Raw genomic sequence first — 56,447 nt, forward strand, 5'->3', positions numbered from 1 at the left:
GAGCAATGTACTGCCAGTCAACCTGTTGGTTACTCAGTAACCCCAGGGCAACAAAGTCACCCTTGGCGCTGACTGAACGCGCCAGATGCAAACCCTCTTCTCCGCCGACACAGTCAATCGCCGCCCGTGCCGCATGGCCTGTGAGTTGTTGCAGGCTATACTGTTGCAGTAAATCCCCTGGAAGAACCCGCCAGGCACCGGCATTCAACAGTGCCTGTCGATGGGCTGTATTACGCACTACCACTGCCAATTTAATTCCGCGCAGCGCCGCCACCTGGCAGAACAGCAGGCTAATCGCCGACCCTCCACCGTTAATCAGCAGAATGTCGCCAACCTCTAGCGGTAGCCACTGCGTCAACAATACCCAGCAGGTGAGCGGATTGATGTAGATTTGCGCCGCGCTAACGTCATCAATATCGTCCGGTAGCCAAATGACCCTATCCTGGTCGAGCGTGATAAAGGTTTGCCAACTGCCATTCCCCCTGACTGTCAGTGCGCGTCTGCCGGTCGGTTGCCCACGGGGATCTACCACTGCGCCAATGCCTTCATAGCCTGGGACCTGGGGCAGGGCGATACGGTGTGCATACTGACCGCAGATAGGGATCAGATCGGATGGATTGATAGGGGCATAGCGCATCTGTAGCAGCAGTTGATGGGATTGTGGCCTGGGAAGGTAGGTCTGTTCCAGGGCAATGACCTGTTCCGGGAGGCCAAAACGGCTAAAGCGTAAACGGGGAAAAGTGGGCGACATGAATTAAGGGATAAAGAAGAAATAGACATCCAGCGCTAACAACACCAGCCACAGGCAGATATACAGCACCAGATGTTCACGCACATTGTTGACGATCGCCGACAGTATTTTGTTTAGCATTCTCAGCAGCCAAAAGATAAGGACAGGCAGAGTATAGATTTTTGCGGGCGGCGTTAATACCGTCGAGAGGGCAAAGCGTGCAGCAGAGGCAAATTAAAAAGAAAAATCAGCCTGCTTTGGCGCAGGCTTTGGATTATACCGCCAGCAGGGACAGTGACAGTGGGCTGGTGGGGACGCTTGGTGGATAGAAGTAACGCAGCACGTTATACAGCGAATAAAACTCCAGCCGATTGCGGGCGTTGATTTTTTCGGTGATATGACGTTTGTGAACATAAACCGTATGAGAACTGATTTGCAGCTTTTTCGCGATGCGGTAATTGGGCATTTCTGCCATCCAGTGCTTCATCACCGTCAGTTCTTGCGGGCTGAACAGCGAATGTTCAACGCTGCAACCCATCAGTGACACCGGTTTTTCGCGCATCATGCGCAACGTCACCGGCAAAGTGGCTTTATTGAACAGGAAAGCATGATCGGCGATGCGCATTGGCGTTTCGCTGTAGGGGTAAGGCGTATCCAGATAAATAAACAACAGTGCCGATGAGGTGGCCTCAATAAAGGTCTGCAGTTGAGCATCATCTTCACTATGACGGCAATGTTTGGTCAGGTTTACCAGAATGTGACTTGGTCGGTAGTGGTCCAGCAGGGGGGCTGCCTGTTCCAGGCTGTGGCAACATTTTACCTGGGCGAAAACATTGTCAGTAAAATAGTTATCGATACCGACCCGAGTGAAGCAGCATTCGTCCACGACAAGCAGTTTCATGGTGACGTCCTTGTTGTTCGAAGAAATAGCAGGGGCATATCAGCTGTAAAATAGAACTTACACCAGGGGGGATCAATTCGGAAATCCGGATACTTACCCCAGAAATTTCCGTTGAAATATTTTTAACAATATATTTCAGGTCGTTATGATAGTTTTGTCATGTAACTAAAAAACATAACCGCAACCCGCGCGGGTGGGCGGGTGCGATTAAGTTAACGGGAAGGGGTTAAGCAAAGCGTTTCAGAGAGAAGGGCGCGATGTCCACCGGTGGGGTTTTATCTTCAGCAAACAGCGCAGCGATCTCACCTAACACACTGGCAAACTTGAAACCATGGCCGCTCAGACCGCTGATGACCATTAAGCGATCGCATTCTGGCAGAGTATCGATAATGAAATCTTCATCTGGACTCATATCATAACTGCATGCTTCACCGTGTAAACATACCCCTACACCCGGCAAAAATTGGCGCAGGAAGTGGAAAACTTCGGTTCCATCAGTGGTGAAACTGCCAAATGGTTTGCGTTGCTCCGGTGTCTCCATCGGTTGGCCACCATCGTGTTTGCCTATTTTCAACCCGTCTTTATCGGCAGGAAAACCGTAATAATGGTTGCCGTCCTGTGCCTCGACGGTAAACGCCGGAAAACGGTTGTTGACGCTGTAACGACCATCCGCCTGATGCCAGGAAAATACTTTACGCAGTGGGGCTATCGGTAACTCCGGCAGCAGCGCTTTTACCCAGGTTCCGGCGGTGACCACCGCTTTACGGCCCTGAAAACGGCCTTCAGGGGTGACTACTTCAACACCGCCCTCGATCGGTTGCACTGCGCTGACCGGGCAATTGAATAATTGTCCGCAGCCGGCCTCTTTAGCCAATTTAATCAGGCAGGCAACGGCCTGCTCAGAGCGCAGGAACCCGGCGTCTGGCTCAAATACGCCGACGTAACCTTCCGGTGCATTGAATTCTGGCCAACGCTGGTTAATCTGTTCTGCGTTAAGGTTTTGCGTATTGAGGCGGAATTTTTGCGCGCTGTGCTGGGCGTTGTTGATAAACTCAGAATTCTGCGGCCCCATGTTCAGAACGCCGCAGTCCTGGAACAACTCCTCGCCGGTTTGTTTAATCAGCCCGTTCCATAAAGCCTGAGCGCGCAGGATCAACGGCACATATTTTTCGCCTTCGCCGTAGGCATGACGGATAATGCGGGTATCGCCGTGGTGGCTGCCGTTACGGTGTGGTGGCATCGAGCTGTCGATCATTAATACTTTCAGGCCGGACCGTGTTGCATAGTAACCTGCCGCCGCGCCTACCGAGCCGCTGCCCACAACAATTAAGTCATATTCCACGTGCCATCCCCTCTCTGTTATAGGTTTCTTATTTCTTTATGATAAAAGGTTGGGCGCTGCAATGCACCCGTTGCGCGGTTCGCAGGCAAAGAAAAAGGCGCCAGAGATAATCGCTGGCGCCTTAGGCATTTTGGTACAGTGAATTAGTGCTTTTTACGATCAAGGTCCTGGTAATCCGTTGCTTCAATCTTGGCGATGCCGGCTTCTAATATATTGATTAATTGACGTGCGACATCTGTGGTTAGCCAAAGCGTTCTGTCTACTTGGGCATTTTCGGGTGTCTGATCTCGTGAAGACAGGTAATGAAGGCGTATCATCATGGCGTCATAAGCGTCGACAGTACTGATATCCCAACCAACAAGCGGGTGTGTCTGAATTACTTCATCATTTCTGTCCATAAAGACCCCTTATTGAGTAGTGACTACCGTGAGTGACTAACGAGGATCAATGCGGCCCATCATCATGTGAGCAATTACAGTATACGCATCTGGCTACGGCGGTGGAGAGTTTCCCACCTTTTTTTGCAAAATAATTATTTAATTGAGTGATTATTCTACACGTCGACTCGCAAAACCATGTGGGGGAACGAGATTAGATTCATTCACCATCAGGGGGGCGTGGAGTACCCTGTAGTCGTTTTTCCAGCTCGGCGGCCAGATGGGCAAAGTGCTGTTGGGTTTCGGCATCACGGCTTTGATTTTGCGATTCGAGCTTCAGACTGTGAATTAATAATTGATTGGCTTTGTCATCCAGGCCAAAGGCCAGATAGGAAAATGCCACTTCCAGCACGCTCAAACGTCGCTTTTGATCGGCAATCAGCGCCAGTAGTTCGCCAAAGGTCATAGTTTCTTCGGTTTTTACCTTTTCCGGGGCCATGTCAAATACCTCCTGTTAAAGCATTCAGTACAGACCAGATAAAGCTTTTCTTCCAGCAGAAAATTAAACTGCGTTGTGCCGGGCTTTAAATACAAAAAAGCCGGAGAGCGACCCCCGGCAAAAACTACATTGCAGTATTATTCTGCGCTAAACCAATCGTCAGCACTTTCCCAGGTTTCCTGGAGGATGTCCGCGATCAGATCTTTATCTGTTTTCAGGCCGCCCAATACCGAGAGCCCGTTGGAACCGGCATAACGTACCTGCACCAGAGTGTCTGGAAATTGGCGGTTTACCCGCTTGCTCAGCTCGCCGGTCAGAGCCTCGATGGCCCCTGACGGTAGCGGTTTGGTTTTATCTATAGTGACTTCAACACGCATAATTGCCCCCGAAGCGATTTACTGGATATTTATACAGTTAACCGTGCGCGGGGGCAAGAGGCTAGATTAAAAAAAGATTATTCTGCTGTCACTGACCAGCCCAGGCTCTCTCCGGCCAGGAATGGCACTACTGTTTCGCTGCCCATGGCGATCTCTTCCGGCTGACTAGTGGGTATGCGCTGCAGCTCGATGAAGTCGGTATTGACCGGCAGGCCGTAAAAACGCGGGCCGTTCAGCGAGCAAAAGGCTTCCAGATGCTCCAGGGCACCCAACTGTTCGAAAACGCTGGCGTAAGCCGGGATAGCATTGGGAGCGTTGAATACGCCGGCGCAGCCACAGCTTGATTCCTTGCGGTGTTTGGCATGGGGGGCGGAGTCGGTACCGAGGAAGAAGCGATCTGAACCACTGGCAACGGCCTTACGCAGCGCGTCCTGGTGAATATTACGCTTGAGGATCGGCAAACAGAACAGGTGCGGACGGATGCCGCCAACCAGCATATGGTTACGGTTAAACATCAGATGCTGAGGGGTGATGGTAGCGCCAAGAAAACGATTGCCTTCCTGCACGTACTGCGCCGCTTCTTTGGTGGTAATGTGCTCGAAGACAATTTTCAGCTCCGGGAACTGCCGGCGAATCGGCTCCATAACCTGCTCGATAAAGCGTGCTTCACGGTCGAAAATATCAACGGCGGCATCGGTTACTTCCCCATGAATCAACAGCGGCATACCCATTTTCTGCATTTGTTCGAACAGCGGATAGATGGCTTTGACATCGCTGACGCCATGGCTGGAGTTGGTGGTGGCGTTGGCCGGATACAGCTTGGCGGCGGTGAACACCCCTTGCTCGAACCCGTTGACCAGTTCAGTAGCATCCAGTGAATTGGTCAGATAACAGGTCATCAGCGGGGTGAAATCATGCCCCTGAGGGACCGCTGCCAGAATACGGTCACGGTAAGCGCGAGCGGCGGCGACGGTAGTAATTGGCGGAGCCAGGTTCGGCATCACAATCGCCCGGCCAAAGACCTGACTGGTATAGGGCAGAACCGTTTTCAGCATGTCGTCGTCACGCAGATGGATGTGCCAGTCGTCAGGGCGGCGGATTTTCAGGGCTTGAGGTTGTGCAGTCATGTTGCAAGGCTCCGGCGGTTAGATACGGGTCTATATAAAAGCGAATAATGGGGGTTATTCACGCCGGGGTGTAAGGATAAGCGGAAAGCGCTCCCGATGCATCTGTTTGTTCACGGCAAGTTGAAATCAATTGGCTATCAGGCGCATAGTGTCAGAGATTTTAATGATGCCTGCGCGATAACTGCCGGGTTATCAACATTAATCATGTGGAATGGGAGAGAGAAATGGAAGTACGTGTTATTGCCACCTTACAGGCGAAACCTGAATTTGTGTCCGCCGTCAGCGATGCGGTGCATGAGATTATCGATCCAAGCCGTCAGGAGCTGGGTAATCTGCAATATGATTTGCACCGCGATCTCGAAAAATCGGGCACCTTCGTATTCTTTGAGCGTTGGGCAAGCGCCGAGGCGCTGGAAAAACACAATGCCACCGAGCATTTTAAGCATTTCGTTAGCCAGATAGAGGGCAAACTGGATTTGCTGGATATCAAACAGTTGAAGAAAATTGCCTGAGCCGATTTATCGGCAATAAAAAACCCGCCATTTGGCGGGTTTTTTTATATAAGCAGATTAACTTAGTCGTTAATCGGCTGCGGTTTGGTTGCCGGGGCGGTGGCTTGATTTGCCGCCGCATGGCCACCTGCTGAACCTTTGCCTTCGAAGTTGAAGGAAGGGCGCTGCCAATCACTTTGCTGCTGCTGATCCGCTACATAGTCCGGTGCAGGAGCCTTGGTCATTGGCGCAGTGGCGATGTGTTTATACAGCACCTCTTGCACCGGCGCTGGCTGCTGTTGCACAACCGGCGCTTTTTCTTCAACCACCACCGGCGCAGCAACTTCCTGCACGGGGGCGGCTTCAATTGCCGGCTCAACGAACGCCGGTGTTGGTTCAGCGACAGTTTCTTCAGCAACTGTTGCTGCAGCCACTACCGGTGTTTCTTCAACCACAGGGGCAGGTTCAACCGCAGGGGCTTCCTCTACCACTGGTGCAGCTTCAACTACCGCAGTTTCTTCAACTGTTGGCGCTTCAGCTACAGGGGCTGGTGTGGTTTCTTCGGCCTGGGCAGCGATCGCCGGTTCAACGGTTTCAACAACCGGTTGGACGGGTTCTACTGCGGTGGCAACCATTTCCGGCTCGCTCACTGGCGCAACGGCTTGCACCGCGACTTCAGCAATCACTGGAGCGGCAACACTGACGGCTTCCTGTGCCATGACATTATCGGCAGCGATTTCGACAGCTTCAGTCTGAACTTCTGCTTCTTCAATCACTTGCGCGGTTTGTGTGACAGGGTAACTTACCCATACCTTGCCCGAAGCCATTTCCGGAGAGGCGAAAGCCCCTGCCAGTGGCATTGGCGACTGGGTAGGATAACGCTCGTCACGGTAGCGACGACGACGTTGACCGCTAACACGCAGGTGGCGCGGTGAACGACGTGAGCGGCGTGGCATGCCGTTTTCGCCATTAGCGCGATTGTCCTGTGCATCATCCTCAGTCTGTGCTTCAAGGGTTTCCGGCAGCAGTTTAACGCTGTCTTCAACTTGGGCAGGCTGCACGTCCTGGACTTTCGCTACCGGTGCTTTTGGCGCCAGCAGTTCTTCCGCTGCACGATGCAGTTCTTCTTCCGCAGACAGCACGCGAACTTTCTGCGTCAGCGGACGACGCTGACGACGCTGCATGTTCTGCATCTGACGTTCTTCGAGATCTTCGTCAACGCTGACATTGGTTGTGGTCGTGGTTGCGGTTTCTACGCTTTCCAGCGCGGCCACTTCCTGCTGAGCCTGACGTTTTTCTTCCTGACGACGACGCTGACGATCGGCACGCTGGTCCCGGCGCTGTTGCTGTTCTTCGCGCTGTGCCTTTGCGGCTTCTTCAGACAGCGGCTCTTCGACTACGGCAGCAGTGGCTTGTGGCGCATTGCGACGGTTACGACGCTGTTCATCGCGCACTTCACGTGTTTCACGGCCTTCGCGGTTGTCACGAGGTTCGCGATTTTCACGCGGCTCACGATTTTCGCGATTGTCACGACCTTCACCGCGCTCTTTACGCTCACCGCGTTCTGGACGATCGCTACGCTCACCACGTTCTCCGCGCTCACCGCGATCTTTACGACCGGAGCCCTGACGGCGTTGGCCACGACGATCCTGACGGCGGTTTTCACCGTTGCTTTCAGACTTCGGCGCTTCCACTACAGGTTTGGCTTCGACCACCGGCTGTTCTTCAGCGGCAAACAGCGCTTTCAGACCACCAAACAGACGGCCCAACAGGCCCGGTTTGGCAGCGGCTGGTGCGGTTTGCTTGGTTGCAGTCGCAGTGACGGTAGCTTGAGCCACAACCGGTTCTTCTGCCGGTGGTGGGGCGTCCGCAGCCAGAGAGAACGAAGCCAGAGCCGGTTGTTCAGGACGCTTGCGCTCCATCGGCGCATCTTCCAGCGGCTGGGCCATTTCTTCTTCGTGCAGTTTCGGCAGCAGGTAGCTCAGGGTTGGTGTTTCTTCGCCCTTACGCACGCGCAGTACAGAGTAGTGCGGGGTCTGCATCTGATCGTTCGGCACGATGATCGCTTTCACGCCACCCTGACGTTTTTCGATCGCGCTCACCGAATCACGTTTTTCGTTCAGCAGGTAAGAAGCAACCTGAACCGGTACGATGGCGTGAACTTCTTTGGTGTTTTCTTTCAGCGCTTCTTCTTCGATCAGACGAAGAATGGAAAGTGCCAGCGATTCGTTATCACGGATGGTGCCGGTGCCGTTACAGCGCGGGCAGACGTGATGGCTGGACTCACCCAGTGATGGGCTGAGGCGCTGACGGGACATCTCAAGCAGGCCGAAACGGGAAATGCGACCGATTTGGATACGTGCGCGGTCCTGACGAACGGCGTCACGCAGGCGGTTTTCCACTTCACGTTGATGGCGAACCGGGGTCATATCGATAAAGTCGATAACGATCAGGCCGCCAAGGTCGCGCAGGCGCAGCTGACGAGCGATCTCGTCTGCCGCTTCCAGGTTGGTGTTGAACGCAGTCTCTTCGATATCGCCGCCGCGAGTTGCCCGCGCGGAGTTGATGTCGATAGCGGTCAGCGCTTCGGTGGAGTCGATAACGATCGAACCACCTGAAGGCAGGCGAACCTCACGCTGGAAAGCGGATTCAATTTGGGATTCGATCTGGTAGTGGCTGAACAGAGGAATTTCGCCGCTGTACAGTTTGATTTTGCTGCTGAAATCCGGACGGCCCAGGGCAGAAATGTGTTCTTTAGCCAGATCGAGAACTTTTGGATTGTCGATCAGGATTTCGCCGATGTCCGGGCGCAGATAGTCGCGGAATGCACGCACGATAACGTTGCTTTCCTGATGGATCAGGAATGGCGCAGCGCGGCCTTCAGCGGCTTTTTTAATCGCTTCCCAGTGCTTCAGGCGGAATGACAGATCCCACTGCAGCGCATCGGCAGATTTGCCAACGCCGGCGGTACGAACAATCAGACCCATGCCGTCTGGCAGTTGCAGGGAAGAAAGCGCTTCTTTCAGTTCGGTGCGGTCGTCACCCTCAATGCGGCGTGAAATACCACCGGCACGTGGGTTGTTCGGCATCAGCACCAGATAACTGCCGGCCAGGCTGATGAAGGTGGTCAAGGCAGCGCCTTTGTTACCACGTTCTTCTTTATCAACCTGAACGATCACTTCCTGGCCTTCGCGCAGCACATCTTTGATGTTTGGGCGACCATGGGAAGAGTAGTTACTTGGGAAGTATTCGCGAGCGATTTCTTTAAGAGGGAGGAAACCATGTCGTTCGGCGCCGTAATCAACAAACGCTGCTTCAAGACTTGGTTCTATACGAGTGATTTTACCTTTGTAAATATTCGCTTTTTTCTGTTCATGACCCGGACTTTCAATATCCAAATCATACAGCCGCTGTCCATCTACCAAGGCAACACGCAACTCTTCCTGCTGAGTTGCGTTAATCAACATTCTTTTCATCTTAACTTACTCGTTATTTTTACATTATCGACAAAGCTGCGGGCAAAATAACCTCATGGCCGGATTAAAACCGAAAACCCCGTGTCTTCTCGCAAAGCCGTCAACCTCACGGTTGTCGCCTGCATAGGGGCGCATTATCTCGGTAAGCCTGTATTTCTTTGTGAAAAACAGCACTTTTACTAGGGGAATAGCCTCTGATTTACGTCGACAGATCTGATTCCGTTTGCCGGCCAAGCTGCAACCCGCAGCCCGCTAATTGTTTGATTTCACATTACGTCTTACGCCATTGCTGCGTTTTTGTGCCATCAGACAAATTTTATAATTCCACAGTTTTCCCTGTTTAACGAGAATCAACGTGGAAAGTAAACGCATTATTCCACTGCTGATACTGTTATAGCAAGGTGACTTTTCTTTAACTGCGGAAGAAATCGCAAACGTTCAAACCGGCTTGCTGCCTTATTGTCCGCTGGAGTTTCGCCTGCAGTCAGAGAGACAGTTAAGCACATAAAAAGAAGTGGCGCTATTTACGCGCTCTATTTAGAATCCTGCCCCATGAAAACGAACATTCCTGCAGTACAACTCATCACGATTTCTGACGACGAAGCCGGTCAGCGAATCGACAACTTTCTGCTTGCCCGCCTGAAAGGCGTGCCGAAGAGCATGATTTATCGCATCGTACGTAAAGGCGAGGTGCGCGTTAATAAAGGACGGATCAAAGCGGAATACAAGCTGGCACCCGGTGATGTGGTGCGTGTGCCGCCGGTACGCGTTGCCGAGCGTGAAGAGGCACCGGTCTCTGCCAAGCTGGATAAAGTGGCCGCGCTGGCCAATTGCATTCTGTATGAAGACGATCACCTGCTGCTGCTGAACAAACCTTCAGGCACTGCGGTGCATGGTGGCAGCGGTCTGAGTTTTGGCGTGATCGAAGCTTTGCGTGCGTTGCGTCCGGAAGCCCGCTTCCTGGAGTTGGTGCATCGCCTGGACCGCGACACTTCCGGCGTGCTGTTGGTGGCGAAAAAGCGTTCCGCGCTACGCTCCTTGCATGAGCAACTGCGGATGAAAGGGATGCAGAAGGATTATCTGGCACTGGTTCGCGGTCAATGGCAGTCGCATTGCAAAGCGGTACAGGCGCCGCTGCTGAAAAATATTCTGCAGAGCGGTGAACGTATTGTGCGCGTTAACAGCGAGGGCAAACCGTCGGAAACCCGCTTCAAGGTGGAAGAGCGCTTTGAGCATGCGACGCTGGTCAAGGCCAGCCCGATCACCGGACGCACTCACCAGATCCGCGTTCACGCCCTGCACGCCGGACATCCAATAGCCTTTGACGACCGCTATGGCGATCGTGAATTTGATCGCCAATTGGCGGGAACCGGGCTCAAACGTTTGTTCCTGCATGCGGCAGCGCTGCGCTTTGAACACCCAGGCACTGGCGAAACGATGCGTATCGAAGCGCCGATGGACGCAGAGTTGCGCCACTGCCTGCAGGTATTGCGCAAGCAGTCTAAAGAACAGTAAGCCGTACTTTATGCCAGCGGGTTGATGCCTTCAGCCCGCAGCATCTCCAGTAGCGCAATCAGCGGCAGACCGATCAACGCATTCGGATCCCGCCCCTCCAGCTTGTCGAATAACGCAATGCCCAAACCTTCACTTTTAAAGCTGCCTGCGCAGTTGAGCGGTTGCTCAAGGTGAACATAGGCGTCGATTTCAGCCTCACTCAACATACGGAAATGCACGTGAAAGGGTTCGCAAAGCAGTTGCAGGTGTTGACTATGGCTGTTGTATAACGCCAGGCCGGTATAAAAAGTGACCTTTTGGCCGCTGGCCTGACGCAATTGCGCGCGGGCATTTTCTTCGGTGTGTGGTTTTCCGGTGATTTTACCGTCAATCACGCAGACCTGATCTGAGCCGATAATCAGGTGGTCGGGGTAGGCGCTGGCTAATGCCTGGGCCTTCGCCGCGGCCAGTCGTAGCACCAGCGCTTCGGCGTTTTCCCCGGCCAGCGGGGCTTCATCGACCTGCGGAGCGGCACAGATAAAAGGCAGATGCAGCTTTTCCAGCAGCGTCTTGCGGTAGGTCGAGGTGGAGGCAAGGAGCAGTCTTTGCATAATTTTTTTCGTAAACCGTAGCGTAAATAGAGTGGGCATTTTAAACTGTCCGCCGCTGAGGAAGCGAATATTGGTGAAAGGTGCCGTTTTACGGCCTTTTTCTTTGACTCTAAGTCGTTACAAAGTTAATATGCGCGCCCTATGCAAAAGGTAAAATTACCCTTGACCATTGATGCGGTACGTACCGCTCAGAAACGCCTGGACTATGTTGGTTCCTATGCGCCTGAGCAGGTTACACGTGTTGCCGCCTCTGTGGTCAGTGTGGACAGTGATGTTGAGGTCTCGTTATCCTTTGATATTGATAACCAGCGCCTCGCGGTAATAACAGGGCATGCGGACGTCCAGGTAATGCTGATGTGCCAACGCTGTGGAGTGCCGTTTGAACATCATGTTCACACAACATATTGTTTTAGCCCGGTCGTCAATGATGAGCAGGCTGAGGCATTACCGGGAGCGTACGAGCCGATCGAAGTCGATGAGTTTGGTGAAGTCGATCTGCTGGCAATGATTGAAGACGAAATTATTCTTTCATTGCCTGTCGTCCCGGTACATGAATCTGAACACTGTGAAGTGTCCGAAGCGGACATGGTATTTGGCAAACTGCCTGCAGAGGCAGAGAAACCAAATCCATTTGCCGTATTAGCCAGTTTAAAGCGTAAGTAATTAAGGAGTAAGGTCCATGGCCGTACAACAAAATAAACCAACCCGTTCCAAACGTGGCATGCGTCGTTCACACGATGCTCTGACCACCGCCACTTTGTCTGTAGATAAAGCATCTGGCGAGACTCACCTGCGTCACCATATCACTGCCGACGGTTTCTACCGCGGTCGCAAGGTTATCGGCTAAGTAGCGGTACCTTGACTCGTCTAACCCTGGCGTTAGATGCAATGGGCGGGGACTTCGGTCCCTGCGTCACAGTGCCTGCTTCATTGCAGGCACTGGCCTCTAATTTACAGCTTCATCTTCTGCTGGTCGGCAATCCCGACACCCTCTCTCCCTTACTTGCCAAAGCCGATCCGGTTCTTCTGGAACGTTTGCAAGTTGTGCCCGCTGAATCAGTGATTGCCGGCGACGCCAAACCCTCACAAGCGATACGTGCCAGCCGTGGTACCTCCATGCGCATTGCGCTGGAACTGACTAAAAACGGTGATGCGCAGGGCTGTGTCAGCGCAGGCAATACTGGCGCGTTGATGGGGTTGGCGAAAATGCTGATTAAGCCGCTGGACGGTATTGAACGGCCGGCGTTGATGACGGTGATCCCGAATCAGCTGGGTGGCAAAACCGTGGTGCTGGATCTGGGCGCCAACGTCGAATGCGACAGTACCATGCTGGTACAGTTTGCGGTGATGGGGGCGGTGATGGCCGAAGAGGTGGTGGGGATTGCGCAACCACGCGTGGCGCTGCTGAATATTGGTGAAGAAGAAACCAAAGGTCTGGATAACATCCGCGAAGCGGCCGCCGTGCTAAAAAAGACTCCGGCAATCAACTATATTGGTTATCTGGAAGGCAACGATCTCCTCACCGGTAAAACCGATGTGCTGGTCTGCGACGGTTTTGTGGGTAACGTCACCCTGAAAACCATGGAAGGGGTGGTAAGAGTATTTTTATCGCTGCTGAAATCATCCGGAGACGGTGGCAAGCAGGCGTGGTGGTTAAAATTGTTGGGCCGTTGGTTGCAAAAACGGGTGGTAAAGCGGTTCGGCCACCTGAACCCCGACCAGTATAATGGCGCATGTCTGTTAGGATTGCGCAGCACCGTAATCAAGAGCCACGGCGCTGCGAACCCGCACGCGTTTGCAGTTGCAATCGAACAGGCTGTGCAGGCGGTGCAGCGGCAAGTCCCTGACAGGATTGCTGCGCGCCTTGAAGCTGTATTACCTAAGAGTGACTGATCGTACATGTATACAAAGATTCTCGGTACGGGGAGTTATTTACCCGTACAAGTGCGCACCAACGCTGACCTGGAAAAAATGGTGGATACCTCTGACGAGTGGATCGTCTCTCGTACCGGTATCCGTGAACGCCGTATTGCCGCCGCGGATGAAACCGTTGCGACGATGGGCTTCCATGCTGCTGAAAAAGCGCTGGAAATGGCGGGTGTGGCTAAAGAAGACATCGGGTTGATTGTGGTGGCTACCACCACCTCGAGCCACGCATTCCCAAGTTCTGCCTGCCAGGTGCAGCAGTTGCTGGGCATTAAGGACTGTGCGGCATTCGATCTGGCTGCGGCCTGCGCCGGTTTCACCTATGCGTTAAGCGTCGCCGATCAGTATGTTAAAAACGGCGCGGTGAAGCATGCTCTGGTGATTGGCGCTGACGTATTGTCACGCACACTGGATCCGGAAGATCGCGGCACTATCATTCTGTTTGGTGATGGTGCAGGCGCCGTGCTGTTGGGCGCTTCTGAAGAACCCGGCATCCTGTCGACCCATCTGCATGCCGACGGCAGCTACGGCGGTTTGTTGACCTTGCCGTTCAAAGATCGTCAGGATCAAGACAAGCCGGCCTATGTCACTATGGCGGGTAATGAAGTCTTCAAGGTTGCGGTTACCGAACTGGCTCACATCGTTGATGAAACCTTGCAGGCCAACAATCTGGACCGCAGCTCGCTGGACTGGCTGGTGCCACACCAGGCCAATCTGCGTATTATCAGCGCGACGGCGAAAAAATTGGGTATGGGGCTGGAGAAAGTGGTAGTGACGCTCGATCGTCACGGTAACACTTCGGCCGCCTCGGTCCCCGCAGCGTTCGATGAAGCGGTGCGTGATGGGCGGATTCAACGCGGCCAACTGGTGCTGCTGGAAGCCTTTGGCGGCGGCTTTACCTGGGGCTCGGCGCTGGTTCGTTTCTGATTAACAGGAAGAAAAAATGACGCAATTTGCTTTTGTTTTTCCAGGCCAGGGGTCACAGACTCTGGGCATGCTGGCCGATTTGGCCACTCAATATCCGATCGTTGAAGCGACCTTCAGCGAAGCCTCTTCCGTTCTGGGTTACGACCTGTGGCAACTGGTGCAGCAAGGGCCGGCGGAAGAGCTGAACAAAACCTGGCAGACGCAGCCGGCATTGCTGGCAGCTTCCGTAGCGATTTTCCGCGTCTGGCAGCAGCAGGGCGGTAAAGCGCCTGCAATCATGGCCGGCCATAGCCTGGGTGAATACTCGGCGCTGGTGTGCGCGGGCGTGCTGGATTTCCAGGCGGCAATCCGTCTGGTCGAGCTGCGCGGCAAACTGATGCAGGAAGCGGTGCCGGAAGGTACTGGTGCGATGTCCGCCATTATCGGTCTGGACAACGCGGCTATCGCCAAGGCTTGTGAAGAATCTGCCCAGGGGCAGGTTGTTTCGCCGGTGAACTTCAATTCACCGGGCCAGGTAGTGATCGCCGGCAATAAAGAAGCGGTTGAACGTGCAGGTGCGGCCTGTAAAGCCGCAGGCGCCAAGCGTGCGCTGCCGTTGCCGGTGAGCGTGCCTTCGCACTGCGCACTGATGAAACCGGCTGCAGACAAGCTGGCCATCGCGTTGCAGGAAATCACCTTCAGTGCGCCACAGGTGCCGGTGGTGAATAATGTCGACGTGCGCACCGAAACCGATCCAGAAGCGCTCCGCAGTGCGCTGGTGCGTCAGTTGTACAGTCCGGTGCGTTGGACCGAGAGCGTAGAGTTTATGGCAGCACAGGGCGTTACGCTGCTGCTAGAGGTTGGTCCGGGTAAAGTTCTGACCGGTCTGACTAAACGTATTGTTGATACCCTGACGGCGGCGGCGGTTAATGACGCAGCCAGCCTGACAGCGGCGCTTGAACAATAAAGAGGAAAACAATGAGCTTCGAAGGTAAAGTTGTTCTGGTCACCGGCGCTAGCCGGGGTATTGGCCGGGCTATTGCAGAAACGTTTGTAGCACGTGGTGCTAAAGTTATCGGCACCGCCACCAGTGAAAGCGGCGCTGAGGCTATCAGCAGCTACCTGGGTGCAAACGGCAAAGGGTTTGCGTTGAATGTGGTCGATGCTCAATCTATCGACAGCGTTCTGGCATCTATTCGTGCTGAATTTGGCGAAATCGACATTTTAGTGAATAATGCCGGTATTACGCGTGATAACCTCCTGATGCGTATGAAGGACGATGAGTGGCAGGATATCCTGAACACCAATCTGACTTCCGTATTCCGTCTGTCAAAAGCGGTAATGCGAGCTATGATGAAAAAGCGGTTTGGCCGTATCATCACCATCGGTTCTGTAGTCGGAACCATGGGGAACGCAGGGCAGGCTAATTACGCGGCGGCTAAAGCCGGTTTGATTGGTTTTAGTAAGTCTTTGGCACGTGAAGTTGCTTCGCGTGGCATTACGGTCAACGTCGTGGCACCTGGCTTTATTGAGACGGACATGACACGGGCGTTGACAGATGATCAGCGTGCAGGCATTTTGTCATCAGTTCCAGCCAATCGGCTGGGGGATGCTAAAGAAATCGCCAGCGCTGTTGCATTTTTAGCCTCTGATGAGGCTGGCTACATCACCGGTGAAACGTTGCATGTCAATGGCGGCATGTACATGATTTAAAAAATGCGAAAACTATTTGCGTTATTTGGGGTAAAAACCGCAAAATAGCGTAAAATCGTGGTTTGACCAGCCGGGATTTAGTTGCATCTTTTTCAACATTTTATACACTACGAAAACCATCGCGAAAGCGAGTTTTGATAGGAAATTTAAGAGTATGAGCACTATCGAAGAACGCGTTAAGAAAATCATTGTTGAGCAGTTGGGTGTTAAACAGGAAGAAGTTTTAAATAACGCTTCTTTCGTTGAAGATCTGGGTGCTGATTCTCTTGACACCGTTGAGCTGGTAATGGCTCTGGAAGAAGAGTTCGACACAGAGATTCCAGACGAAGAAGCTGAGAAAATCACTACTGTTCAGGCAGCTATTGATTTCATCAACGCCAGCCAGCAGTAAGAGAACATATCTAGGCGGTCACTCGACCGCCTAAGTTTTTTTTATCCCTAGTGTCATATTTTCCCTCCTTGGAGGACAAACGTGTCTAAGCGTCGAGTAGTTGTGACCGGACTGGGCATGTTGTCTCCTGTCGGCAATACGGTAGAGTCCACATGGACAGCTCTTCTTGCCGGTCAGAGTGGCATCAGCCTGATCGACCATTTCGATACCACAGCCTATGCGACCAAGTTTGCTGGCCTGGTAAAGGATTTTAATTCAGAGGATTTCATCTCACGCAAAGATGCGCGCAAGATGGACGCCTTCATCCAATACGGTATCGCGGCCGGCATGCAAGCTATGCAGGATGCGCAATTGGATATCACCGAGGCTAACGCCAGCCGCATTGGTGCCGCTATCGGCTCCGGTATTGGCGGCCTGGGTTTGATTGAAGAAAACCACAGTTCACTGGTTAACGGTGGCCCACGGAAAATCAGTCCGTTCTTTGTGCCGTCAACCATCGTTAACATGATTGCAGGCCACCTGACCATCATGTACGGCATGCGTGGCCCGAGCATTTCGATCGCCACCGCCTGTACTTCAGGTGTGCACAACATTGGCCATGCCGCGCGCATCATTGCTTACAATGATGCTGACGTCATGTTGGCCGGTGGGGCAGAGAAAGCCAGTACCCCGTTGGGTGTCGGCGGTTTTGGCGCAGCACGCGCATTGTCGACCCGTAACGAAAACCCGCAAGCGGCCAGCCGCCCATGGGACAAAGACCGTGACGGTTTTGTTCTGGGTGACGGTGCCGGCATGATGGTACTGGAAGAGTACGAACACGCCAAAAAACGCGGCGCCAAGATTTATGCTGAAGTTGTCGGCTTTGGGATGAGCAGCGATGCTTATCACATGACGTCCCCTCCTGAGAATGGGGCGGGTGCAGCGTTAGCGATGGAAAATGCGTTGCTTGATGCCGGTGTGACTACGTCACAAATCGGTTATATCAATGCGCACGGCACCTCAACGCCGGCCGGTGACAAAGCCGAAACGCAGGCGGTGAAGTCGGTATTTGGCAGCGATGCGCAGCGCGTGATGGTCAGTTCGACCAAATCGATGACCGGCCACCTGTTGGGTGCTGCAGGCGCGATCGAATCGATCTTCACCGTATTGGCATTGCGTGACCAGGCCGTTCCGCCAACCATCAACCTGGATAATCCGGATGAAGGTTGCGATCTGGACTTTGTTCCGCACGAAGCGCGCCAGGTGAGTGATATGCAGTACACACTGTGTAACTCCTTCGGCTTCGGTGGTACCAACGGTTCACTGATCTTCCGCAAGGTGTAATACCTCAGTTGGCAGATGCTATAAAAGCCCGGTTTTTAAAACCGGGCTTTTTTTATGGCGTTGACCCGTGACTCGGAAAGCTCTGCTTGCCGGTATTATAGCCAAACGGCAAGCTGCTGCTAATGGCACCTGCGCCTGTTATTCTGTAGTGATACCAAAGCGGTCAGGGGGAGTCTATGTACTGGATTAATGGGCATCAGCACAATGCGCTAGCGCCAAGCGATCGCGGTTTGCAGTTTGGCGACGGTTGTTTCACGACTGCCCGGGTGACCGAGGGTAAAATCGACCTGTTGCCCTGGCATATCGAGCGACTGCAGTTGGCGGCACAGCGGCTGATGCTGCCAGCCTGTGACTGGAGCGCTTTGGAAGATGAAATGGTGCACGCGGCAGAATCTATCCCCCTGGGCGTGGTCAAAGCGATACTGACGCGCGGCAGCGGTGGCCGAGGTTACAGCTCGAAAGGCTGTGAGGCTCCTACACGCATTGTCTCTCGCAGTGCCTACCCGATACACTATCTGCCATGGCGTGAACGGGGCATCAGCCTGACGCTCAGTCCGGTAGCGCTGGGGCGTAATCCCCTGTTGGCTGGGCTGAAGCATTTGAACCGTTTGGAGCAGGTGTTGATCCGCACGCATCTTGACCAGACGACCGCCGACGAGGCGCTGGTGCTTGACACTGCCGGTATGCTGGTGGAATGCTGTGCGGCTAATTTGTTCTGGCGTAAGGGAAAAGCAGTCTTTACGCCGAACTTGGGTCAGGCCGGGGTGGCCGGGTTGATGCGTCGTCGGGTGATTGAGCTGCTGACGGGCAGCGAATACTCGCTGCATTGCGTCAGTGAGCCGCTGGAGACGCTGGCCGATGCCGAAGAAGTGCTGGTGAGCAATGCGTTAATGCCGTTGCTACCGGTCAATACTGCGCAATCATGGCGTTACCCTTCACGCCAACTGTATGATTTTTTGCGCCCACACTGTTAACGATGGCTGATTGATGAAGAAAAGAAAGCTGAAGTTCGTTTCTATTATTGTTGTTCTGGTATTGGGCCTGCTGTTTTGGGGTTACCAGAAGGTTGAACGCTTCGCGGATACGCCATTGGCGATCCAGCAGGAAGCCATTTTTAAACTGCCAGCAGGGACCGGACGAGTGGCGCTGGAAGGGTTGCTGGTACGTGACAAGCTGATCCGCAACGGTAAGTGGTTCCCATGGCTGCTGCGCCTGGAGCCGCAATTGGCGGAGTTTAAGGCCGGGACTTACCGCTTTACGCCGGGCATGACGGTGCGTCAAATGCTTAAACTGTTGGCCAGCGGTAAAGAAGCCCAATTCAGCGCGCGCTTTATTGAAGGCTCCCGCCTGAGTGACTGGCTGATGGTGCTGCAACAGTCTAAATACCTCAAACATACGCTGGCCGGTAAAAGCGAGGCGGAAATCGCCGAAGCGCTGGGGCTGCCGGAAGGCACCAGCCCGGAAGGGCGCCTGTACCCGGATACCTATCTGTACACGGCAGGCATGAGTGATATGGCGCTGTTGAAGCGAGCCCATCTGCGTATGATAAAAGCGCTTGAGAGCGCCTGGCAAGGCCGTGAGGCAGACTTGCCGTACAAGACACCGGAACAGTTGCTGACCATGGCCTCGATCATTGAGAAAGAGACCGCAGTGCCGGAGGAGCGTACTAAAGTGGCGTCGGTATTCATTAACCGCCTGCGTATTGGCATGCGTTTGCAGACCGACCCGACGGTGATCTACGGCATGGGTGACAATTATAATGGCAACATTACCCGCAAAGATTTGGAAACGCCGACGCCGTACAACACCTATGTGATCAACGGTTTACCGCCAACGCCGATTGCCATGCCGGGTCAGGCCTCGCTGGAAGCTGCTGCCAATCCGGCGAAAACGCCTTATTTGTACTTTGTTGCCGACGGCAAGGGCGGGCATCAATTTACCACTAACCTGGCCAGCCATAATCAGGCAGTGCGCGCCTATCGACAGGCGTTAAAGGAAAAGAATGAAAAGTAAATTCGTGGTTATCGAAGGGCTTGAAGGTGCGGGTAAAACCACCGCGCGCGATACCGTGGTCAACGTACTACGCGAGCATGGCATCAACGATATTACTTTTACCCGTGAACCGGGTGGCACGCCGTTGGCAGAAAAACTGCGCGACCTGTTCAAGCGCGGCGTGGATGGCGAACTGCCGACCATCAAGGCCGAGGTACTGATGTTGTATGCGGCCCGCGTACAACTGGTGGAAACGGTGATCAAACCGGCATTGGAGCGCGGTGCCTGGGTAGTTGGCGATCGTCACGACTTGTCTTCTCAAGCCTATCAGGGGGGGGGCCGGGGTGTGGATCAACAACTGATGGCTTCGCTGCGTGACACGGTACTGGGAGATTTTCGGCCGAACCTGACGCTTTACCTGGATTTGCCGCCGTTAGTGGGCTTGCAGCGTGCGCGTGCGCGCGGCGAACTGGATCGCATCGAGCAAGAGGCACTGCCGTTCTTTGAGCGCACCCGCGCGCGTTACCTGGAGTTGGCGGCACAGGATGACTCTATTGTCACCGTTGACGCTTCTCAGTCGCTGGAGCAGGTGACGGCGGCGATCCGTCGTAGCGTTAGCCAATGGCTGCAGCAGCAGGAAGGCGTGTAATGAACTGGTATCCGTGGCTGAACACCCCTTATCGGCAATTGGTCGGGCAATATGCTACCGGTCGCGGTCATCACGCACTGCTGTTGCATGCCGCTGCGGGCAATGGCGAGGATGCGCTGGCCTATGGGTTGAGCCGCTGGCTGATCTGCCAGCGCCGCAACGGTGAGAAAAGCTGCGGTGAATGTCATAGCTGTCGATTGATGCTGGCGGGTAACCACCCGGATTATCACGTGCTGACGCCGGAAAAAGGCAAAAGCAGCCTGGGAGTGGAGCCCATTCGTCAGGTGATTGAAATCCTTTATTCGCATGCACAGCAGGGCGGCGCCAAGGTGATTTGGCTACCACAGGCTGAATTGCTGACCGAGGCCGCCGCCAACGCTTTGTTGAAAACGCTGGAAGAACCGCCGGAAAAAACCTTTTTCCTGTTGAGTTGCCGTGAGCCTTCACGCCTGCTGGCGACGCTGCGCAGCCGTTGTTTATATTGGCACCTCGCCAGTCCGGATGAGCAGCTCAGCCTGCAATGGTTGAACCGCCAAACGCCGGGTAATCAGGTTGATCTTCTGACGGCCTTGCGCCTGCACGATGGCGCCCCGCTGGCTGCGGAGCAATTGCTGCAGCCAGAACGTTGGCAGCAGCGCAGCGCGCTGTGCAGCGCCCTGAGTGCCGCATTGCCGCAGCATGACATGCTGTCCTTGTTGCCGGTGTTGAATCATGAAGACGTTGCTGAACGGCTACACTGGTTATGCGCGTTATTGATGGACGCCATGAAGTGGCAGCAGGGGGCCGCCAGCTTTGTATTGAATCAGGATCAGCAGCCGCTGGTGCACCAACTGGCCAGTCGCCTGAGCAGCAGTTCGCTGCAGCAAGGGTTGCAGCAATGGCTTTATTGCCGTCATCAGTTGCTGAGCGTCGTCGGTGTTAACCGTGAACTGCTGCTGACCGAACAGTTACTTGGCTGGGAGCAGATGCTCGGCGCTACCGGCTATTCCCACCCTCATTCGCTGTAAAAGAGTTAAATATTATGTTGTTAGTAGATTCTCATTGTCACCTTGACGGCCTGGATTACCAAACGCTGCACCAAAACGTAGATGATGCCCTGGCGAAGGCCAAGGCGCGCGATGTGGGCTACGTGTTGGCGGTCGCTACCACCTTGCCGGGCTATCAGGCAATGACGCAGTTGATTGGCACTCGCGACGACGTGGCGTTCTCCTGTGGGGTACATCCACTCAATCTGGAAGGAGGTTACGATTACGCTGAGCTGCGCCGTTTGGCGGCGGCAGAGCAGGTAGTGGCACTGGGTGAAACCGGGCTGGATTATTTCTATCAGAAAGATAATCTCGAACTGCAACAAGCGTCGTTTCGTGAACATATCCGCATCGGTCGTGATCTGAACAAACCGGTGATCGTGCATACCCGCGATGCGCGTGAAGACACGCTGGCGATCCTGCGTGAAGAAAATGCCCAGGACTGCGGCGGTGTGTTGCACTGCTTTACTGAAGATTGTGCTACCGCGGAGGCCTTGCTGGATCTGGGATTCTACATTTCCTTCTCCGGCATTTTGACCTTCCGCAACGCAGAACAACTGCGTGAGGTAGCGCGCTACGTGCCGCTGGATCGTATTCTGGTGGAAACTGATTCGCCGTATCTGGCACCGGTGCCGCATCGCGGCAAAGAAAACCAACCTGCCTATGTGCGCGATGTGGCTGAATACATGGCGGTATTGAAGGGCGTGAGCCTGGAAACGCTGGCCGAAACCACTACCGCCAACTTTTCACGCTTATTTCACATCGAACTCTGAGCTTTGGCCTAGGCTATAGCTGGGGTCAACGAAATCTGAATTTTTTTTAAGCTCGTAATTAATCGCCGAAACGGGTAATGTTCCCACCCGTTTTCGGGCGAGGTGCGGGCGTTTTTTGCTCTCTTTTGACGAAAAATAGGCGATATAAGAAAAATGCCCGGTTTTGTTCATCGAAACGTGACTGTCATCAAACATTGCGCAGCCTATTTATTTTACTCTGCGTAATAATTCAAGGGGTGCTCAGACACCCTGAATTGCAGGGGTTTTTTCTCCCCCCCTTGCAACGCGAAGAATCGCGAAAAGTAGCAAAGCACTATTACTCAGGAGCACACTCAACTATGTTCAAGAACGCATTTGCAAACCTGCAAAAAGTAGGTAAGTCGCTAATGCTGCCGGTATCCGTATTGCCTATCGCAGGTATCCTGCTGGGCGTCGGTTCCGCCAACTTTAGCTGGCTACCTGCGGTAGTCTCACACGTGATGGCGGAAGCCGGCGGTTCCGTTTTCGCCAACATGCCGCTGATTTTTGCCATCGGTGTTGCCCTGGGCTTCACCAATAACGACGGTGTTTCCGCGTTAGCCGCAGTAGTGGCTTACGGCATCATGGTGAAAACCATGGCGGTGGTAGCACCGCTGGTGCTGCACCTGCCGGCTGAAGAGATTGCGGCCAAACACCTGGCGGATACCGGTGTGCTCGGGGGGATTATCTCCGGCTCCATCGCTGCCTATATGTTTAACCGCTTCTTCCGCATTCAATTGCCGGAATACCTGGGCTTCTTTGCCGGTAAGCGCTTTGTGCCGATTATTTCCGGCCTGGCGGCAATCGTTCTGGGCGTAGTGTTGTCCTTCATCTGGCCTCCAATCGGTACGGCTATCCAGACCTTCTCCCAGTGGGCGGCTTATCAGAACCCGGTCGTGGCGTTTGGTATCTACGGCGTGGTTGAACGTGCGCTGGTGCCGTTCGGTCTGCACCATATCTGGAACGTGCCGTTCCAAATGCAGATTGGTGAATACACCAACGCAGCGGGTCAGGTGTTCCACGGCGATATTCCACGTTATATGGCGGGTGACCCAACTGCGGGTAAACTGTCCGGTGGCTTCCTGTTTAAAATGTACGGTCTGCCTGCCGCTGCGATTGCCATCTGGCACTCAGCCAAGCCGGAAAACCGCGCAAAAGTCGGCGGTATCATGATCTCCGCTGCGCTGACCTCGTTCCTGACCGGTATCACCGAGCCGATCGAGTTCTCCTTCATGTTCGTTGCGCCGATCCTGTACGCAATCCATGCCATCCTGGCTGGCCTGGCGTTCCCGATCTGTATCCTGTTGGGGATGCGTGACGGCACCAGCTTCTCACACGGTCTGATCGACTTTATCGTTCTGAGCGGCAACAGCAGCAAAATCTGGCTGTTCCCAATCGTCGGTATCATCTACGGTCTGGTGTACTACACCATCTTCCGCGTGCTGATTGCCAAGCTGGATCTGAAAACCCCGGGTCGTGAAGACACGATTTCTGAGCAAGTTGCACAGGGCGGTTCTGAAATGTCTGCGGCGTTGGTACAGGCTTTCGGCGGTAAAGACAACATCACCAACCTGGATGCCTGCATCACCCGTCTGCGCGTTAGCGTGGCGGACGTGAGCAAGGTTGACCAGGCTGGCTTGAAAAAACTGGGTGCTGCCGGCGTAGTTGTCGCAGGCTCGGGTGTTCAGGCTATCTTTGGTACCAAATCTGACAACCTGAAAACGGATATGGACGAATACATCCGTAATCATTAATTCAGGTAGGGGAGTTTCAAAGGGAGGCGAAAGCCTCCCTTTTTTATTGGCGAGGATTTATTTTACTGAGTGCTTTTGCAGGTACTGTTCAAACACCGCCAGGGTGTCGTTAGAAATGTGATGTTCAATCCCTTCACTGTCCAGCTCCGCCGTATCATTCGGCACACCGAGACACACCAGCAGATCAACCACGATACGGTGACGGCGGCGTACCTTCTGCGCCAGTTGTTCACCTTCTTCCGTCAGAAAAACCCCACGATAAGGACGTGACTCCACCAGACCAGCACTTTTCAGCCGGGCGATATTTTTGATCGCGGTCGGATGCGAAACGCCAAAGCGCTTGGCGATATCGGTGGTTCTGGCTTCGCGGGTGGTCATCAACAGGTCGGCAATCAGCTCGACATAATCCTCGATCAGCGCATTAGACTGCGCCTCACGAGCGCGGGTGAACCGCAGGGCATGTTCAGCCTCGTCCGGCATTTCAGCCACCACGGGGCGTTCGGCGTCGTCTGGTGCGCTTGTTGCCATATTCTGAGACGTCCTTTAAACGTTAAACCAGTAAGTTGCAGGTTAATGCAGTTCCGCCATACGTTAGTCCAAAGGCGACGCATTATCAATTCGGCTGGTGCATTCGATGACAATAAGAAATATTTGTACACAAAGGCAGTGAATCTTCCATTTTGCATAAAGTGTAGCCGATGCTACATTGCTGTGAGTGTTGGGTGAAAAATAACCAGAAAAAGATTGAGGGTAAATCATGCGTGATGCGGCAACCACCACATCGTTAACCGAACGAACCAATACGGCAATTGGTAACGCACTTGCCGGGCGCAAGCGGGGTGCATTTACGCCGCTGCTGTTCGCCGGCCCCGCGGTGATTGCCTCTATTGCTTATATGGACCCCGGTAATTTCGCCACCAATATTCAAGCCGGTTCGAAATACGGCTATAGCCTGTTATGGGTGGTGGTGATGGCAAACCTGATCGCCATGCTGTTTCAGGCGCTGTCGGCCAAGCTGGGCATCGTCACCAACCGCAATTTGGCGGAAATGTGCCGTGACCAATTTTCGCGCCCGGTAGTGATCGGCATGTGGATACTCAGCGAAGTGGCGGCAATGGCTACCGATCTGGCTGAGTTCCTCGGTGGTGCAATAGCGCTGGCGTTACTGTTCCATATGCCACTGTTGCCAGGGATGGGAGTGACGGCAGTGATCACCTATGCCTTGCTGATGGTGGAGAAGAAAGGCTTTCGTCCGGTTGAACTGATGATCGGTGGGTTGGTCGCGGTGATTGCCCTGTGTTATCTGGTCGAGATGTTTATCGTGCCGGTCGATTGGGCGGCCGCGGGCATGGGCATGGTCACGCCGCAATTGCCGGATGCGCAGGCACTGACCATTGCCGTCGGCATCATTGGTGCTACCGTGATGCCGCACGCTATTTTCCTGCACTCTGGCCTGACCCAGCACCGTGCGCCGGCCAGTGACAAGGGCGAACGTCGCAAACTGCTGCGTTTTTCCAATATTGAGGTGGTCATTGCGCTGTCTATCGCCGGGCTGGTGAATATTGCCATGGTGATTATGGCCTCCAGCGCCTTCCATGCCGGGAATAGTGATGTGGCAGAAATTGGTACGGCATACCATACGCTGACCCCATTGTTTGGTGCGGCTGCCGCCGGTATCTTCCTGATGTCGCTGATTGCCTCCGGTATTTCCAGCTCGGTGGTGGGCACTATGGCGGGCCAGATGATCATGCAGGGGTTTGTCGGTTTCCGTATCCCTGTGTGGGTACGTCGTATGGTGACCATGATCCCGGCATTTATCGTGGTCGCGTTAGGGGTTAATGCCACTGATGCTCTGGTTTACAGCCAGGTGGTACTAAGCCTGGCACTGCCGGCCCCGATGATTGCGTTGGTGATGTTTACCCGTCGCCGCGACATTATGGGTGAGTTTGTGAATGGCCGCCTGACCAGCCTGCTGTCAATCATAGGTACGGTGATCATTCTTTCGCTCAATATGGTGTTACTGCTGCAGACCTTCGGCGTCGCTATCCCCGGTCTGGGCTGATCGGTAAGCCGTGCAGTGCTTGCTGTCACGGCTTATCGCCTCGTGATTAATCCCGTTAAGGCGTCGTTTTCTGCTGTGGGTTCTGACCACCGGTCAGGGCCTTCTCGTCGGCGGAAATGCTGCCGGTATTTGCCGCCCACACACCTTCCTGGGTTTTGGTCACTTTCTGATGTGTGGCATTCAGATTCTGACCAACAGCAGCAATGTGGTTGGATTCCACCCCGCCAGTATTTTCCCCCCAGGGGATGGTCTGATCGTTGGCCTGGGCCAGGCCGCCTAAAGCCATCGGCATCAACAGCAGTGCGACATTAATCAGGTTTTGTAGTCTCATCGTCTTAACCTCCACTTATGTCCATGGCACCCGGTTAGGGAATGCATGGCGTTATCAGGAAAATATAACGAGGGAGAGGGATAGCTAGGGTCAGTCGGGTTCTGGCTGGCGATAAGGGATCCACAATGCGCCCTGTTAGATCAGTGTAGGCAGTGGCACCAGCCAGAGTGGCCGCAGTAATGTAAGCGGAGCCCGCAATTGCTTACGGGGTATGTGAGTTTATTGCAAATGAAATAATTAACACCATTGATTTAATGTCTCGCGAGTAAGCCCTGGATATTTATTCTGTGCTATTACAAATTCCCCACACCTCCGTCGATCAACAATTCGCTGCCGACCATAAAGGCGGATTCGTCAGAGGCCAAAAACACCGCCGCCTTTGCCAGCTCCAGCGCCGTGCCCATGCGGCCGATCGGCACCAGTGCGCGGATCTCGTCACGCAAAGCCTGCTCATCGGCATCCTTCAACCCGAGCTTGCCCAGCGCCGGGGTTTCTGTCGGGCCGGGGCTGAGGCCATTAACCCGGATACCGCGCGGATGCAGTTCACCGGACAGCGTTCGGGCCAGCGACAGCAGGCCGGCTTTGCTGGCGGCGTAAACGTTGCTTAAAGGCAGGCCAATATGCGCGCTGACCGAGCCACACAAAATAATCGACGCCGGATTAGCCAACTGTGGCAACAGTGACTGGATCAGAAAGAACGGTCCCTTGAGATTGATGTCCATTAACCGCTGATAGCTCTGCTCATCCCACTCCTGCAACGGGTGGTGGGTGACGTCGCCAGCATTGATGTACAGTACATCGAGACGCGGCCAATGGCTTGCCAACTGTTGCGCCAAATCGCGCTGTTGGGCAATATCCCCGGCATCGCTGCGCAACAACAACACGTTGCCCAAAGCTTCACCCGCCGCGTCGAGGCCGCTTTGGCTGCGGCCGGTGATCGCCACGGTTGCACCTTCGGCAATAAACTGGCGCGCCGTTTCCAGACCAATCCCACTGGTGCCGCCGGTGATTAACGCGTATTTACCTTTAAGTCGTGACATAGCCCACTCCCGTTTGTTATCGATGCAGCCATTATTTGCGCTATAGTACCTTTTGCATAGTAGGCACCTTTTGGATACTAAAGGACAAGGTGGGATGAAATGACCAACTCCGGGCTTTCGACAGCGGAAAAAAATTTAGCGGCGTTACCGGCAGCGGGCGAACCTTGCCCGATGGTGGGTTTCGTGAATCTGGTGGCAGGGAAATGGGCGATTCCTATCCTCTACCGACTGATACTGATCGACAGCCCGGTGCGATTCAGCGAGCTGCAACGCGCAGTGGCACCGATCGCCCAGAAAGAGCTCACGCGGCAACTGCGGCAGTTTGAACAACGCGGTCTGGTCACGCGGCAGGTGTTCCCGGAGGTTCCTCCGCGAGTTGAATACCAGATTACGCCGCTGGGTAAAACGTTGCGTCCGACGCTCGACTCGTTGGCGAATTGGATGCGTACACACGCACCGCAGTTGATTGCGGATTAGTCGCCAATGCCCGGCGGGTTGATGGTGGAACGTGGGACTTTTTCATCGTGTTCACCCCAACGGTCCAGCACCTGGGCATATTCGCCGCTGACGATCACCCCATTGATGGCGGCGTTGATGGCTGCAACCAGACCGTTATCTTTTTTGGTTGTCACCGCCACGTAGGCCACGTTTGGACCAATCCCAACCATTTTGGTTTTGCCGGTCAGCGCCGCCTTATAGGCACCGGTGGAGTGTGGGCCGAAGAATGCGTCGGTGCGTCCGGACTGAATGCTCAGGTTGGCGGCGGCGTCATCGGTGACATAAATCGGCTGCACCGGTGCCAGGCCGTTGGCACGGTTCTGCTTATCCCAGCCAAGCAGGATGTTTTCCTGATTGGTCCCCGAGCCGACAATAATCCGCAGCCCGGCAACGTCCGCGGGCTGGTTGATTGAGGTGATTTTGCTGGTGGATTTCACATAAAAGCCCAGCGTATCCACGCGGTAGGTGGCGAAATCAAACTTGGTTTTGCGCAGCTTGGTCACGGCAATATTGAAAATGGCGGCATCGTACTTGCCCGAGTTGATCCCGAGTGGCCAGTCTTCCCAGGAGGTGGGTACCAGATTAAGCTCTAGCCCCAGGCTGTCCGCCACCAGTTGTGCAATATCCGGGTCGCTGCCAATCAGCGTTTTATTGTCTTCGGCAAACAGCGCCAGTGGCGGGGAATTTTCAGACGCCACCGCTACGGTTAGCTTGCCCGGTACGGCAAAAGGATAATTAGCCGGGATCAGTGCCACCGCGGCTGGATTTTTCGCCGCACGCAAATGTTGCTGATTGGCCTGCAGGTCAATAATACTTTTGGTTTCAGCTGCGGCATGGCCGCACAGCAGCAGCGTGCACAACGCCAGGGTTTTGAATCGCATGTTGTTCTCTATCCGTTGTTAATCATAGGGTTACTATTGGCGGCGGCAACAGGCAAGTAAAGCAACAATAGTGAATAACCAAAGTGAAAAAAATCAGATGATTGCCGCCGGGCAACTCTGACAGTGGCGCGATGACCCTGACCGGTTGTCTGATTCTGCATCACTCAACACGGAAAGTGCGCAATCAGGTTGAAAGCAGTAGAATTTGTCACTCATACTGCGTACAGCTTATTTTCCTCTACAAGGAACGCCAGATGGCCGAAGAAACGATTTTCAGTAAAATTATCCGCCGCGAAATCCCTGCTGATGTGGTCTACCAGGACGAACTGGTCACCGCTTTCCGTGATATCTCACCTCAGGCTCCGACCCATATTCTGATCGTCCCCAATGTGTTGATCCCTACCATCAATGATGTCACCGTCGAACATGAAGCTGCGCTCGGCCGCATGATCACCGCTGCGGCGAAAATTGCCGAGCAGGAAGGCATCGCCGAAGACGGTTACCGCCTGATTGTTAACTGCAATCGCCATGCTGGCCAGGAGGTCTATCATATTCATATGCATTTGGTCGGTGGCCGTTCGTTGGGGCCGCTGCTGTCTCGCTAACCGAGGAAAATCATGCGCTCTAGCAAAACCCTGTGTTGTCTGATGGCGCTGACGTTACCCGCCGTCATACTGATGGGCTGCAGTAGCCCGCGCGGCATTGCGGTCAACGATCGACAGACGGTAGTGATGGACTCGCCGGTGCTGACTGCGGGCATTCTGGCTGACAATCCGTCGATCTCGAATGCCTCCGGGCGCGTGATGGCGACTTCGGAACTCAGCAACAGTCAACCCACGCCGGTAACGGTGCACTATCGTTTTTACTGGTATGACGATCAGGGGCTGGATATTCGGCCTTTTGAAGCGCCACGTAGTATCACTATTGCGCCAAATTCAGACGCTACCATTTATTCGCTCAATGGCAACCTCGATGCCAAACGCGTGCGTCTGTATCTATTCTTGTAAACTCTTGGTCCAGTGAGAGAGGAATTAATGAAAAAGTATCTATTTGTAGCGCTGGCTGCGTTGGTGTTAACCGGCTGTCTGTCGCGCCCGCCGGAGCCGGAACAACCGCAACCGCCAGTGACCGTTGAGCCGGTGAAGCCACCGGTCGAAGAGCCACAACCGCCGGTCACCGAACCGGTACCGCAGCCGCCAAAAATTCAGCAGCTCGACTGGCTGAGCAGTGTACAGCCGCTGGTGAACCAGATGCTGAAAGCCGACGGCGTCAATCCGGGCAGCGTACTGCTGCTGGACAGCGTGAAAAACAACACCAACGGCGCACTGCAGACTTCGAAAGCGACATCCGCACTGCACAAAGCGTTGGCGTCGAATCAGACCTTCTCCATCGTACCGGAAGCGCAGTTGGCAAGCGCCAAACAGACGCTGGGCCTGTCGGTGGATGACAGCCTGGGGTCACGCAGCAAGGCAATTGGCCTGGCGCGGATCGTCAGCGCACAGTACGTGCTGTACAGCGACGTCAGCGGCGACGTGAAGTCACCTACGCTGGATATGCAACTGATGCTGGTACAAAGCGGTGAAATCGTCTGGTCAGGCAATGGCGCCGTTACACACTGAAGCCGCCCTGCGAAGACTGATTGAGAACCAACTGCCGGCGGTGAAAACCGCCGGTTGTCGTTTCAGCCCGGTGCAGGGCCTGACCGGTGAAAGCTGGCGCGTTGAAGGCGAGGGTGTACAACTCTTGGCCCGCCAGCAAAGCGCAGAGAAAAGCGCGTTGGGCGTCAGTCGTCGACGTGAAGCGCGGATGCTGTGCCGTGCGGGCAAGGGGATTGGTCCGCAGGTTTTAGCGCAGAATAATCAGTGGATTATCTTGCAGTGGCTCGATGGTGACGTTGTCACAGCGGCGGAGTTCGCTCAACTGAATAAGTGCGGAGATTTAGCGGCGTTAATGGCGGGCTTGCATCGACAGCCGCTGAGTGGCTACTCCCTGGACCTGCAGCGGCAATTCGCACACTATTGGCCGCAGTTGGATCCACAGCGCCTGACGCCCGCTTGGCTACGACTGCATCAACACTTCCTGCATCGTCGCCCGCCAACGCCGCTGAAACGGGCACCGCTGCATATGGATATTCACCCTGGCAATTTGATCGCCGATGGCGATCGCCTGCGTTTGATTGATTGGGAGTATGCGGCCGACGGAGATATCGCGCTGGACATCGCCGCGCTGTTTCGCGGTAACGCCTGGCCGCCCGCCGACCAACAGCGTTATTTGCAGCAATATGTTCGCACTGGCTACTCAGATTTACCCTTGCTGCACGCACAGGTTCAGCGCTGGCTGCCGTGGGTAGATTATCTGATGCTGCTATGGTTTGAAGTACGCTGGCAACAAACCGGCGATCCTGAATTTTTGCGCTGGGGCGCAGTGTTGCACCGGCGTTTTTGTTTAATATCCCCATGTTCTGAATGAATAATGAAGTGAGGTGGCCGTGGGCCCAGTAATGCTAGATGTCGCCAGCTATGAGCTGGACGCAGAAGAACGTGAGATCCTGAAACACCCGCTGGTGGGCGGCCTGATCCTGTTCACCCGTAATTTCCACGATGCACAGCAGTTGCGTGAACTGGTGCGTCAGATCCGCGAAGCTTCGCACCATCGGTTGGTGGTGGCAGTGGATCAGGAAGGCGGCCGCGTGCAGCGTTTCCGCGAAGGTTTCACCCGTTTACCGGCGGCGCAGTCATTTGCCGCATTAAACGAAGCGCATGAGGGCGGGCGTCTGGCACAGGAAGCCGGCTGGTTGATGGCGGCGGAAATGATAGCTCAGGATATCGACATCAGCTTCGCGCCGGTGTTGGATATTGGCCACGTCAGCGCGGCGATTGGCGAGCGCTCGTTCCACAGCGATCCGCAGCAGGCGTTGGCGATGGCCGAGCGTTTCATCCTGGGCATGCACAGCGCCGGGATGAAAACTACCGGCAAGCATTTCCCGGGGCACGGTGCCGTCAGTGCGGATTCGCATAAAGAAACCCCACGAGATCCGCGTCCGCTGGCGGAGATCCGCGAACATGATATGACGATCTTCCGTGAGTTGATTAATCGTCAGTTGCTGGACGCCGTGATGCCGGCGCATGTCATCTATACTGAAGCAGACCCACGTCCCGCCAGTGGCTCGCCTTACTGGCTAAAACAGATCCTGCGCCAGGAGTTGGGGTTTGACGGCGTTATCTTCTCGGACGATCTGTCGATGGAAGGGGCGGCGATTATGGGCAGCTATGCCGAACGCGGCCAGGCTGCATTGGATGCCGGTTGTGACATGATCCTGGTGTGTAATAACCGTGCAGGGGCGGTCAGCGTGCTGGATAACCTGTCCCCGGTCAAAGCAGACCGGGTGAAGCAGTTATATCATCGCGGTCAGTTCACCCGTCAGGAGCTGCGTGATTCTGCGCGCTGGCAGCAGGCGCATAAAGAGCTGAATGCGCTCAGCGAGCGCTGGGAAGAGCACAAACAGCGTAATGCGGGGTGAACCCAGGGCGTCGTAATGCGGCGTAAACGATGAGGGCTGCGGCGCGGCCCTCTGCTTGTTGCGAGGATCCATATGATTATCTATTTACATGGCTTTGATTCCACCAGCCCCGGCAATCATGAAAAGGTATTACAGCTACAGTTTATCGATCCAGACGTGCGCTTTATCAGTTACAGCACCTTGCATCCACGCCATGACATGCAGCATTTGTTGAAAGAGGTGGACAAGGCGGTTCAGCAGGGAGGAGATCCACACACGCTGATTTGCGGAGTGGGCTTGGGCGGCTTTTGGGCCGAACGTATCGGCTTTCTGTGCGGCATCCGGCAGGTGATCTTCAACCCCAATCTGTCCCCTGAACAACATATGCAAGGCAAAATCGATCGGCCGGAAGAGTACCGCGATATCGCCACCAAGTGCGTGGAAGATTTCCGTGAGAAAAACCGCGATCGCTGCTTGGCGGTGCTTTCCCGCCACGACGAAGTGCTGGACAGTCAACTCAGTGCCGACCTGCTGCACAAGTACTATGAAATTGTCTGGGATGAACAGCAGACTCACAAGTTCAAAAACCTCTCACCGCACCTGCAACGCATCAAAGCTTTCAAGACCCAGGCTTAACAGTTTCATAACGCCCGTGAGTGCCGCACTGATTGCTTTGAACAGGCAAAATTTGCGGCATTTCTTTGCCAAAAAGCGGTTTTTTTCCCGTTGGGCGATAAAATCCAAAACTGTGACCCAGCGCTAACTATTTGAATCACAATCCTCAAAATTCCCCTTCGTCCAGGCTTTAACCAAAAAAGTTTGATGTACATCAATTTTGGTATGACCAAATAACCCCACATGCTATTCTGGCTTTAGATAGCAGGTTTATTTTAAGCGAACCCTATGTATTCTAAGGATATTATTTGTTTACCCTTAGGCAACAATTGGTTCACATTTAGGGGGTTATTTTGACAACGCCAAAGAAAAAAATCGTCATTGTGGGCGGTGGTGCCGGTGGTCTGGAACTGGCAACCAGCCTGGGCCATAAGCTCGGTCGCAAGCACAAGGCAGACATCACGCTGGTGGATCGTAATCACAGCCATCTGTGGAAACCCTTGCTGCATGAAGTAGCAACCGGCTCCCTGGATGACGGCGTCGACGCGCTGAGCTACCTGGCGCACGCGCGTAATCACTCGTTTAGCTTCCAACTGGGTTCGTTGACCAACATTAACCGTGAAACGCAAACTCTGCATTTGGCGCAAATCTGCGACGAGCAGGGCGGCGAACTGGTGCCGGAGCGCGAGTTGTCTTACGACATCCTGGTAATGGCGCTGGGCAGTACTTCGAACGATTTCGGTACCGCGGGCGTAAAAGATCACTGCATCTTCCTGGATAACCCACACCAGGCGCGTCGTTTCCACAACGAAATGCTGAACCTGTTCCTCAAGTTCTCGGCACAGCCGGGGCAAAAAGAGCGGGTGAACATTGCTATCGTCGGGGGCGGTGCCACTGGTGTGGAACTGTCCGCCGAGCTGCATAATGCGGTGAAACAACTGCACAGCTATGGTTTTGAAGGCCTGGATAACAGCGCGCTGAACGTGACTCTGGTCGAGGCGGGTGAACGTATTCTGCCTGCGTTGCCGCCGCGTATTTCCGCCGCTGCACATCAGGAACTGAATAAACTGGGTGTGCGCGTGCTGACCAACACCATGGTGACCAGCGCGGATGCCAACGGCCTGAACACCAAGGGTGGCGAATTTATCGATGCCGATCTGATGGTATGGGCCGCCGGTATCAAGGCGCCGGACTTTATGAAGGACATCGCCGGGCTGGAAACCAACCGCATTAATCAACTGGTGGTAGAACCCACGCTGCAGACCACGCGCGATCCGAACATTTTTGCTATTGGTGACTGCGCCTCTTGCCCGAAAGAAGGCGGTGGTTTTGTTCCACCACGCGCCCAGTCGGCGCACCAGATGGCATCACGCTGCTTTACCAACATTCTGGCGCTGATGAACGGTCAGACGCTGAAGCCGTACGTATATAAAGACCACGGCTCGCTGGTATCTCTGTCCCGGTTCAGCACCGTTGGCAGTCTGATGGGCAACCTGATGCGTGGCTCGATGATGGTAGAAGGCCGCATTGCGCGCTTTGTCTACATCTCGCTGTACCGTATGCACCAGGTGGCTTTGCACGGCTATATCAAAACCGGCCTGATGATGCTGGTCGGCGGCATCAACCGGGTTATCCGCCCGCGTTTGAAAATGCACTAACAGCCGCCGATCTAGCCCCACCCACGCCGGTTCGCCCGCGTGGGTTTTTTTATGCCGGCACCTGTGTGATAGGCTGATTATTCAGCACAATGTCCCGTGGCTATGGGTAAAAGTCTTAAGATTCTTCCTAAACACTGGGGGGAGGCGTGATTTCCGGCATCTTTGGTCACATTGTCTTATTGCGAGGATCTGGAACATTGTGCAGACTTTATCTTGTTTACAGACGGCGCGTCGCGCACGCCGTAAACCGGAATACCACGTGCCGCCAATGCGCAAAATAATAAGCGCGGTGCAATGTCGGTAAAGTCCCCGGTACAAATGCGTGGTAACACTTTCAGGAGGATTTCCTGTGAACAAGTCAATGTTAGCCGGTGTGGGTATTGGTATTGCAGCAGCTCTGGGTATTGCTGCGGTGGCCAGTCTTGATGTTTTTTCTTCCGGTCCGCAATACGCGCAGGTTCTTGCTGCAACGCCGATTAAAGAAACCATCAAAACTCCGCGTCAGGAATGCCGAAATGTGACCGTCACTCACCGTGCGCCAGTTCAGGATGAGAATCGCATTGCCGGTTCGGTTCTGGGGGCAGTCGCCGGTGGTGTTATTGGCCATCAGTTCGGTGGTGGTCGTGGCCGTGATGTAGCGACGGTGGTCGGTGCCCTTGGCGGTGGTTATGCCGGTAACCAGGTGCAGGGTGCGATGCAGAATAACGACAGCACCACCAGCACGCAGCAGCGTTGCAAAACGGTCTACGACAAGTCACAGAAAATGCTGGGTTACGATGTGACCTACAAGATTGGCACTCAGCAGGGCAAGATCCGTATGGATCACGATCCAGGCACTCAGATCCCGCTGGATAAAAGCGGCCAACTGGTGCTGAACAAAGCTTAATCAACAGATAAGAATTAAACCCGCGGGCAGTGTTAGTTCTGATCGTTTAACGCAGTTAAGCGAGCGGCATTAATATTGACGCGGGTTTCTGCATTCTATAAGCCAGTGATTTTCCCCGCAGGCCAGTATTGACGCGATTTTCGAACTAATGTATCCGTGCGATTTATCCGGGCATACCTTCAATAGTGCAACAGTGTTTGTTATATTATTGTGCAGTTGAGTGGGTGTGATGGCGTAATGCCGCACCGACCAAACCCGAGTATTTGGTCTCCCGGAGACAGAGATAATAATATGTTAGATTTTCGCTTTCCGACTGCGATGCAAATGGTACTTAGCGTGGCCGTGGCTGAGAAGCTGGGTGTGCGTTCGACCAGCGCGGTACTTGCCGCCGGTCTGGAAGCCAACCCCAGTTTTATTCGCAAGCTGATGGTGCCCTTGACCAAAAATGGCATCATTGTCTCGACCCTGGGCCGTACCGGCTCGATTCATCTGGGTCGCCCGGCGGAACAGATCACCCTGCGGGATATCTATTTGTCGGTGATTGACGATAAACGTATCTGGGCTGCCCGACCTGAAGGGCCGGCGCGTTGCCTGGTCAGCGCCAATGCCTGCTGGTATTTCAAGTCGGTGGTAAATGAGGCGGAAGAAGCGTCGCTGGACGTGCTGGCACGCCACACGGTAGCCGATGCCTTGGCCGAGCTGGAGCGGGGCGATAAACGTGCCTGCGCAGAATATACCGCCCTTGCGGTCAAAGACGCAGAGACGGCAGAAAAATAAGCGGCGCTAAATATCAAGACGAAGAAGCCCGGTTTTTTAAACCGGGCTTTTTTATGGCGGGGGCAGGCGAATTACTCTGCTGCGGGTTGTCGCGTTTTACGCGTCACCATACGGCGCAGGGTGACGTAGAACACCGGGGTGAGGAACAGCCCGAACAGCGTAACCCCGAGCATGCCGGAAAACACCGTGATGCCAGTGACACCACGGACTTCGGCACCGGCGCCGTGCCCCAGGATCAGTGGGATAGTCCCGGCGATAAAGGCGATGGAGGTCATCACTATTGGTCGCAGTCGCAGGCGACAGGCTTCCAGTGCCGCTTCCATGATGCTTCTGCCCTGTAGTTCCAGTTCACGGGCGAACTCGACGATCAAAATGGCATTTTTACAGGCCAGCCCCATCAATACCACCAGCCCCACCTGCACGAACACATTGTTGTCACCGCCGGTCAGCCAGACACCGAACAGGGCTGACAGCATGGTCATCGGTACGATCAGGATCACTGCCAATGGCAGCGTCCAGCTTTCGTACAGCGCGGCCAGCGCCAGGAAGGCCAACAGCACCGCTACCGGGAACACAATAATCGCCGCATTGCCCTGGGTAGACTGTTGGTAGCTCAGATCGGTCCACTGAATGTTCATGCCGTTCGGCAACAGCTTGTTGGCCATCACCGTCAGTTCGCTCATCGCCTGTGACGATGACAGCACTCGTGGATCGGCATCACCAATCAGATCCGCCGCCGGGAAACCGTTGTAGCGGATCACCGGGTCCGGGCCATAAGTGGTGCTGATGCTGACCATGCTACCAATCGGCACCATTTCCCCCTTATCGTTACGGGTGCGCAGGTTGGCGATATCCTCCACGCTGTCACGGAACTGGCCGTCGGCCTGCGCCATCACCTTCCAGGTGCGGCCATAGCGGTTGAAGTCATTGATATAAGACGAACCGAGATAGGTTTGTAACGTGCTGAACAGGGCATTGAGCGGTACCCCTTGTGCCTTGGCCTTGTCGCGGTCAATTTTCGCGTCCAGCTGCGGCACGTTAGCCTGATAAGACGAGATCGGGAAACCCATGCCCGGCGTTTGCATGATAGCGCCCGACATCGTATTGATCGCGGTTTGCAAGGCACCATACCCCAGACCGGCGCGGTCCTGAATATACAGCGAGTAACCCGACCCCTGGCCAATACCGAGGATCGGCGGTGGCATAATCGAGAAGGCGAATCCTTCCTGGATCTGCGAAATCTTGGCGTTGATCTCGGCATTGATCTGCGCCGCGCTGCGGGTACGGGTGCTTAATGACTCCAGCGCAAAGAACACGGTGCCGGTGTTGGGCGTATTGGTAAACTGCAATGCATTCAGCCCGGGGAAGGAGACCGCATCGGTTACCCCGTCCACGCTCAGGCCGATGGCGCTCATCTTGCGGATCACCGCGTCGGTACGTTCCAGCGACGCGCCCTCCGGCATTTTCACCCCGCCAATCAGGTAAAGTTTATCCTGAGTCGGGATAAATCCACCGGGTACGGTTTTAAACATCACTCCGGCGGCGCACAGCAGCAGCACATACACTACGAATACAGCGCCACGTTTGCCCAGCGCCCGAGAAACCCCACGCTGATAACGCTGTGAACTGCTGGCAAAGAAGCGGTTAAACGGACGGAACAGCCAGCCGAACAACCGATCAATCAGGCGTGATGGCATGTCTTTCGGCGCACCATGCGGCTTCAACAGCAACGCCGCCAATGCCGGTGACAGGGTCAACGAGTTGATAGCCGAGATCACGGTTGAAATGGCGATAGTCACGGCGAACTGTTTATAGAACTGACCGGTTACGCCGGACAGGAAGGCCATGGGCACGAACACCGCGCACAGCACGACGGCGATGGCGATAATCGGGCCGGATACTTCGCGCATCGCCTGATGCGCTGCCGCCAGCGGTGACAGACCCTCTTCGATATTACGCTCGACGTTCTCCACCACTACGATGGCATCATCGACCACGATGCCGATGGCCAGCACCAGCCCAAACAGGCTCAGCGTATTGAGCGAAAAGCCTAATAAATAGAGCGCCGCAAAGGTACCGACGATCGAGATTGGCACCGCCAGCAGTGGAATGATCGACGCACGCCAGGTTTGCAGAAACAGAATCACCACCAGAACGACCAGCAGCACCGCTTCGAGCAGGGTATCTACCACCGAACTGATCGAGTCGCGCACGAAGACCGTCGGGTCGTACGGCGATTGCCAGCTCATGCCGTCCGGAAAACGGGTCGACAACTCGGCCATTTTGGCCCGCACAGCATTGGACAGCTCAATGGCATTGGCGCCCGGCGCCTGGAAGATACCGATCCCTACCGCATCCTTATTATTGAGCTGGGCACGCAGCGCGTAGCTGCCGGAGCCCATTTCAATGCGTGCCACGTCACGCAGACGCACGACCTCGCCATTGTCGCCGCTTTTGAGAATGATATTACCGAACTCTTCCTCGGTCTGCAGACGGCCTTGCGCATTGATCGACAGCAAATAATCGCTGCGGGTCGGCATCGGTTCTGCACCCAGTTGCCCGGCGGAAACCTGCACGTTTTGTTCTTGCATGGCCGAGACCACATCGGAGGCCGTCAGCCCGCGTGAGGCGACCTTGTTCGGATCCAGCCAGATGCGCATTGCGTACTCACCGGCACCGAAAATCTGCACCTGGCCGATACCCGGCAGGCGGGCCAGCTCATCCTTGACCTTCAGGGTGGCGTAGTTACGCAGGTAGAGTGAATCGTATTTGCCGGAAGGGGAGACCAGATGCACCACCAGCGTCAGAGCCGGGGACTGCTTCTGGGTAGTCACCCCTTGTCGCCGCACATCTTCCGGCAAGCGCGCTTCGGCCTGCGCCACGCGGTTTTGCACCTGTACCTGCGCCTGATCCGGATCGGTCCCTGGGCGGAAGGTCACGGTGGTCACCAGTACGCCGTCAGAACCGGCTACCGACTTCATGTACATCATGTTTTCGACGCCGTTGATCGCTTCTTCCAGCGGCGTTGCCACGGTTTCGGCGATCTCTTTCGGGTTAGCGCCCGGGTATTGGGCACGCACCTGCACACTGGGCGGCACCACGTCCGGGTATTCGCTGATCGGCAGCAGCGGGATGGCGATAACACCGCCAACAAAAATCAGGATCGACAACACCGCGGCAAATATCGGTCGGTCGATGAAAAAACGGGAAAAGTCCATGGCTCAGGATCCTCTGCTGGGGCTTAGTTAAGCGCGGAGGCGGTGTTCGCCACGGTTTTGGCATTGACCGGCATGCCCGGCATAAACACTTTTTGCATACCGTCGACGATCACCCGGTCGCCTGCAGCCAGGCCTTTTTGCACAATACGTAACCCGTCGGCCACCCGGCCCACTTCGATATCGCGTCGCTGCGCCTTGCCGTCTTTATCGACGATATAAACAAACTTGCGGTCCTGATCGGTCAAGACCGATTTATCGTTGATCAGCATGGCGTTAAACACGGCACTGCCGGGCATTTGCACCCGTGCAAACAGTCCTGGGGTAAAGCGACGGTCAGCGTTTTCCAGCAGGGCGCGCATGCGGATGGTGCCGGTACCGGCATTCAGCTGGTTGTCGGTGAAATCAACGGTGCCCTGATGCGGATAGCCATCTTCGCCGACCAGCCCGACCTTCACTGGCAGTTTTGCCGTGCGTCGGCCATCATTCTGATAACGCAAGAAAGTGGCTTCATCGACGTCGAAATAGACATAAACCTTGTCGAGTGACACCAGCGTGGTGAGCACACTGGCGCTGTCGCCGGTGGTGACCAGGTTCCCGGCGGTGATCATTGCCCGGCTGGCGCGCCCGTCAATCGGCGCAATCACCCGGGTAAAGTCGAGGTTCAGCTGCGCCAGATCGAACTGGGCCTGAGCCGCCAATACGTTGCTCTGTGCCTGTGCGGCGGAAGAGCGGCGCTGTTCCCATACCTCGGTTGAAATCGCCTGGCTACCGATCAGTTTTTCGGTGCGGCCGGATTCGCTGCGGGCCAGTGCTGCCTGATTGCGTGCCCGTACCAGTTCGGCCTGTGCCTGTTCACGAGCGGCGCGATAGGTACGATCGTCGATGGTGAACAGCACCTGGCCTTTCTTCACCTCATCGCCCTCGGTGTAATTCACTTTGTCGATATAACCGGAGACCCGTGGCCGTAGCTGGACGCTTTGCACCGCCTCGATCCGACCGTTAAAGGCATCCCACTGGCTGATGGGTTTTATCACCACGTCGGCGGTGCTGACGGCCGGTGGAGGCGGCGCGGCATTTTGCGCGACGCTGTTGTCACACCCGGCCAACAGCACCGTCAGCAGCGCGACGGCTGAGAGGCGTAGGCTGAAACCGATACCGTTTGGGCTGCGGTGTGAATGGAACAATGAGTCAAGCTGGCTTGGCATTATTTTTATTTCCAGTAGTGAGCACGATCAGGCGATATACCCGGCCCTGTTATCCGGGCAACTTCTCCGGCCTGTGACCGGCGGCAGAGCAGTTGCACCCGTCATTGGCACAACGGTTAGGTTTTGAAACATATTCTTGTCACATTAATGTATCAATATCGGTTGCATTAATTGGCTGGATTATAGAAGTGCCCATCCATTAAATGCAATAATAAAAATTGCATTTAATGCGAAACTGCTGCAACGTAATGACATCGGGCAGCGGATCTCTCTGCCAATGTCATGGGAGCGTCAGCATGAACAGCACGGGTTTTATTACTGATTTGATTGAGTGGATTGACAATAATCTGGAAGAGAAGCTGGATATCAACACCGTGGCGGGGCGAGCGGGATATTCCAAATGGCACCTGCAACGGATGTTCAAACGCCAGACCGGCTATGCGCTGGGGGAATATATCCGCATGCAGAAGCTGAGAGTTTCGGCGGAACGGCTGGCCAACAGCGGTGAACCGATCGTCAGCGTGGCAATCTCACTCGGCTTTGACTCGCAACAATCCTTCAATCGCAGTTTTAAACGCCACTATGGCCAAACACCGGGTGACTGGCGCCGCGCCGTGATGCAACCCTCTATGGCGGCTAACCGTACGCACTGAGGCAGAATAAAGACAACAAAAAAGCCTGAACTCGCGTTCAGGCTTTTTCTTTAAAATATGGCGGTGAGGGAGGGGTTGATTCGCTGCGCTCACCCTACGGGCCGCCTTTGGCGGTCCAAAACGCATGCGTTTTGTCAAACCCTGTCGAGGGTTCTCACCCTCCCGGTCGGTATGATATGCAAAAAAAAGTCTGGAGGTTAATCCAGACTTTCTCTTTAAAATATGGCGGTGAGGGAGGGGTTCGAACCCTCGATACACTTACGCGTATACACACTTTCCAGGCGTGCTCCTTCAGCCACTCAGACACCTCACCGTATTTTGTTGTTGCGTACTCACTGGTGCAACGGGGCGCTACTATAGGGAGAGAGGGCGATCCGGTCAAGCAGAATTTCTGCGTTTCGGTGCGTCCGCTTAAGCCGTGTTCGCTTTGCTGAAAACTGCGGCGAACAGCATGAGTAGAGGCTTTGCAACGTAATTCCCTGTGCCGCAGACAACAAAAAAGCCTGAACTTGCGTTCAGGCTTTCTCGTGGAATATGGCGGTGAGAGAGGGGTTCGAACCCTCGATACACTTACGCGTATACACACTTTCCAGGCGTGCTCCTTCAGCCACTCAGACACCTCACCGTTTTACTTCATCGCTAACGCATTGCGCTGTCGACGGGCGCTAATGTAGGAGAATCTGATCCCAGCGTCAACCCTCTTGTGACATAACCATGACTGTTTAGCTAAACTTCCAGCAATTTGCTGATTTCCCGAGCGATCGGCCACCATGTCGTATGAATCGATGGGGGAGGCATGGCGTAAAATCATATAGCAGACTAATATTTGAGCGCTCCAGTATGCGTTAGCTCAATATATCAGCAATGATGATGTTAGTAGTGCTTTTATATGCATTAATACTGGATTATTAGTCATATGTGTCGCTAAATGGAAGAGTGCTGGCGCGGGGTTTTGGCAAGGATTATCACACCGCCGCGCAGGTTGCCGGGCATTGCTTCGGTGATAAAGCAGACAGGGATTGATCTATCAAATAATAATGCAGCAGAGGTTCACTTTGACTTTATCGGATCCTACGGCAGGGCCGCAGCGGCATGCCATTCCCCCGGGGGCCGGGGCACTGTTCTTTATCCAAATCTTCGCCACGTTGGGTTTTGCCGTGCTGTACTCCACATTGGTGCTTTACGCCACCAAGCGTCTGGGGTTCAGCGAGAGTAATGCCAATGCCATGATGGGCGTCTTCGGCGCGTTCAATTACGGTCTGCATATGTTCGGGGGGTATTTGGGAGGGCGTTTCCTCAGTAACCGCAATCTGTTCGTGTTGGGCATGGTGTTGCAGGTGATCGGCTGCGCGTTGATCGCCGTCGCGGGCGTCTGTGGGCTCTACTGGGGCCTGGCGATGTTCCTGACTGGTAGTGGACTGAATGTCACCTGCATTAATATGATGCTTACCCAGCGCTTCAAGCCGGATGACGATCGGCGCGAGTCGGCCTTTTTGTGGAACTATGCTGGGATGAACCTGGGGTTCTTTGTCGGCTTTACCGTGGCCGGCTATTATCAACTGACCGAAAACTACCGCGCACTGTTCCTGTTCGCTACCTTGGGTAACGCGGCAGCGATCATCGTCGCCGTAAGCCGTTGGCGCATCCTGGCCGATCTCAACACGCCGCTGCACGACGCCAACCGTTCACAATACCGCTGGCGCATGCTGGTCGGGTTGGCGGTACTGGTCGCGCTGGTGCCCATCATCCGCGTGATGCTGACCCATGCCGAGTTCAGCGGCCACTTCGTGATTGGCCTCGGCGTGCTGATTTTTCTAATGCTGTGCGTGGTCACATTACGCCATCATCCGCGTGACGAGCGTCGCCGGATGACCGCTTATCTGATCCTGGCGTTGGGGTCCCTGGTGTTTTGGGCGCTGTACCAGTTGGCTCCAATGGGGCTGATGCTGTTCTCCGAGCACAATATCGATCTGAACGTTTATGGCATTCAGGTGGCACCACAGTGGATCCAGAACATCAATACGCTGGTGATCGTGGTCGGTGGACCGCTGATGGCCTGGTGGTTTAACCGCCTGCGAGCGCGCGGCTGCAAGATCGACATTCCGATGCAGTTCTCCGGTTCGCTGTTTTGCATTGGGTTAGGCATGTTGGTGTTGCCGTTGGGCATCAGCCTGGCCGGCGGTGACGGGCTGGTGGCGTTTAAATGGATTGTCATTAGTTACGTATTGCAGAGCATGGGTGAACTGATGATTTCCCCGATCGGCTACGCGATGATTGGCAAACTGGTACCACCGCGCTATCAGGGAATCATGATGGGCTGCTGGATGATGGTCACTGGCGTCGCTTCGGTATTGGCGGGCTATGTCTCCGGTCTGATGCCGGTAAACAGCGGCAGCACCCCGGTGCTAACCAACCCCGGCTACAGCGAGGTGTTCAGTGCGCTGGGCTGGGGAGCAGCAGGCGTCGGCGTGGTGATGTTGATACTGATCCCGCTGCTGCGTCGGCTAATCCGGCACGATACGCCTGTCGCCGTCTGAGATCCCGCAGTATAAAAACAGCCCCACTGGTCGGGGCTGTTTTCATTTTGGGCTTTAACACTTGCATCTGTCGGCGAATCGCGGAAGTCTGGATGGAAATAGATAAAAACAGACGGAGTCGCGAAGATGAACATCATTTTTTACCACCCTTTCTTTAATTCCGAGGAATGGCTGGCAGGCTTGTCACAGCGCCTGCCGCAGGCGAAGGTTCGTGCCTGGCAACCGGGCGATGACCGTCCGGCGGATTATGCACTGGTGTGGCGACCGCCACACGAGATGCTGGCTAACCGCAGACAGCTAAAAGGGGTGTTTGCCCTGGGGGCCGGCGTCGACGCTATTCTCGATCAGGAGCGTCAGTACCCCGGTACCCTGCCGGCAGGTGTTCCGCTGCTGCGTCTTGAGGACACCGGCATGGCGCAACAGATGCAGGAATATGCCTTGAGCTACGTGCTGCGCTATTTCCGTCGTTTTGACGAGTATCAACTGCTGCAACAGCAGCAGGAATGGCGGCCGCTCGATCCCCATCAGCAGGATAGTTTCACCATTGGCATCCTCGGTGCCGGGGTGTTGGGCAAAAGTGTGGCGCAGAAGCTGACGGCATTGGGTTTTAACGTACGTTGCTGGAGCCGCAGCCCGAAACAAATTGACGGCGTGCAGAGCTTTGCCGGAGACGGGCAGCGTGCCGCGTTTCTCGATGGCGTGCAACTGCTGATCAACCTGTTGCCCAACACGCCGGAAACCGCCGGGATCCTCAATCAGGCACTGTTCGCGCATCTGGCGCCGGGCGCTTATCTGATCAATCTGGCCAGAGGCGCACACCTGGTTGAAGACGATCTACTGCAGGCGCTGGAGCAGGGGCAGCTTGCCGCCGCCACGCTGGACGTGTTCGTCACTGAACCGCTGCCGCAGGCGCATTCATTCTGGCGTCATCCGCGTGTCACCATTACCCCTCATATTGCTGCCATCACCTTGCCGGAAGCGGCGATGGATCAGATAGCGGCGAACATTCTCGCGCTTGAAGCCGGACAAACGCCAGCCGGGGTGGTGGATGTGCAGCTCGGTTACTGATCTTCCGGTGATGCACCTGCTAAGCTAAATAAATAAGAAACCGCGCCTGCCGCCATACTTTGGCAGGCCGCCCAGAAGGAGAAGCAATGTACCCCGTTGATTTACATATGCACACCGTCGCCAGCACCCACGCCTACAGCACGCTGCATGATTACATCGTTGAAGCCCGGCAAAAGGGCATCAAACTGTTCGCCATCACCGACCACGGCCCGGACATGGCTGATGCCCCGCATTATTGGCACTTTATGAACATGCATGTGTGGCCGCGTCTGGTGGACGGCGTGGGCATCCTGCGTGGCATCGAGGCCAACATCAAAAATCGGCAGGGCGATATCGACTGCACCGGTCCGATGCTGGATAAAATCGACGTGATTATCGCCGGTTTCCACGAGCCGGTGTTTGCGCCACAGGACAAAGCCGCCAATACCGAAGCGATGATTGCCGCAATGGCACAAGGGGATGTGCACATTATCAGCCACCCCGGTAACCCTAGATACCCGATTGATATTGCCGCGGTTGCCGCTGCAGCGGCCAGGTATGAAGTGGCGCTGGAGTTGAACAATTCGTCGTTCACCCATTCGCGCAAGGGTAGCGAAGATAACTGCCGGGCGATTGCGGCTGCGGTGCGTGATGCCGGCGGCTGGCTGGCACTGGGCTCGGATTCACATATTGCCTTCTCACTCGGCGGCTTTGAACACTGTGAGCGCATTATTGCCGAAGTGGCATTCCCGCAGGAACGCATCCTTAACGTTAGCCCGCGGCGCCTGCTGGACTTTCTCGAACGGCGCGGCAAGCCGGCGATTGCGGAACTGGCCGATTTGTGACATCGTCCCGGCAAATTTTTTCCGTATTGTATAAGGCATTATCATGAATGAGTTTTCCATTGTTTGCCGCGTGCTGGGTACGCTGTTTTACCGTCAGCCGCAAGATCCCTTGCTGGTGCCGTTGTTCACGCTGATCAAAGAAGGCAAGCTGCAACAACACTGGCCGCTGGAGCAGGACGAACTGTTGGTGCGGCTGCAGCAAGGTTGTGATGTCAACCAGCTGTCCAGCGATTTCAACGCGATGTTTGTCGGCAGTGAGTGCAGCGTGTCACCGTTCCGTTCTGCCTATGTTGAAGGCGCGACGGAAGCGGAAGTGCGTACTTTCCTGCAGCAGCGTGGCATGCCGCTCAGTGATGCGCCGGCCGATCACTTCGGTTCTTTGCTGTTGGCCGCCTCCTGGCTGGAAGATCAGGCGCAGGAAGACGAAGCGCAGGCGCAAATCACTCTGTTTGACGACTATCTGCTGCCCTGGTGCGGCCGTTTCCTCGGCAAAGTGGAAGCTCACGCCACCACCGGCTTTTACCGTACGTTGTCGCTGCTGGCTCGCGAGTCTATCCAGGCGATGCGTGACGAACTGGCGGAATACGAACAAGACCAACTGGGTGAAGAGGGTGAACAGCCTTAATGCCCTGCTGGCCGGCTTGCGCTTTACCGCGGAGCCGGCCTATTCCTTACCGATTTCCCCGCTACACAGGTTTTCATCCCCCATACGTAAATTGACAAATAATCCCCTAATCTGACGGTTCCCCGGCGGTTTGGCTTTTAGTGTGCCTACACGCCTCGTTTCCTTAGGCAAAGGGTAAAGTATGAAAAATAACTGGATGCAGCAGATCCAATCAATGATTGGGCAAAAGGCCGGTGCAATCGGCGGGTCGGAAGGCATCGGCAAACTGCTGGCCCCGACCGCACTGGGTGGTCTGGTGGGCGTCTTGCTGGCGAATAAGTCTTCGCGCAAGCTGGTGGGCAAATTTGGCAAGAATGCGTTGATTATCGGCGGCAGCGCGGCGGTGGGTGCGGTGTTGTGGAATAAATACAAGCAACGAGTGAAAGAAACCCATCAGAATGAACCGCAGTTCGGTCTGCAAACCACGCCGGTGGATTTGCGTGCCAAACGGCTGGTGCAGGCGCTGGTGTTCGCCGCTAAGAGCGATGGCCACATTGATGCGGAAGAAAAACTCGCTATCGACCACAGCCTGGAGCAACTGCAGGTGGGAGAGGAAGCGCAAAAATGGGTACAGGAAGCCATTGAGCAGCCGCTGAACCCGGACCTGCTGGCCCAGAGCGTGAAGAATGAAGACGAAGCGCTCGAAGTTTATTACCTGAGCTGCATGGTGATCGATGTCGATCACTTTATGGAGCGCGGCTATCTCGACGCATTGGCGCAGTCGTTGAAGATCCCGGCGGACGTTAAGCAGGGTATAGAAAACGACGTGAACGAGAAAAAACGCGAGCTGGCCTAGCGCCGCTTGGCAAGCCGGGGGGAATCGTGTCACTCTTGCCTTAATCAAGGTAAGCGGATGATTTAGCAATGATGACACCCCCTAAGGCAGAAAAACGTCCTTATCCCATCACAACCCATGGCGACACGCGTGTAGATGACTATTATTGGCTGCGCGACGACGAGCGCGCAGACCCCCAGGTGCTGGACTATCTGCAGGCGGAAAACGCCTTTACCGATGCGGCATTGAAACCGCAGCAGGTGTTACGTGAAACCCTGTACGAAGAGATGGTGGCGCGCATTCCTCAGCAGGAGCATTCGGTGCCTTATGTCCGGCACGGCTACCGCTATCAGACTCGCTTCGAACCGGGCAATGAATACGCGATTTACGTCCGTCAGCCCCAGGCCGAGAGCGAGCACTGGGATACGCTGATCGACGGCAATCAGCGTGCCGAGCAGCGTGAGTTTTATACCCTTGGCGGGTTGGAAGTCAGCCCCGATAACCAAAAGTTGGCGGTCGCGGAAGATTTCCTTTCCCGTCGTCAATACGACATTCGTTTCAAAAACCTCAGCGACGATAGCTGGACCGACGAAGTGCTGGAAAACACCTCCGGCAGCTTTGAATGGGCTAATGATTCGGCCACCGTGTATTACGTACGCAAACACGCCAAAACGCTGTTGCCTTATCAGGTCTACCGCCACGTGGTGGGTACCGATCCACAACGCGATGAGCTGATCTACGAAGAGCAGGACGACACCTTCTACGTCGGGCTGGAAAAGACCACCTCCGATCGTTTTATTCTGATCCACCTGAGCAGCACCACTACGTCGGAAATCCTGCTGCTGGATGCCGATCGCGCCGACAGCACGCCGCAGATGTTTGTGCCGCGCCGTAAGGATCATGAATACGGTATCGATCACTATCACCAGCATTTCTATATCCGCTCCAACAAGGACGGCAAGAATTTCGGCCTGTATCAAAGCGAGCAGGCGGATGAAACGCAGTGGCAGACGCTGATTGCCCCGCGCATCGAAGTGATGCTGGAGGGCTTTAGCCTGTTCCGCGACTGGCTGGTGGTGGAAGAGCGCAGCGAAGGTCTGACCCAACTGCGACAGATCCATTGGCAGAGTGGCGAAGTGAAGCGCATTGCCTTCGACGATCCGACCTACACCACTTGGCTGGCGTACAATCCGGAGCCGGAAACCGAGCTGCTGCGCTATGGCTACTCATCGATGACCACGCCGACCACGCTGTATGAGCTAAATCTCGACAGCGACGAACGCGTGATGCTCAAGCAGCAGGAAGTGAAAAGCTTCACCCCGGAAAATTACCGCAGCGAGCGGGTATGGGTGAAGGCGCGTGATGGCGTTGAGGTCCCGGTTTCGCTGGTCTACCGTCACGATAGCTTCGTGCGCGGCACTAACCCGCTGATGGTGTACGGCTACGGCTCTTACGGCAGCAGCATGGATCCAGCCTTCAGCGCCAGTCGCTTAAGCCTGTTGGATCGCGGTTTTGTGTTTGTGCTGGCACACATTCGCGGCGGCGGTGAACTGGGGCAACTGTGGTACGAAGACGGCAAACTGTTTAAAAAGCAAAATACCTTCAACGATTTCATCGACGTGACCGAAGCGTTAATCACCCAGGGTTACGGTGACGCCAAGCGGGTGTTCGCCATGGGTGGCAGCGCCGGCGGCTTGCTGATGGGCGCGGTGATAAATCAGGCGCCTGAGTTGTTCAACGGCATTGTGGCGCAGGTGCCGTTTGTTGACGTGGTCACTACCATGCTCGACGAGTCTATTCCGCTGACCACCGGGGAATACGACGAATGGGGCAACCCGAACCAGCAGGCCTATTACGACTACATTTTGCAATACAGCCCGTACGATCAGGTTAAGGCGCAGGATTATCCGCATATGCTGGTCACCACCGGCCTGCATGACTCCCAGGTGCAGTATTGGGAACCCGCCAAGTGGGTGGCCAAGCTACGTGAGCTGAAGACTGACGATCGTCAACTGCTGCTGTATACCGATATGGATTCCGGCCACGGCGGCAAGTCCGGGCGTTTCAAAGCCTATGAGGACATCGCGCTGGAGTACGCCTTTATTCTGGCGCTGGCGGAGTAACCTTCAGGCGGGCGGCTGGCGCTGCCCGCTTTTTTCAACCGATCAGATAGTATTTCAGCGTGTGCTTCATGTCCGGGCTGAGGTCCTCGATGGATTTCAGCATCCAGCGTAAATAGCCTGGGTCTTCCTGCGCGACGCGATCAATTTCCTGCCCACGATACTTACCGAACTTAAACTTCTTCAGCAGCACCGGCTGGTCGGTGATTTGCGCCATCTGTTCCGGCGTCCAGCCTGAATCCTTGATGATGCGTTGTAACAGCGCAGCGGTCACGTAGCAGTCATATAACGCCCGGTGCGGATACAGCGTGGTGTCCTGTGGCAGTTGCACATCGAGATTCAGCGCATAGCGCAGGTATTGGTTGCCGTATTTGATGTCCGGGTACAGGTTACGCGCCAGTTTCATGGTGCATATCCAGGCACCGCGCATTTCAGGCAGTACGCCGCGATCGAAAGCCGCATTGTGCGCAACATAATAGGGACTGCCCTGATAGCGGCCGATCGCCACCGCGATGCGCGGTTTCCCTTCAACCATCTGCTCGGTGATGTGGTGAATGGCCATGGCCTCAATGCTAATGGGGCGGTCGGGGCTGACCAGGTCGCTCATCGGGTTGGTGATTTTTCCGTCGTTCAGATCAACAGAAGCCACTTCTACCACGCCGCCTTCCAGTCCGCAGGTTTCAGTGTCTATTACGCGTAAATTCATGGTTTCCTCAGAGTGGCTGCACAGGTTTAGCTTAACCGGCGGCCGTGCTCCTGCCAACCGCTGAAAGGGACCAAGGTATTGCAGGCAACAAAAAACCCGCCTTGGCGGGTTTAATTACGGTTAGAAGTTCGCTTACTCGCCGGTCGACTGGCCTTTCTTAGCGCGTTTGCCTGCACGTTTTTCTGCAGGGGTTTTCAACGGCTTCTTCTTCGCATTTTTTTTGCTATCCATTCCCTTACTCATGATGGCCTCTCAGTTACCTATGGTTGGGTGGGTTGCTCAGCCATTAACCCCCTTACGCCTGTCGGATGCAAGCATGAAAGCCAGAGGTTTTGTTAATCGATTGTTTATAGACAGAATTTTGTTTTCGTATGAATGGCTGCTTAAATGGCATGGTATGTTATAATATAACAATTAAATGATAACCGGAGAGCACAATGAACGTTGTGACCTTATTAAATCAGCAGCAGCTCCTGGCCATGCCGGAGTCTGAATACATGAATCCGGCTCAGCAGGCGTTTTTCCGCCAGCGCTTGCTCGACGAGCAACAGAAACTGTTGCAGCACATTGAGGCGCTGAAACGGGATATCGACGGCGGCGAAGTGTCCGGTGATGAAGCGGACAAAGCGGCTCGCGAAGAGGACCTGCGATTGCTGTTCCGTCAGTTGGATCGTGAAAGCCGGTTGCTGCCGAAAATCAGCGCGGCCTTGACCCGATTATATAACGGCGAATACGGCTATTGCCGGGAAAGCGGGGAACCTATCGGCCTGGCTCGTCTGTTGCTGCGGCCGACGGCGGAGCTAAGCATTGAAGCGAAAACCGCCCAGGAAATGCGCGAACCGCATCTGCGTAAACGGGGCTAAGATCTCGGCTGGTTATGGGTAGCCAGCCGGTATTTTGCCGGCAGGTCGTATTCATTTTAAGCAAACGCACCCTAACTTGTTGGGGAGTGTAGGAGTTTTCAGGATTTACCGTTGACCAAATGGGCCGCTTCGGCTTTGATGAGGGTATGACCCACAGAGAGACGGAAGCGCCATGGAACAATTACGAGGTTTGTACCCGCCGTTAGCAGCATATGACAGCGGTTGGCTGGACACTGGAGATGGCCACCGGATCTACTGGGAACTGAGTGGCAACCCGAACGGTAAGCCGGCGGTCTTTATTCACGGCGGGCCGGGCGGCGGTATTTCCCCTTACCACCGCCAACTTTTCGATCCGCAGCGCTATAAGGTGTTGCTGTTTGATCAGCGCGGCTGTGGTCGCTCTAAGCCGCACGCCAGCCTGGACAACAACACCACCTGGCATCTGGTGCAGGATATTGAACGGCTGCGCGAAATGGCCGGTGTCGAGCAATGGCTGGTGTTTGGCGGGTCCTGGGGCTCGACGTTAGCGTTGGCCTATGCGCAAACCCATCCGCAGCACGTCAGCGAAATGGTGCTGCGTGGCATTTTCACACTGCGTAAGCAGGAACTGCATTGGTACTATCAGGACGGTGCCTCACGCTTCTTCCCTGAGAAATGGGAGCGCGTATTGTCGATTCTGTCAGAAGAAGAGCGAAAGGACGTGATTGCGTCTTATCGCCAGCGCCTGACTTCAACGGATCTGCAGGTGCAGCTTGAAGCGGCGAAGCTGTGGAGCGTGTGGGAAGGGGAGACGGTGACCTTGCTGCCAAGCAGCGAGTCGGCTTCTTTTGGTGAGGATGACTTTGCGCTAGCTTTCGCCCGCATCGAAAACCACTACTTTACCCATCTGGGCTTCCTGGACAGCGATGACCAGTTACTGCGTAATATCCCATTGATCCGCCATATTCCTGCGGTGATTATCCATGGCCGTTACGATATGGCTTGCCAGGTGCAAAACGCCTGGGATCTGGCGAAGGCCTGGCCGGAGGCAGAGTTGCATATTGTCGAGGGAGCAGGGCACTCCTTTGACGAACCGGGGATCCTGCATCAGTTGATGCTGGCCACCGACAGGTATGCTGCCAAGTGACACTGAGCCCGCCATGACGGCGGGCTTTTTTTATTTGGACTTCGGCTCGTACGGCAGACGTGAATACTTGTGCGATTCGGCACGGTAATGCGCCACGCGTTCGCGGAAATAATCACGCAAGTGCGCCGGTTGTTCGCGCTCAACCATTTCTGGGATCACCGGCATGTTGTAGCGTTCTTTAAACGCCACGCCGGAAGCCGCGAGATCAACGTTCACTTTGTCCATCTCTTCTTTGGAAAGCTCTGCCAGATTGTAACCCACCGTATTCTCCTTTCTGTTACCGCATTGGATCAGCGCAGAAGGTAATGCACCCGGCGGCACTTGGCAAGCCTGAAGCGCAGAGGGGGCGGTGCATCAGTAATAACTCACTGTGGGTGAGGTTATTTATTACTCCGATAGAAATGCAATTTATTTATTATTTTAAATAAGAATGATTCGCCTTTTGATTAAATATACAGATGTAAATGGTTATCATAATAATTTAAACGAATAATTAATGTTTTTATAACTCATTGATTTCTAATTTATTTAAAATTAAATCGATAATGATGTGAATCAAGTGTATTTATTTTGTTTTCATCAAGGCATAATGCGGAAAATTAAGTTGATACCTGCAAAATAAAAGGAATAATTATGCTGACGCCAGAAATGACCAAAAAGCTGAATGAGCAACTGAACCTGGAGTTTTACTCCGCCAACCTGTATTTGCAAATGAGCGCGTGGTGCAGCGATAAAGGCTTTGAAGGTGCAGCTTCATTTCTTAAAGAGCATTCTCAGGAAGAAATGCAACACATGCAACGCCTGTTCGAATACCTGAGCGATACTGGTTCTCTGCCACTGTTGGGCAGCATCGCTGCACCACCGGTTGAGTTTGCCTCCCTGGCAGACGTATTCCAGCAGACTTACGAACATGAGCAACTGATTACCCGTCAGATCAACGAACTGGCACACGCGGCAATGACTGCCCACGATTACTCTACCTTCAACTTCCTGCAGTGGTATGTTGCCGAGCAGCACGAAGAAGAGAAGCTGTTCAAATCCGTGCTGGATAAACTGGCGCTGGTGGGGACCAGCGGCAATGCACTGTTCTTCATTGATAAAGATCTGAAGAAAATGGGTGCGGCCGGCGAAAGCGCTAACGGCCAGGTTTAATCGCTTTTGTTGAAACCGCGTGCCGGCCTTGCCCGGTGCGCGGTTTTTTATGCCCTGAGTTTATCGCGGTTATGCAGCGATATGTGCTACTGGATCGCAAAATGCCAGCGTTCTGCTCGACTTGCATAATGACACTCGTTATCATTTGGCCCGATACGCTACAGGGATGGTAGAGAGTTAAAACAGTGGGTTACTCGCTAATCACTTCTTCTGTTTACCCGTGGCGCAATCATCTGCGGTGGGGTGGGCTGCTGATACATCGCCAAGGCGGTTAGCCTTACCCCTTATCACCCTCGATTATTGCTTTAAGGGATATCACTGTGATCGGTAAAATTCGTTCTTCTTATCGCCTGCTTTCCACTATTTTCGTGCTGTTTGTCGGCTTGTCTTCACAGCAGGCGCTGGCGCATGCTCATTTGAAAGTTGAAACACCAGCGGCAGATGCCAGCGTGAGTCCTGCACCGAAAGTGCTGACGCTCAACTTCTCAGAAGGTATTGAGCCAAACTTTAGCGGCATTAAAATCACTGGCCCGGACAACGCCGAAGTGAAAACCGGCAAGTTGCAACTTGATGCGAACAACAACACTCAGGTCAATCTGCCTATCGAAGGCGATCTGGCGGCCGGCAAATATAACGTCAGCTGGCATGTGGTTTCGGTCGACGGTCATAAAACCAAAGGCCAGTACAGCTTCACCGTAAACTAACCCATGAGTCTGGCGACCCTGTTTGTCCTGTGTCGCTTTGTGCACTTTGCGGCGGTGATGCTGATGTTTGGCTCCAGCCTGTTCACCGCCTTATTGTCGCCGCAGCGCCTTTCCCCGTATCTCTCCCGTGATGTGCGTCCTTTGCTGGTCTCCTGCACCTGGCTTGCCGGGCTTTCTGCCGTGGCGTTACTGGCTATTCAGGCCGGACAGATGGGTGACGGCTGGGCCGACACCTGGCAGTTGGACGTGTGGTGGGCGGTGCTGGGCACTACCTTTGGTGAAGTCTGGCGTTGGCACCTGGGCATTTCATTACTGGCGCTGCTGAGCCTGTGGCTGGCAGAACCTCGCCGCACACAGCTTTTGGCACTGCTCTCTACACTGTTGCTGGTCAGCATGGCATTTATCGGCCATGCGGCAATGCATGAAGGGGCGCTGGGCGTACTGCACCGTTTTAACCACGCGCTGCACCTGCTGGCGGCTGGTTATTGGTTGGGTAGCCTGTTGCCGTTGCTGGTTTGCCTGCGCTACCTGGCTCAACCACAAAGCCGCAGCGACGCAGTGACTACACTGATACGCTTCTCGCGTTGGGGTCACCTGGCGGTAGCGCTGGTGGTGTTGACCGGCGTGATTAACAGTTTGATTATTCTGGGCAGTTGGCCGCTGGATGTGGATTCTCCTTACCAGCGCCTGCTGTTGTTCAAAACCGCGCTGGTGGCGCTGATGGTGATGGTCGCATTGGCCAATCGTTACGCCATCGTCCCGGCGATGAGCAGTATGCCGCAGTTGGCACAGCGAGGATTGGTGCTGGCCTGCTGGATTGAAGTGGGGCTGGGCGCGGGCGTGCTGCTGTTGGTCAGTTTATTTGCAACCTATGCGCCGGTGTAACATTGCGGCTTGCCGGATGCCCCCAAACTGCGAGAAAATTGGATCAAATAGCAACCTTAAGGCCATAACATGAAATCGTTATTACTCGGCATGACGCTGCTGGCGACCGCGACCGGTGCGCTGGCGGCAGACCAACTGGTTAACATCACCAAGCTGGAATACGGCAACCAGTGGGCGTTCACCAAAGAAGAGGTGACGTTGCAGTGCCGCAGTGGCGGCGCGCTGTTCGTACTCAACAACAGCACACTGATGCAATATCCACTCAATGCTGCCGCAGACGCACAGGTGAAAGCAGGGCAGCAGCGCGCCCAGCCGCTGGACGTGATCCTGCTGGATGACGCCGCCAATCCAGGTCATAAAATGAGTGTTGAGCCGTACCGTGAACGTGCCGAGAAACTGTGCGCCAACTAATCGCTTATCCGACAATGGCTTAGTTGGGGTTAACCGGTGATGAAAAAACATGCGAAATTAATTTCATCATGAAACTATCACTGGCCGTGTGGCTGGCTGGCAAAAATAGCGCGGTAAGCTACTCTTAAAGTGCACGGCTGAACAAGCCTTGCACAAAATGCCAACTTTTAGCGCACGGCTCTCTCCCAAGAGCCATTTCCCTAGACCGAATATAGGAATCGTATTCGGTCTTTTTTTAACCTATTGATTTATATTGTTATTTTTTCCGTAAAAATCGAATTTACTCGAATTTTTATATTCGGTCTTTTACAGCATTACGTATTCTTTCCCCCTGGTATCGAGGTATTTACCCATCATTTTTTCGGATTTATACCCCAGTAATTTCTGTGCAAATTCCTTCCCTTTCTCCTTCTCATATAACCGTCCGGCCAGGCTCCTGATCTCGTGGAACGTCGGCAGATTTTCCTCAAATTCCAACTGTGATGCTTTTCGCGTAGCAACAAACTTTTTCGTCAACCCATCAGGGTGCAAAGAGCCGTCTGGGCTATTTTTACGGATGCCGGCACTGAGCATAAATTCGGTAGTGCTGGCCAGCCGGCAACGATCGATCCAAGCGCTACCGGCGCGTGTAGCGGGCTTCGGCTCTGGTGTGGCAAAGTCGGAAGAACTTAACACCGTATGGCGTCAGGGTTCGACAATGGCAGCTGTGCTGGGTCAGTTTATCGCAACAAAACTGGGCAGGAGGTGCTGGACGACGGAGATGTTGCGAATCTAACAGAGAAGCTTGGCAGTGCATTGTCACTGTCCACGGCAGTTACTGGCGTGCTTGATGAAAATGGGTTTATGTCTATTCCAGTTAATATCTCGGGTGTTATTAAAAAGGTATTTATTCAGTGGGGGTCTAAATATTCCGAAAACACATCTATAGTTATCACTTACCCACAGCCGTATTCAATAGGGATATTCTTCGCCTCTGCTACTAAAATTACGTCAGGTGACGGACGTTTCGCAACAGTAGGCAACCCGAGTAAGAATGGGGTCACCGCCTATGGCCGGTTAGGTAATGACCCAATAGCATTAGATAATTTTATGTGTTTTTGTATCGGGGTTTAATCTAATGAGCGCTTGTAGATCATGCGCTTTTCATCCGATCCCTTAATTGAAGGATTTTAACCTCAAATAGATCATAAACAAATTTAGAAATGAAAATTGTCATGACTATAAACAACAACCAAATGGAAATGCATCCGATTAGTGATGTTGGTTTAGTTATGTAATGATTTATAAAGTACAGAACAGGAAGGTTTGTAAGGTATGCGGCATAAGACCACCTGGCTATTCTTGACGTCACAAACCTTACCATTGGAATGACTTCTATATGATAGAAAACGGTT

At 54.4% G+C, this 56,447-nt stretch carries 60 protein-coding genes, 2 tRNA genes, 1 other RNA gene and 1 pseudogene (2 of these 64 running past the window's edge); 41 read left to right on the forward strand and 23 right to left on the reverse strand.

Annotation, left to right across the window (positions count from 1 at the left end):
- The 8 genes from F8R23_RS00805 to pyrC form a co-directional block, all read right to left on the reverse strand.
- On the reverse strand, positions 1–751 hold the 5' portion of the coding sequence (locus F8R23_RS00805) for a zinc-dependent alcohol dehydrogenase family protein (RefSeq protein WP_151415146.1). Its footprint begins 227 nt before the window's first position; 751 of the gene's 978 nt are visible here — the first part of the coding sequence; the start codon lies at positions 749–751; its stop codon lies off the left edge, out of view.
- A gap of 3 nt (positions 752–754) precedes the next feature.
- Positions 755–871, reverse strand: coding sequence for a DUF2770 family protein (locus F8R23_RS00810; RefSeq protein WP_037423894.1), 117 nt, complete (start codon positions 869–871; stop codon positions 755–757).
- 133 nt (positions 872–1,004) lie between these two features.
- The gene (locus F8R23_RS00815) at positions 1,005–1,631 is read right to left on the reverse strand and encodes a LuxR C-terminal-related transcriptional regulator (RefSeq protein WP_129938774.1); all 627 of its coding nucleotides are present in this window, start codon (positions 1,629–1,631) and stop codon (positions 1,005–1,007) included.
- Positions 1,632–1,857: 226 nt separating this feature from the next.
- Positions 1,858–2,973: an N-methyl-L-tryptophan oxidase gene (solA, locus tag F8R23_RS00820; protein WP_129934970.1), complete on the reverse strand. Its 1,116-nt coding sequence runs from the start codon at positions 2,971–2,973 to the stop codon at positions 1,858–1,860.
- A 143-nt stretch (positions 2,974–3,116) separates the two neighbouring features.
- Positions 3,117–3,371, reverse strand: a complete 255-nt coding sequence (bssS, locus tag F8R23_RS00825; protein ID WP_129934969.1) for a biofilm formation regulator BssS — start codon at positions 3,369–3,371, stop codon at positions 3,117–3,119.
- A gap of 199 nt (positions 3,372–3,570) precedes the next feature.
- On the reverse strand, positions 3,571–3,849 hold the full coding sequence (locus F8R23_RS00830) for a hypothetical protein (RefSeq protein WP_129934968.1): 279 nt from the start codon (positions 3,847–3,849) through the stop codon (positions 3,571–3,573).
- 137 nt (positions 3,850–3,986) lie between these two features.
- Positions 3,987–4,226 (reverse strand): DNA damage-inducible protein I, encoded by a 240-nt coding sequence (gene dinI / locus F8R23_RS00835; RefSeq protein WP_099064832.1) that lies wholly within the window; start codon positions 4,224–4,226, stop codon positions 3,987–3,989.
- Positions 4,227–4,303: 77 nt separating this feature from the next.
- A complete protein-coding gene (gene pyrC, locus F8R23_RS00840; RefSeq protein ID WP_129938773.1) occupies positions 4,304–5,353 on the reverse strand; it encodes a dihydroorotase in 1,050 nt (349 codons plus the stop codon).
- 224 nt (positions 5,354–5,577) lie between these two features.
- On the opposite strand from pyrC, the gene F8R23_RS00845 reads away from it, so the two are divergent.
- On the forward strand, positions 5,578–5,865 hold the full coding sequence (locus F8R23_RS00845; protein WP_112348146.1) for a putative quinol monooxygenase: 288 nt from the start codon (positions 5,578–5,580) through the stop codon (positions 5,863–5,865).
- A gap of 62 nt (positions 5,866–5,927) precedes the next feature.
- Here F8R23_RS00845 and rne read toward each other — a convergent pair whose 3' ends face one another.
- Entirely contained in the window at positions 5,928–9,320 is a 3,393-nt protein-coding gene (gene rne / locus F8R23_RS00850; protein ID WP_151415147.1) for a ribonuclease E, read from the reverse strand.
- A 552-nt stretch (positions 9,321–9,872) separates the two neighbouring features.
- Between rne and rluC the strand changes: the two genes are divergently transcribed.
- Positions 9,873–10,835 (forward strand): 23S rRNA pseudouridine(955/2504/2580) synthase RluC, encoded by a 963-nt coding sequence (gene rluC, locus F8R23_RS00855; RefSeq protein ID WP_085116231.1) that lies wholly within the window; start codon positions 9,873–9,875, stop codon positions 10,833–10,835.
- A gap of 8 nt (positions 10,836–10,843) precedes the next feature.
- On the opposite strand, the gene F8R23_RS00860 is transcribed toward rluC, so the two are convergent.
- A complete protein-coding gene (locus tag F8R23_RS00860) occupies positions 10,844–11,425 on the reverse strand; it encodes a Maf family protein (protein WP_129934965.1) in 582 nt (193 codons plus the stop codon).
- A gap of 141 nt (positions 11,426–11,566) precedes the next feature.
- Between F8R23_RS00860 and yceD the strand changes: the two genes are divergently transcribed.
- From yceD to ptsG, 14 genes are all read left to right on the forward strand, one after another.
- Entirely contained in the window at positions 11,567–12,088 is a 522-nt protein-coding gene (gene yceD, locus F8R23_RS00865) for a 23S rRNA accumulation protein YceD (RefSeq protein WP_099062537.1), read from the forward strand.
- Between the two features lie 16 nt (positions 12,089–12,104).
- Positions 12,105–12,272, forward strand: coding sequence for a 50S ribosomal protein L32 (gene rpmF, locus F8R23_RS00870; RefSeq protein WP_012006327.1), 168 nt, complete (start codon positions 12,105–12,107; stop codon positions 12,270–12,272).
- An 11-nt stretch (positions 12,273–12,283) separates the two neighbouring features.
- Positions 12,284–13,318: a phosphate acyltransferase PlsX gene (gene plsX, locus F8R23_RS00875; RefSeq protein WP_129934964.1), complete on the forward strand. Its 1,035-nt coding sequence runs from the start codon at positions 12,284–12,286 to the stop codon at positions 13,316–13,318.
- Between the two features lie 6 nt (positions 13,319–13,324).
- Positions 13,325–14,278 (forward strand): beta-ketoacyl-ACP synthase III, encoded by a 954-nt coding sequence (locus tag F8R23_RS00880; RefSeq protein ID WP_085116235.1) that lies wholly within the window; start codon positions 13,325–13,327, stop codon positions 14,276–14,278.
- A 16-nt stretch (positions 14,279–14,294) separates the two neighbouring features.
- A complete protein-coding gene (gene fabD / locus F8R23_RS00885) occupies positions 14,295–15,224 on the forward strand; it encodes an ACP S-malonyltransferase (protein ID WP_129934963.1) in 930 nt (309 codons plus the stop codon).
- Positions 15,225–15,235: 11 nt separating this feature from the next.
- Entirely contained in the window at positions 15,236–15,970 is a 735-nt protein-coding gene (fabG, locus tag F8R23_RS00890) for a 3-oxoacyl-ACP reductase FabG (RefSeq protein ID WP_020826338.1), read from the forward strand.
- A 154-nt stretch (positions 15,971–16,124) separates the two neighbouring features.
- On the forward strand, positions 16,125–16,361 hold the full coding sequence (acpP, locus tag F8R23_RS00895) for an acyl carrier protein (RefSeq protein ID WP_004719003.1): 237 nt from the start codon (positions 16,125–16,127) through the stop codon (positions 16,359–16,361).
- 81 nt (positions 16,362–16,442) lie between these two features.
- Positions 16,443–17,684, forward strand: coding sequence for a beta-ketoacyl-ACP synthase II (gene fabF / locus F8R23_RS00900; RefSeq protein ID WP_129934962.1), 1,242 nt, complete (start codon positions 16,443–16,445; stop codon positions 17,682–17,684).
- Positions 17,685–17,860: 176 nt separating this feature from the next.
- Positions 17,861–18,658, forward strand: a complete 798-nt coding sequence (gene pabC, locus F8R23_RS00905) for an aminodeoxychorismate lyase (RefSeq protein ID WP_151415148.1) — start codon at positions 17,861–17,863, stop codon at positions 18,656–18,658.
- Between the two features lie 13 nt (positions 18,659–18,671).
- On the forward strand, positions 18,672–19,697 hold the full coding sequence (mltG, locus tag F8R23_RS00910; RefSeq protein ID WP_129934960.1) for an endolytic transglycosylase MltG: 1,026 nt from the start codon (positions 18,672–18,674) through the stop codon (positions 19,695–19,697).
- Positions 19,687–20,325 carry a dTMP kinase gene (gene tmk / locus F8R23_RS00915; RefSeq protein WP_099062531.1) on the forward strand — a complete coding sequence of 213 codons (639 nt, stop codon included), beginning with the start codon at positions 19,687–19,689 and terminating at the stop codon, positions 20,323–20,325. Before mltG ends, tmk begins: the two co-directional genes overlap by 11 nt.
- Entirely contained in the window at positions 20,325–21,332 is a 1,008-nt protein-coding gene (gene holB, locus F8R23_RS00920) for a DNA polymerase III subunit delta' (protein ID WP_129934958.1), read from the forward strand. Before tmk ends, holB begins: the two co-directional genes overlap by 1 nt.
- Positions 21,333–21,346: 14 nt before the next feature.
- Positions 21,347–22,123: a metal-dependent hydrolase gene (locus F8R23_RS00925; RefSeq protein ID WP_112348136.1), complete on the forward strand. Its 777-nt coding sequence runs from the start codon at positions 21,347–21,349 to the stop codon at positions 22,121–22,123.
- Between the two features lie 338 nt (positions 22,124–22,461).
- Positions 22,462–23,895: a PTS glucose transporter subunit IIBC gene (ptsG, locus tag F8R23_RS00930; RefSeq protein WP_099062529.1), complete on the forward strand. Its 1,434-nt coding sequence runs from the start codon at positions 22,462–22,464 to the stop codon at positions 23,893–23,895.
- A gap of 57 nt (positions 23,896–23,952) precedes the next feature.
- Here ptsG and mntR read toward each other — a convergent pair whose 3' ends face one another.
- Positions 23,953–24,423 (reverse strand): manganese-binding transcriptional regulator MntR, encoded by a 471-nt coding sequence (gene mntR / locus F8R23_RS00935; protein WP_099062487.1) that lies wholly within the window; start codon positions 24,421–24,423, stop codon positions 23,953–23,955.
- A 229-nt stretch (positions 24,424–24,652) separates the two neighbouring features.
- On the opposite strand from mntR, the gene F8R23_RS00940 reads away from it, so the two are divergent.
- Entirely contained in the window at positions 24,653–25,957 is a 1,305-nt protein-coding gene (locus F8R23_RS00940) for an Nramp family divalent metal transporter (protein ID WP_129934956.1), read from the forward strand.
- Positions 25,958–26,012: 55 nt separating this feature from the next.
- Here F8R23_RS00940 and F8R23_RS00945 read toward each other — a convergent pair whose 3' ends face one another.
- Both F8R23_RS00945 and F8R23_RS00950 read right to left on the reverse strand, forming a co-directional pair.
- The gene (locus tag F8R23_RS00945) at positions 26,013–26,288 is read right to left on the reverse strand and encodes a hypothetical protein (protein WP_129938769.1); all 276 of its coding nucleotides are present in this window, start codon (positions 26,286–26,288) and stop codon (positions 26,013–26,015) included.
- Between the two features lie 293 nt (positions 26,289–26,581).
- Positions 26,582–27,328: an SDR family oxidoreductase gene (locus F8R23_RS00950; protein ID WP_129934955.1), complete on the reverse strand. Its 747-nt coding sequence runs from the start codon at positions 27,326–27,328 to the stop codon at positions 26,582–26,584.
- 99 nt (positions 27,329–27,427) lie between these two features.
- Here F8R23_RS00950 and F8R23_RS00955 point away from each other — a divergent pair, with 99 nt between their 5' ends.
- On the forward strand, positions 27,428–27,805 hold the full coding sequence (locus tag F8R23_RS00955) for a winged helix-turn-helix transcriptional regulator (protein ID WP_112348132.1): 378 nt from the start codon (positions 27,428–27,430) through the stop codon (positions 27,803–27,805).
- Here the strand turns inward: F8R23_RS00955 and F8R23_RS00960 are convergent.
- Complete coding sequence (locus F8R23_RS00960) at positions 27,802–28,707, reverse strand: transporter substrate-binding domain-containing protein (protein WP_151415149.1); 906 nt, start codon at positions 28,705–28,707, stop codon at positions 27,802–27,804. The two genes, F8R23_RS00955 and F8R23_RS00960, sit on opposite strands and share 4 nt — an antisense overlap.
- A 254-nt stretch (positions 28,708–28,961) precedes the next feature.
- Here F8R23_RS00960 and hinT point away from each other — a divergent pair, with 254 nt between their 5' ends.
- The 9 genes from hinT (at position 28,962) to F8R23_RS01005 (ending at position 36,142) form a co-directional block, all read left to right on the forward strand.
- Complete coding sequence (hinT, locus tag F8R23_RS00965; protein ID WP_020826355.1) at positions 28,962–29,312, forward strand: purine nucleoside phosphoramidase; 351 nt, start codon at positions 28,962–28,964, stop codon at positions 29,310–29,312.
- Between the two features lie 12 nt (positions 29,313–29,324).
- Positions 29,325–29,714 carry a YcfL family putative periplasmic lipoprotein gene (locus tag F8R23_RS00970; RefSeq protein ID WP_129934954.1) on the forward strand — a complete coding sequence of 130 codons (390 nt, stop codon included), beginning with the start codon at positions 29,325–29,327 and terminating at the stop codon, positions 29,712–29,714.
- Between the two features lie 27 nt (positions 29,715–29,741).
- On the forward strand, positions 29,742–30,326 hold the full coding sequence (gene lpoB, locus F8R23_RS00975; RefSeq protein WP_099062480.1) for a penicillin-binding protein activator LpoB: 585 nt from the start codon (positions 29,742–29,744) through the stop codon (positions 30,324–30,326).
- Positions 30,307–31,176, forward strand: coding sequence for a phosphotransferase (locus tag F8R23_RS00980; protein ID WP_151415150.1), 870 nt, complete (start codon positions 30,307–30,309; stop codon positions 31,174–31,176). The genes lpoB and F8R23_RS00980 overlap by 20 nt, the downstream gene beginning before the upstream one ends.
- A gap of 31 nt (positions 31,177–31,207) precedes the next feature.
- A complete protein-coding gene (gene nagZ / locus F8R23_RS00985; protein ID WP_112348127.1) occupies positions 31,208–32,227 on the forward strand; it encodes a beta-N-acetylhexosaminidase in 1,020 nt (339 codons plus the stop codon).
- A 72-nt stretch (positions 32,228–32,299) separates the two neighbouring features.
- Complete coding sequence (gene ycfP / locus F8R23_RS00990; RefSeq protein ID WP_112348126.1) at positions 32,300–32,842, forward strand: alpha/beta hydrolase YcfP; 543 nt, start codon at positions 32,300–32,302, stop codon at positions 32,840–32,842.
- A gap of 332 nt (positions 32,843–33,174) precedes the next feature.
- Entirely contained in the window at positions 33,175–34,479 is a 1,305-nt protein-coding gene (locus F8R23_RS00995) for an NAD(P)/FAD-dependent oxidoreductase (protein ID WP_112348125.1), read from the forward strand.
- 349 nt (positions 34,480–34,828) lie between these two features.
- On the forward strand, positions 34,829–35,365 hold the full coding sequence (locus F8R23_RS01000; protein WP_170287969.1) for a glycine zipper 2TM domain-containing protein: 537 nt from the start codon (positions 34,829–34,831) through the stop codon (positions 35,363–35,365).
- Between the two features lie 291 nt (positions 35,366–35,656).
- Positions 35,657–36,142, forward strand: coding sequence for an RrF2 family transcriptional regulator (locus F8R23_RS01005; RefSeq protein WP_112348124.1), 486 nt, complete (start codon positions 35,657–35,659; stop codon positions 36,140–36,142).
- 71 nt (positions 36,143–36,213) lie between these two features.
- Here the strand turns inward: F8R23_RS01005 and sdeB are convergent, their stop codons facing one another.
- Together sdeB and F8R23_RS01015 are read right to left on the reverse strand one after the other, a co-directional pair.
- Positions 36,214–39,360, reverse strand: a complete 3,147-nt coding sequence (gene sdeB / locus F8R23_RS01010; RefSeq protein ID WP_129934952.1) for a multidrug efflux RND transporter permease subunit SdeB — start codon at positions 39,358–39,360, stop codon at positions 36,214–36,216.
- A 23-nt stretch (positions 39,361–39,383) separates the two neighbouring features.
- Positions 39,384–40,565 (reverse strand): efflux RND transporter periplasmic adaptor subunit, encoded by a 1,182-nt coding sequence (locus tag F8R23_RS01015; RefSeq protein WP_112348123.1) that lies wholly within the window; start codon positions 40,563–40,565, stop codon positions 39,384–39,386.
- A gap of 296 nt (positions 40,566–40,861) precedes the next feature.
- Here F8R23_RS01015 and F8R23_RS01020 point away from each other — a divergent pair, with 296 nt between their 5' ends.
- Positions 40,862–41,218 (forward strand): helix-turn-helix domain-containing protein, encoded by a 357-nt coding sequence (locus tag F8R23_RS01020; RefSeq protein WP_112348122.1) that lies wholly within the window; start codon positions 40,862–40,864, stop codon positions 41,216–41,218.
- Positions 41,219–41,276: 58 nt separating this feature from the next.
- Here the strand turns inward: F8R23_RS01020 and F8R23_RS01025 are convergent.
- The 3 genes from F8R23_RS01025 to F8R23_RS01035 all read right to left on the reverse strand — a co-directional run bounded on the left by F8R23_RS01025 (position 41,277) and on the right by F8R23_RS01035 (position 41,843).
- Positions 41,277–41,396: non-coding RNA, RtT sRNA (locus tag F8R23_RS01025), on the reverse strand.
- Between the two features lie 45 nt (positions 41,397–41,441).
- Positions 41,442–41,531: transfer RNA gene (locus tag F8R23_RS01030), tRNA-Ser, on the reverse strand.
- Positions 41,532–41,753: 222 nt separating this feature from the next.
- Positions 41,754–41,843: transfer RNA gene (locus tag F8R23_RS01035), tRNA-Ser, on the reverse strand.
- A gap of 412 nt (positions 41,844–42,255) precedes the next feature.
- Between F8R23_RS01035 and F8R23_RS01040 the strand changes: the two genes are divergently transcribed.
- From F8R23_RS01040 to F8R23_RS01065, 6 genes are all read left to right on the forward strand, one after another.
- Positions 42,256–43,755, forward strand: coding sequence for a peptide MFS transporter (locus F8R23_RS01040; RefSeq protein ID WP_129938764.1), 1,500 nt, complete (start codon positions 42,256–42,258; stop codon positions 43,753–43,755).
- A 126-nt stretch (positions 43,756–43,881) separates the two neighbouring features.
- The gene (gene ghrA, locus F8R23_RS01045) at positions 43,882–44,823 is read left to right on the forward strand and encodes a glyoxylate/hydroxypyruvate reductase GhrA (RefSeq protein ID WP_151415151.1); all 942 of its coding nucleotides are present in this window, start codon (positions 43,882–43,884) and stop codon (positions 44,821–44,823) included.
- Between the two features lie 86 nt (positions 44,824–44,909).
- Positions 44,910–45,647, forward strand: coding sequence for a phosphatase (locus F8R23_RS01050; RefSeq protein ID WP_085116263.1), 738 nt, complete (start codon positions 44,910–44,912; stop codon positions 45,645–45,647).
- Between the two features lie 43 nt (positions 45,648–45,690).
- On the forward strand, positions 45,691–46,272 hold the full coding sequence (locus F8R23_RS01055) for a TorD/DmsD family molecular chaperone (protein ID WP_112348118.1): 582 nt from the start codon (positions 45,691–45,693) through the stop codon (positions 46,270–46,272).
- A gap of 181 nt (positions 46,273–46,453) precedes the next feature.
- On the forward strand, positions 46,454–47,107 hold the full coding sequence (locus F8R23_RS01060) for a tellurite resistance TerB family protein (RefSeq protein ID WP_099062469.1): 654 nt from the start codon (positions 46,454–46,456) through the stop codon (positions 47,105–47,107).
- A gap of 68 nt (positions 47,108–47,175) precedes the next feature.
- Positions 47,176–49,209: a S9 family peptidase gene (locus F8R23_RS01065; RefSeq protein WP_151415152.1), complete on the forward strand. Its 2,034-nt coding sequence runs from the start codon at positions 47,176–47,178 to the stop codon at positions 49,207–49,209.
- 34 nt (positions 49,210–49,243) lie between these two features.
- Here the strand turns inward: F8R23_RS01065 and exoX are convergent, their stop codons facing one another.
- Entirely contained in the window at positions 49,244–49,912 is a 669-nt protein-coding gene (gene exoX / locus F8R23_RS01070; RefSeq protein WP_129938762.1) for an exodeoxyribonuclease X, read from the reverse strand.
- A gap of 437 nt (positions 49,913–50,349) precedes the next feature.
- Between exoX and F8R23_RS01075 the strand changes: the two genes are divergently transcribed.
- Both F8R23_RS01075 and pip read left to right on the forward strand, forming a co-directional pair.
- Positions 50,350–50,775: a TraR/DksA C4-type zinc finger protein gene (locus tag F8R23_RS01075; RefSeq protein ID WP_129934946.1), complete on the forward strand. Its 426-nt coding sequence runs from the start codon at positions 50,350–50,352 to the stop codon at positions 50,773–50,775.
- Positions 50,776–50,947: 172 nt separating this feature from the next.
- Positions 50,948–51,901 (forward strand): prolyl aminopeptidase, encoded by a 954-nt coding sequence (pip, locus tag F8R23_RS01080; protein WP_151415153.1) that lies wholly within the window; start codon positions 50,948–50,950, stop codon positions 51,899–51,901.
- A 30-nt stretch (positions 51,902–51,931) separates the two neighbouring features.
- Here pip and F8R23_RS01085 read toward each other — a convergent pair whose 3' ends face one another.
- Positions 51,932–52,162: a DNA polymerase III subunit theta gene (locus F8R23_RS01085; protein ID WP_085116270.1), complete on the reverse strand. Its 231-nt coding sequence runs from the start codon at positions 52,160–52,162 to the stop codon at positions 51,932–51,934.
- A 372-nt stretch (positions 52,163–52,534) separates the two neighbouring features.
- Between F8R23_RS01085 and ftnA the strand changes: the two genes are divergently transcribed.
- The 4 genes from ftnA (at position 52,535) to F8R23_RS01105 (ending at position 55,053) form a co-directional block, all read left to right on the forward strand.
- The gene (gene ftnA, locus F8R23_RS01090; protein ID WP_099062464.1) at positions 52,535–53,053 is read left to right on the forward strand and encodes a non-heme ferritin; all 519 of its coding nucleotides are present in this window, start codon (positions 52,535–52,537) and stop codon (positions 53,051–53,053) included.
- Between the two features lie 320 nt (positions 53,054–53,373).
- Positions 53,374–53,757 (forward strand): CopC domain-containing protein YobA, encoded by a 384-nt coding sequence (yobA, locus tag F8R23_RS01095; protein ID WP_012006367.1) that lies wholly within the window; start codon positions 53,374–53,376, stop codon positions 53,755–53,757.
- Between the two features lie 3 nt (positions 53,758–53,760).
- Positions 53,761–54,642: a copper homeostasis membrane protein CopD gene (gene copD / locus F8R23_RS01100; protein WP_129934943.1), complete on the forward strand. Its 882-nt coding sequence runs from the start codon at positions 53,761–53,763 to the stop codon at positions 54,640–54,642.
- A gap of 69 nt (positions 54,643–54,711) precedes the next feature.
- Positions 54,712–55,053: a YebY family protein gene (locus F8R23_RS01105; protein WP_112348111.1), complete on the forward strand. Its 342-nt coding sequence runs from the start codon at positions 54,712–54,714 to the stop codon at positions 55,051–55,053.
- A 306-nt stretch (positions 55,054–55,359) separates the two neighbouring features.
- On the opposite strand, the pseudogene F8R23_RS01110 reads toward F8R23_RS01105, so the two are convergent.
- Positions 55,360–55,662 (reverse strand): annotated as a pseudogene (locus F8R23_RS01110) (site-specific integrase); the annotation flags it as partial.
- Positions 55,663–55,731: 69 nt separating this feature from the next.
- Here F8R23_RS01110 and F8R23_RS01115 point away from each other — a divergent pair.
- Positions 55,732–56,166, forward strand: coding sequence for a hypothetical protein (locus F8R23_RS01115; protein ID WP_129938761.1), 435 nt, complete (start codon positions 55,732–55,734; stop codon positions 56,164–56,166).
- 19 nt (positions 56,167–56,185) lie between these two features.
- Here the strand turns inward: F8R23_RS01115 and F8R23_RS01120 are convergent, their stop codons facing one another.
- Positions 56,186–56,447 carry the 3' portion of an acyltransferase family protein gene (locus F8R23_RS01120; RefSeq protein ID WP_129938760.1) on the reverse strand. The gene runs 800 nt beyond the window's last position, so the window shows 262 of its 1,062 coding nt (coding positions 801–1,062); the start codon falls outside the window, past its right edge; the stop codon is at positions 56,186–56,188.

Source organism: Serratia proteamaculans, assembly GCF_008830365.1.
Taxonomy (GTDB): domain Bacteria; phylum Pseudomonadota; class Gammaproteobacteria; order Enterobacterales; family Enterobacteriaceae; genus Serratia; species Serratia proteamaculans.

Coding starts and splice junctions, on each gene's coding strand:
- F8R23_RS01050 (WP_085116263.1), top strand. CDS start 44,910: ATGTACCCCGTTGATTTACATATGCACACCGTCGCCAGCACCCACGCC.
- F8R23_RS01105 (WP_112348111.1), top strand. CDS start 54,712: ATGAAATCGTTATTACTCGGCATGACGCTGCTGGCGACCGCGACCGGT.
- nagZ (WP_112348127.1), top strand. CDS start 31,208: ATGCTAGATGTCGCCAGCTATGAGCTGGACGCAGAAGAACGTGAGATC.
- F8R23_RS00950 (WP_129934955.1), bottom strand. CDS start 27,328: ATGTCACGACTTAAAGGTAAATACGCGTTAATCACCGGCGGCACCAGT.
- ftnA (WP_099062464.1), top strand. CDS start 52,535: ATGCTGACGCCAGAAATGACCAAAAAGCTGAATGAGCAACTGAACCTG.
- rpmF (WP_012006327.1), top strand. CDS start 12,105: ATGGCCGTACAACAAAATAAACCAACCCGTTCCAAACGTGGCATGCGT.
- F8R23_RS00945 (WP_129938769.1), bottom strand. CDS start 26,288: ATGAGACTACAAAACCTGATTAATGTCGCACTGCTGTTGATGCCGATG.
- hinT (WP_020826355.1), top strand. CDS start 28,962: ATGGCCGAAGAAACGATTTTCAGTAAAATTATCCGCCGCGAAATCCCT.
- F8R23_RS01015 (WP_112348123.1), bottom strand. CDS start 40,565: ATGCCAAGCCAGCTTGACTCATTGTTCCATTCACACCGCAGCCCAAAC.
- fabG (WP_020826338.1), top strand. CDS start 15,236: ATGAGCTTCGAAGGTAAAGTTGTTCTGGTCACCGGCGCTAGCCGGGGT.
- rne (WP_151415147.1), bottom strand. CDS start 9,320: ATGAAAAGAATGTTGATTAACGCAACTCAGCAGGAAGAGTTGCGTGTT.
- pip (WP_151415153.1), top strand. CDS start 50,948: ATGGAACAATTACGAGGTTTGTACCCGCCGTTAGCAGCATATGACAGC.
- F8R23_RS00925 (WP_112348136.1), top strand. CDS start 21,347: ATGTTGTTAGTAGATTCTCATTGTCACCTTGACGGCCTGGATTACCAA.
- tmk (WP_099062531.1), top strand. CDS start 19,687: ATGAAAAGTAAATTCGTGGTTATCGAAGGGCTTGAAGGTGCGGGTAAA.
- dinI (WP_099064832.1), bottom strand. CDS start 4,226: ATGCGTGTTGAAGTCACTATAGATAAAACCAAACCGCTACCGTCAGGG.
- holB (WP_129934958.1), top strand. CDS start 20,325: ATGAACTGGTATCCGTGGCTGAACACCCCTTATCGGCAATTGGTCGGG.
- F8R23_RS00880 (WP_085116235.1), top strand. CDS start 13,325: ATGTATACAAAGATTCTCGGTACGGGGAGTTATTTACCCGTACAAGTG.
- ghrA (WP_151415151.1), top strand. CDS start 43,882: ATGAACATCATTTTTTACCACCCTTTCTTTAATTCCGAGGAATGGCTG.
- pabC (WP_151415148.1), top strand. CDS start 17,861: ATGTACTGGATTAATGGGCATCAGCACAATGCGCTAGCGCCAAGCGAT.
- F8R23_RS01055 (WP_112348118.1), top strand. CDS start 45,691: ATGAATGAGTTTTCCATTGTTTGCCGCGTGCTGGGTACGCTGTTTTAC.
- exoX (WP_129938762.1), bottom strand. CDS start 49,912: ATGAATTTACGCGTAATAGACACTGAAACCTGCGGACTGGAAGGCGGC.
- acpP (WP_004719003.1), top strand. CDS start 16,125: ATGAGCACTATCGAAGAACGCGTTAAGAAAATCATTGTTGAGCAGTTG.
- F8R23_RS00940 (WP_129934956.1), top strand. CDS start 24,653: ATGCGTGATGCGGCAACCACCACATCGTTAACCGAACGAACCAATACG.
- yceD (WP_099062537.1), top strand. CDS start 11,567: ATGCAAAAGGTAAAATTACCCTTGACCATTGATGCGGTACGTACCGCT.
- F8R23_RS00815 (WP_129938774.1), bottom strand. CDS start 1,631: ATGAAACTGCTTGTCGTGGACGAATGCTGCTTCACTCGGGTCGGTATC.
- F8R23_RS01075 (WP_129934946.1), top strand. CDS start 50,350: ATGAACGTTGTGACCTTATTAAATCAGCAGCAGCTCCTGGCCATGCCG.
- ptsG (WP_099062529.1), top strand. CDS start 22,462: ATGTTCAAGAACGCATTTGCAAACCTGCAAAAAGTAGGTAAGTCGCTA.
- ycfP (WP_112348126.1), top strand. CDS start 32,300: ATGATTATCTATTTACATGGCTTTGATTCCACCAGCCCCGGCAATCAT.
- F8R23_RS00845 (WP_112348146.1), top strand. CDS start 5,578: ATGGAAGTACGTGTTATTGCCACCTTACAGGCGAAACCTGAATTTGTG.
- sdeB (WP_129934952.1), bottom strand. CDS start 39,360: ATGGACTTTTCCCGTTTTTTCATCGACCGACCGATATTTGCCGCGGTG.
- F8R23_RS01115 (WP_129938761.1), top strand. CDS start 55,732: ATGGCGTCAGGGTTCGACAATGGCAGCTGTGCTGGGTCAGTTTATCGC.
- F8R23_RS01040 (WP_129938764.1), top strand. CDS start 42,256: ATGCAGCAGAGGTTCACTTTGACTTTATCGGATCCTACGGCAGGGCCG.
- bssS (WP_129934969.1), bottom strand. CDS start 3,371: ATGGACAGAAATGATGAAGTAATTCAGACACACCCGCTTGTTGGTTGG.
- fabD (WP_129934963.1), top strand. CDS start 14,295: ATGACGCAATTTGCTTTTGTTTTTCCAGGCCAGGGGTCACAGACTCTG.
- pyrC (WP_129938773.1), bottom strand. CDS start 5,353: ATGACTGCACAACCTCAAGCCCTGAAAATCCGCCGCCCTGACGACTGG.
- mntR (WP_099062487.1), bottom strand. CDS start 24,423: ATGGCAACAAGCGCACCAGACGACGCCGAACGCCCCGTGGTGGCTGAA.
- F8R23_RS00830 (WP_129934968.1), bottom strand. CDS start 3,849: ATGGCCCCGGAAAAGGTAAAAACCGAAGAAACTATGACCTTTGGCGAA.
- F8R23_RS00860 (WP_129934965.1), bottom strand. CDS start 11,425: ATGCAAAGACTGCTCCTTGCCTCCACCTCGACCTACCGCAAGACGCTG.
- F8R23_RS01065 (WP_151415152.1), top strand. CDS start 47,176: ATGATGACACCCCCTAAGGCAGAAAAACGTCCTTATCCCATCACAACC.
- F8R23_RS00980 (WP_151415150.1), top strand. CDS start 30,307: ATGGCGCCGTTACACACTGAAGCCGCCCTGCGAAGACTGATTGAGAAC.
- F8R23_RS00960 (WP_151415149.1), bottom strand. CDS start 28,707: ATGCGATTCAAAACCCTGGCGTTGTGCACGCTGCTGCTGTGCGGCCAT.
- rluC (WP_085116231.1), top strand. CDS start 9,873: ATGAAAACGAACATTCCTGCAGTACAACTCATCACGATTTCTGACGAC.
- F8R23_RS01005 (WP_112348124.1), top strand. CDS start 35,657: ATGTTAGATTTTCGCTTTCCGACTGCGATGCAAATGGTACTTAGCGTG.
- F8R23_RS01020 (WP_112348122.1), top strand. CDS start 40,862: ATGAACAGCACGGGTTTTATTACTGATTTGATTGAGTGGATTGACAAT.
- copD (WP_129934943.1), top strand. CDS start 53,761: ATGAGTCTGGCGACCCTGTTTGTCCTGTGTCGCTTTGTGCACTTTGCG.
- F8R23_RS00810 (WP_037423894.1), bottom strand. CDS start 871: ATGCTAAACAAAATACTGTCGGCGATCGTCAACAATGTGCGTGAACAT.
- F8R23_RS00955 (WP_112348132.1), top strand. CDS start 27,428: ATGACCAACTCCGGGCTTTCGACAGCGGAAAAAAATTTAGCGGCGTTA.
- lpoB (WP_099062480.1), top strand. CDS start 29,742: ATGAAAAAGTATCTATTTGTAGCGCTGGCTGCGTTGGTGTTAACCGGC.
- F8R23_RS01060 (WP_099062469.1), top strand. CDS start 46,454: ATGAAAAATAACTGGATGCAGCAGATCCAATCAATGATTGGGCAAAAG.
- F8R23_RS00970 (WP_129934954.1), top strand. CDS start 29,325: ATGCGCTCTAGCAAAACCCTGTGTTGTCTGATGGCGCTGACGTTACCC.
- mltG (WP_129934960.1), top strand. CDS start 18,672: ATGAAGAAAAGAAAGCTGAAGTTCGTTTCTATTATTGTTGTTCTGGTA.